At 64.6% G+C, this 53044-nt stretch carries 57 protein-coding genes and 2 pseudogenes; 23 read left to right on the forward strand and 36 right to left on the reverse strand.

The genetic code is table 11. From position 1 onward, the window contains the following. Positions 1-258: 258 nt before the first annotated feature. A pseudogene (locus ACYVD0_RS03780) lies at positions 259-1356 on the reverse strand (CaiB/BaiF CoA transferase family protein). A 359-nt stretch (positions 1357-1715) separates the two neighbouring features. Here ACYVD0_RS03780 and ACYVD0_RS03785 point away from each other — a divergent pair. From ACYVD0_RS03785 to ACYVD0_RS03840, 12 genes are all read left to right on the forward strand, one after another. Beyond that, the gene (locus ACYVD0_RS03785; protein WP_460425562.1) at positions 1716-2888 is read left to right on the forward strand and encodes an NAD(P) transhydrogenase subunit alpha; all 1173 of its coding nucleotides are present in this window, start codon (positions 1716-1718) and stop codon (positions 2886-2888) included. Positions 2889-2898: 10 nt separating this feature from the next. Further along, the gene (locus ACYVD0_RS03790) at positions 2899-3207 is read left to right on the forward strand and encodes an NAD(P) transhydrogenase subunit alpha part 2 (protein WP_460425563.1); all 309 of its coding nucleotides are present in this window, start codon (positions 2899-2901) and stop codon (positions 3205-3207) included. Beyond that, the gene (locus ACYVD0_RS03795) at positions 3208-4641 is read left to right on the forward strand and encodes an NAD(P)(+) transhydrogenase (Re/Si-specific) subunit beta (RefSeq protein WP_460425564.1); all 1434 of its coding nucleotides are present in this window, start codon (positions 3208-3210) and stop codon (positions 4639-4641) included. A 237-nt stretch (positions 4642-4878) separates the two neighbouring features. After that, positions 4879-5187, forward strand: coding sequence for a DUF2388 domain-containing protein (locus ACYVD0_RS03800; RefSeq protein WP_460425565.1), 309 nt, complete (start codon positions 4879-4881; stop codon positions 5185-5187). A gap of 253 nt (positions 5188-5440) precedes the next feature. After that, the gene (locus ACYVD0_RS03805) at positions 5441-5755 is read left to right on the forward strand and encodes a DUF2388 domain-containing protein (RefSeq protein WP_460425566.1); all 315 of its coding nucleotides are present in this window, start codon (positions 5441-5443) and stop codon (positions 5753-5755) included. Next, complete coding sequence (locus ACYVD0_RS03810; protein ID WP_460425567.1) at positions 5752-7746, forward strand: DUF7844 domain-containing protein; 1995 nt, start codon at positions 5752-5754, stop codon at positions 7744-7746. The genes ACYVD0_RS03805 and ACYVD0_RS03810 overlap by 4 nt, the downstream gene beginning before the upstream one ends. A 30-nt stretch (positions 7747-7776) precedes the next feature. Then, positions 7777-8202 carry an OsmC family protein gene (locus ACYVD0_RS03815; protein ID WP_460425568.1) on the forward strand — a complete coding sequence of 142 codons (426 nt, stop codon included), beginning with the start codon at positions 7777-7779 and terminating at the stop codon, positions 8200-8202. A gap of 182 nt (positions 8203-8384) precedes the next feature. Next, positions 8385-9287 (forward strand): AEC family transporter, encoded by a 903-nt coding sequence (locus ACYVD0_RS03820; RefSeq protein ID WP_460425569.1) that lies wholly within the window; start codon positions 8385-8387, stop codon positions 9285-9287. Positions 9288-9466: 179 nt separating this feature from the next. Further along, entirely contained in the window at positions 9467-11185 is a 1719-nt protein-coding gene (locus tag ACYVD0_RS03825) for a Na/Pi cotransporter family protein (protein ID WP_460425570.1), read from the forward strand. Between the two features lie 109 nt (positions 11186-11294). After that, the gene (locus tag ACYVD0_RS03830; protein ID WP_460425618.1) at positions 11295-12308 is read left to right on the forward strand and encodes a DUF5924 family protein; all 1014 of its coding nucleotides are present in this window, start codon (positions 11295-11297) and stop codon (positions 12306-12308) included. A gap of 149 nt (positions 12309-12457) precedes the next feature. After that, complete coding sequence (locus ACYVD0_RS03835) at positions 12458-12943, forward strand: acyl-CoA thioesterase (protein WP_460425571.1); 486 nt, start codon at positions 12458-12460, stop codon at positions 12941-12943. 81 nt (positions 12944-13024) lie between these two features. Further along, the gene (locus ACYVD0_RS03840; protein WP_460425572.1) at positions 13025-13435 is read left to right on the forward strand and encodes a DUF3301 domain-containing protein; all 411 of its coding nucleotides are present in this window, start codon (positions 13025-13027) and stop codon (positions 13433-13435) included. A gap of 60 nt (positions 13436-13495) precedes the next feature. Here ACYVD0_RS03840 and ACYVD0_RS03845 read toward each other — a convergent pair. Further along, a pseudogene (locus ACYVD0_RS03845) lies at positions 13496-14307 on the reverse strand (alpha/beta hydrolase). A gap of 81 nt (positions 14308-14388) precedes the next feature. Continuing rightward, positions 14389-15348 (reverse strand): CobW family GTP-binding protein, encoded by a 960-nt coding sequence (locus tag ACYVD0_RS03850; RefSeq protein WP_460425573.1) that lies wholly within the window; start codon positions 15346-15348, stop codon positions 14389-14391. Positions 15349-15466: 118 nt separating this feature from the next. Between ACYVD0_RS03850 and ACYVD0_RS03855 the strand changes: the two genes are divergently transcribed. From ACYVD0_RS03855 to ACYVD0_RS03865, 3 genes are all read left to right on the forward strand, one after another. Next, positions 15467-15820 (forward strand): NADH:ubiquinone oxidoreductase, encoded by a 354-nt coding sequence (locus ACYVD0_RS03855; RefSeq protein ID WP_460425574.1) that lies wholly within the window; start codon positions 15467-15469, stop codon positions 15818-15820. Positions 15821-16512: 692 nt separating this feature from the next. Continuing rightward, a complete protein-coding gene (locus tag ACYVD0_RS03860) occupies positions 16513-16902 on the forward strand; it encodes a hypothetical protein (protein WP_460425575.1) in 390 nt (129 codons plus the stop codon). A gap of 565 nt (positions 16903-17467) precedes the next feature. Further along, positions 17468-17617: a hypothetical protein gene (locus ACYVD0_RS03865; protein WP_460425576.1), complete on the forward strand. Its 150-nt coding sequence runs from the start codon at positions 17468-17470 to the stop codon at positions 17615-17617. A gap of 532 nt (positions 17618-18149) precedes the next feature. Here ACYVD0_RS03865 and ACYVD0_RS03870 read toward each other — a convergent pair. The 12 genes from ACYVD0_RS03870 to ACYVD0_RS03925 all read right to left on the reverse strand — a co-directional run bounded on the left by ACYVD0_RS03870 (position 18150) and on the right by ACYVD0_RS03925 (position 28095). After that, positions 18150-18692, reverse strand: coding sequence for a flavodoxin (locus ACYVD0_RS03870; RefSeq protein WP_460425577.1), 543 nt, complete (start codon positions 18690-18692; stop codon positions 18150-18152). A 230-nt stretch (positions 18693-18922) separates the two neighbouring features. Beyond that, the gene (gene clpX / locus ACYVD0_RS03875; RefSeq protein WP_460425578.1) at positions 18923-20245 is read right to left on the reverse strand and encodes an ATP-dependent Clp protease ATP-binding subunit ClpX; all 1323 of its coding nucleotides are present in this window, start codon (positions 20243-20245) and stop codon (positions 18923-18925) included. Continuing rightward, positions 20238-21119, reverse strand: a complete 882-nt coding sequence (gene nifM / locus ACYVD0_RS03880) for a nitrogen fixation protein NifM (RefSeq protein WP_460425579.1) — start codon at positions 21117-21119, stop codon at positions 20238-20240. Before nifM ends, clpX begins: the two co-directional genes overlap by 8 nt. Next, positions 21109-21585: a nitrogen fixation protein NifZ gene (locus ACYVD0_RS03885; protein WP_460425580.1), complete on the reverse strand. Its 477-nt coding sequence runs from the start codon at positions 21583-21585 to the stop codon at positions 21109-21111. The genes nifM and ACYVD0_RS03885 overlap by 11 nt, the downstream gene beginning before the upstream one ends. A gap of 19 nt (positions 21586-21604) precedes the next feature. Next, complete coding sequence (gene nifW, locus ACYVD0_RS03890; RefSeq protein WP_460425581.1) at positions 21605-21952, reverse strand: nitrogenase-stabilizing/protective protein NifW; 348 nt, start codon at positions 21950-21952, stop codon at positions 21605-21607. Next, the gene (locus tag ACYVD0_RS03895) at positions 21949-22488 is read right to left on the reverse strand and encodes a hypothetical protein (protein WP_460425582.1); all 540 of its coding nucleotides are present in this window, start codon (positions 22486-22488) and stop codon (positions 21949-21951) included. Before ACYVD0_RS03895 ends, nifW begins: the two co-directional genes overlap by 4 nt. A 28-nt stretch (positions 22489-22516) precedes the next feature. Further along, a complete protein-coding gene (gene cysE / locus ACYVD0_RS03900; RefSeq protein ID WP_460425583.1) occupies positions 22517-23311 on the reverse strand; it encodes a serine O-acetyltransferase in 795 nt (264 codons plus the stop codon). Further along, positions 23308-24462, reverse strand: coding sequence for a homocitrate synthase (gene nifV / locus ACYVD0_RS03905; RefSeq protein WP_460425584.1), 1155 nt, complete (start codon positions 24460-24462; stop codon positions 23308-23310). Before nifV ends, cysE begins: the two co-directional genes overlap by 4 nt. A 77-nt stretch (positions 24463-24539) precedes the next feature. Continuing rightward, positions 24540-25748 carry a cysteine desulfurase gene (nifS, locus tag ACYVD0_RS03910; RefSeq protein ID WP_460425585.1) on the reverse strand — a complete coding sequence of 403 codons (1209 nt, stop codon included), beginning with the start codon at positions 25746-25748 and terminating at the stop codon, positions 24540-24542. Position 25749: 1 nt separating this feature from the next. Next, the gene (nifU, locus tag ACYVD0_RS03915; protein ID WP_460425586.1) at positions 25750-26694 is read right to left on the reverse strand and encodes a Fe-S cluster assembly protein NifU; all 945 of its coding nucleotides are present in this window, start codon (positions 26692-26694) and stop codon (positions 25750-25752) included. A gap of 63 nt (positions 26695-26757) precedes the next feature. After that, a complete protein-coding gene (locus ACYVD0_RS03920; protein WP_460425587.1) occupies positions 26758-27081 on the reverse strand; it encodes a HesB/IscA family protein in 324 nt (107 codons plus the stop codon). A 252-nt stretch (positions 27082-27333) separates the two neighbouring features. Beyond that, positions 27334-28095: a hypothetical protein gene (locus ACYVD0_RS03925; protein ID WP_460425588.1), complete on the reverse strand. Its 762-nt coding sequence runs from the start codon at positions 28093-28095 to the stop codon at positions 27334-27336. Positions 28096-28476: 381 nt separating this feature from the next. Between ACYVD0_RS03925 and modC the strand changes: the two genes are divergently transcribed. Together modC and ACYVD0_RS03935 are read left to right on the forward strand one after the other, a co-directional pair. After that, positions 28477-29553, forward strand: coding sequence for a molybdenum ABC transporter ATP-binding protein (gene modC / locus ACYVD0_RS03930; protein ID WP_460425589.1), 1077 nt, complete (start codon positions 28477-28479; stop codon positions 29551-29553). 177 nt (positions 29554-29730) lie between these two features. After that, on the forward strand, positions 29731-29949 hold the full coding sequence (locus ACYVD0_RS03935; RefSeq protein WP_460425590.1) for a Nif11-like leader peptide family natural product precursor: 219 nt from the start codon (positions 29731-29733) through the stop codon (positions 29947-29949). A gap of 48 nt (positions 29950-29997) precedes the next feature. On the opposite strand, the gene ACYVD0_RS03940 is transcribed toward ACYVD0_RS03935, so the two are convergent. From ACYVD0_RS03940 to nifH, 18 genes are all read right to left on the reverse strand, one after another. Next, on the reverse strand, positions 29998-30432 hold the full coding sequence (locus ACYVD0_RS03940) for a hypothetical protein (RefSeq protein WP_460425591.1): 435 nt from the start codon (positions 30430-30432) through the stop codon (positions 29998-30000). After that, entirely contained in the window at positions 30429-31187 is a 759-nt protein-coding gene (locus ACYVD0_RS03945) for a Rossmann-like domain-containing protein (RefSeq protein WP_460425592.1), read from the reverse strand. Before ACYVD0_RS03945 ends, ACYVD0_RS03940 begins: the two co-directional genes overlap by 4 nt. Then, entirely contained in the window at positions 31184-31558 is a 375-nt protein-coding gene (locus ACYVD0_RS03950) for a hypothetical protein (protein ID WP_460425593.1), read from the reverse strand. The genes ACYVD0_RS03945 and ACYVD0_RS03950 overlap by 4 nt, the downstream gene beginning before the upstream one ends. After that, complete coding sequence (locus ACYVD0_RS03955) at positions 31558-32058, reverse strand: hypothetical protein (protein ID WP_460425594.1); 501 nt, start codon at positions 32056-32058, stop codon at positions 31558-31560. Before ACYVD0_RS03955 ends, ACYVD0_RS03950 begins: the two co-directional genes overlap by 1 nt. Before the next feature lie 5 nt (positions 32059-32063). Continuing rightward, positions 32064-32387: a 2Fe-2S ferredoxin gene (locus ACYVD0_RS03960; protein WP_460425595.1), complete on the reverse strand. Its 324-nt coding sequence runs from the start codon at positions 32385-32387 to the stop codon at positions 32064-32066. Positions 32388-32399: 12 nt separating this feature from the next. Continuing rightward, a complete protein-coding gene (gene fdxB, locus ACYVD0_RS03965) occupies positions 32400-32687 on the reverse strand; it encodes a nif-specific ferredoxin III (RefSeq protein WP_460425596.1) in 288 nt (95 codons plus the stop codon). Between the two features lie 283 nt (positions 32688-32970). Next, positions 32971-33180, reverse strand: coding sequence for a CCE_0567 family metalloprotein (locus ACYVD0_RS03970; RefSeq protein WP_460425597.1), 210 nt, complete (start codon positions 33178-33180; stop codon positions 32971-32973). Between the two features lie 15 nt (positions 33181-33195). Beyond that, positions 33196-33678, reverse strand: coding sequence for a NifX-associated nitrogen fixation protein (locus tag ACYVD0_RS03975; protein ID WP_460425598.1), 483 nt, complete (start codon positions 33676-33678; stop codon positions 33196-33198). 31 nt (positions 33679-33709) lie between these two features. Continuing rightward, positions 33710-34186, reverse strand: a complete 477-nt coding sequence (locus ACYVD0_RS03980; RefSeq protein WP_460425599.1) for a NifB/NifX family molybdenum-iron cluster-binding protein — start codon at positions 34184-34186, stop codon at positions 33710-33712. A gap of 3 nt (positions 34187-34189) precedes the next feature. After that, positions 34190-35566: a nitrogenase component 1 family protein gene (gene nifN, locus ACYVD0_RS03985; RefSeq protein ID WP_460425600.1), complete on the reverse strand. Its 1377-nt coding sequence runs from the start codon at positions 35564-35566 to the stop codon at positions 34190-34192. A gap of 11 nt (positions 35567-35577) precedes the next feature. Continuing rightward, the gene (gene nifE / locus ACYVD0_RS03990; protein WP_460425601.1) at positions 35578-37005 is read right to left on the reverse strand and encodes a nitrogenase iron-molybdenum cofactor biosynthesis protein NifE; all 1428 of its coding nucleotides are present in this window, start codon (positions 37003-37005) and stop codon (positions 35578-35580) included. Between the two features lie 241 nt (positions 37006-37246). After that, positions 37247-37981: a 4Fe4S-binding leucine-rich repeat protein gene (locus ACYVD0_RS03995; protein ID WP_460425602.1), complete on the reverse strand. Its 735-nt coding sequence runs from the start codon at positions 37979-37981 to the stop codon at positions 37247-37249. A gap of 8 nt (positions 37982-37989) precedes the next feature. Beyond that, entirely contained in the window at positions 37990-38259 is a 270-nt protein-coding gene (locus ACYVD0_RS04000; protein WP_460425603.1) for a DUF6129 family protein, read from the reverse strand. 23 nt (positions 38260-38282) lie between these two features. Beyond that, positions 38283-39011, reverse strand: a complete 729-nt coding sequence (locus ACYVD0_RS04005; RefSeq protein WP_460425604.1) for a dinitrogenase iron-molybdenum cofactor biosynthesis protein — start codon at positions 39009-39011, stop codon at positions 38283-38285. Between the two features lie 4 nt (positions 39012-39015). Then, the gene (gene nifT / locus ACYVD0_RS04010; protein WP_460425605.1) at positions 39016-39234 is read right to left on the reverse strand and encodes a NifT/FixU family protein; all 219 of its coding nucleotides are present in this window, start codon (positions 39232-39234) and stop codon (positions 39016-39018) included. Positions 39235-39363: 129 nt separating this feature from the next. After that, positions 39364-40935, reverse strand: coding sequence for a nitrogenase molybdenum-iron protein subunit beta (gene nifK / locus ACYVD0_RS04015; RefSeq protein ID WP_460425606.1), 1572 nt, complete (start codon positions 40933-40935; stop codon positions 39364-39366). Between the two features lie 101 nt (positions 40936-41036). Continuing rightward, positions 41037-42515, reverse strand: coding sequence for a nitrogenase molybdenum-iron protein alpha chain (gene nifD, locus ACYVD0_RS04020; RefSeq protein WP_460425607.1), 1479 nt, complete (start codon positions 42513-42515; stop codon positions 41037-41039). Positions 42516-42638: 123 nt separating this feature from the next. Beyond that, positions 42639-43511, reverse strand: coding sequence for a nitrogenase iron protein (nifH, locus tag ACYVD0_RS04025; protein WP_460425608.1), 873 nt, complete (start codon positions 43509-43511; stop codon positions 42639-42641). A 454-nt stretch (positions 43512-43965) separates the two neighbouring features. Here nifH and ACYVD0_RS04030 point away from each other — a divergent pair, with 454 nt between their 5' ends. Together ACYVD0_RS04030 and ACYVD0_RS04035 are read left to right on the forward strand one after the other, a co-directional pair. Then, positions 43966-44829, forward strand: a complete 864-nt coding sequence (locus ACYVD0_RS04030) for an SIR2 family protein (RefSeq protein WP_460425609.1) — start codon at positions 43966-43968, stop codon at positions 44827-44829. 33 nt (positions 44830-44862) lie between these two features. Next, complete coding sequence (locus ACYVD0_RS04035) at positions 44863-45426, forward strand: hypothetical protein (RefSeq protein WP_460425610.1); 564 nt, start codon at positions 44863-44865, stop codon at positions 45424-45426. Between the two features lie 150 nt (positions 45427-45576). On the opposite strand, the gene ACYVD0_RS04040 is transcribed toward ACYVD0_RS04035, so the two are convergent. Next, entirely contained in the window at positions 45577-46314 is a 738-nt protein-coding gene (locus ACYVD0_RS04040; protein ID WP_460425611.1) for a helix-turn-helix domain-containing protein, read from the reverse strand. A 119-nt stretch (positions 46315-46433) separates the two neighbouring features. Here ACYVD0_RS04040 and aas point away from each other — a divergent pair, with 119 nt between their 5' ends. The 4 genes from aas (at position 46434) to ACYVD0_RS04060 (ending at position 51139) form a co-directional block, all read left to right on the forward strand. Next, entirely contained in the window at positions 46434-48566 is a 2133-nt protein-coding gene (gene aas, locus ACYVD0_RS04045) for a bifunctional acyl-ACP--phospholipid O-acyltransferase/long-chain-fatty-acid--ACP ligase (protein WP_460425612.1), read from the forward strand. Beyond that, entirely contained in the window at positions 48563-49936 is a 1374-nt protein-coding gene (locus ACYVD0_RS04050; RefSeq protein WP_460425613.1) for an acyl-[ACP]--phospholipid O-acyltransferase, read from the forward strand. The genes aas and ACYVD0_RS04050 overlap by 4 nt, the downstream gene beginning before the upstream one ends. After that, positions 49933-50301, forward strand: coding sequence for a cupin domain-containing protein (locus ACYVD0_RS04055; RefSeq protein WP_460425614.1), 369 nt, complete (start codon positions 49933-49935; stop codon positions 50299-50301). Before ACYVD0_RS04050 ends, ACYVD0_RS04055 begins: the two co-directional genes overlap by 4 nt. 88 nt (positions 50302-50389) lie before the next feature. Beyond that, the gene (locus tag ACYVD0_RS04060) at positions 50390-51139 is read left to right on the forward strand and encodes an IS5 family transposase (protein WP_460425615.1); all 750 of its coding nucleotides are present in this window, start codon (positions 50390-50392) and stop codon (positions 51137-51139) included. 4 nt (positions 51140-51143) lie between these two features. Here ACYVD0_RS04060 and ACYVD0_RS04065 read toward each other — a convergent pair whose 3' ends face one another. Both ACYVD0_RS04065 and ACYVD0_RS04070 read right to left on the reverse strand, forming a co-directional pair. After that, positions 51144-51545, reverse strand: a complete 402-nt coding sequence (locus ACYVD0_RS04065) for a vWA domain-containing protein (RefSeq protein WP_460425616.1) — start codon at positions 51543-51545, stop codon at positions 51144-51146. A gap of 277 nt (positions 51546-51822) precedes the next feature. After that, entirely contained in the window at positions 51823-52227 is a 405-nt protein-coding gene (locus ACYVD0_RS04070; RefSeq protein WP_460425617.1) for a bacteriohemerythrin, read from the reverse strand. Positions 52228-53044 lie beyond the last annotated feature (817 nt).

The following is a 53044-nucleotide window of genomic DNA, read 5'->3' on the forward strand; positions in this document are numbered from 1 at the left end:
CAGCGCCAGCAGGCAAACCCTTGATTTTCAAGGACTTCTGCAGACCCCTGCTCGGGAAGTGGGCGCATTATAGGGCGTCAGTTTTCGGCGTCAACATAAAATTGGAATATTCCTTTTAATTAAATTTTCCATAACGAATGAAGCAATTCAGCCGAGAATTATCCACCCCCTCGTATGGGTAATAGATTGGCGGTCCATCATTTCAATATAGTGCCCAGGATTCGATATAACAGACCAACACGGCACTTGAGAAAGGCACTAGCTAAGCTGAGGCAACATGCGCTCAATCACAACTATCAATTCACCCTCACTCTGCCGCAAATCGGCGATCCGCCCGCCATCAAGCCCTAGCACTTCGGCAAGTACCCATCCAGTGTGCTCTCCAAGCAGCGGAGGCGCCTGTCGATACGAAACCGGCGTGGCGGATAGTCGGATCGGACTGGCCACCTGCGGCACCCTGCCGGCCAACGGGTGCAGCAGTTATATTTGGAGCCCGCGGGCGACGATTTGCGGATCGGCGAATACCTGACCCAGATCGTTGATCTGGTCCACATGGAACGCCAACCACCCTCAACGCAGCCACCCAATCGGCGGTGCTGCGGAACACCGTGACCTGACGAATCAACGGGATCAACTCGCCACGATGGACAACGCGGGCCTGGTTGGTCGCAAAGCGCACATCAAGGGACCACTCGGGATGCTCAGCCACCTCGCAGAAGCTGCAGAACTGCTCATCGTTACCCACGGCGAGGATGAAGCCCCCATCCGCCGTTGGAAAATCCCGGTACGGCACTATGCTCGGATGGGCATTGCCAAATTGGCGCGGCGGCCGGCCCGTCGTCAGATAGTTCAGCGCCTGGTTGGCCAGACAGGCCACCTGCACGTCGAGCAGGGCCAGATCGAAACTGGCCAATGCCGCTCCGCTCGCGGTGACACAGCGCCGCCAGCTCGGCGACGGTGGCATAGAGTCCAGGATGTCGGTCAGGGCCATGCCAACCTTGAGCGACGCATAGTCGAGACCATAGGCAGCCAGTCCGCCAACCTTGAAATTCTCCAGCAACACATCGGAACGAGTGGCCAAATCGCGAATCAGCTGCTGGCCTTCGGGCCGGGTAAGGTCAAGGGTAATAGAGTGCTTGTTGCGGTTGGCCGCGAGGAAGTAGACGGTCTCGGATGTGTCATTACCCTGGGCATCCCTGAGAAAGGGCGGCCCCCAGCGGCGTGTGCGTCACCTACACCAGGGCGTTCGATCTTGATCAGCTCGGTGCCAAGGTCGGCCACAATATGCCCGGCCCAAGGCCCCGCGAGCACTCGGGAAAGGTCAAGCACGCGGATCGGAGAGCGCGCGCCGAGCATGGTAAAGTCCATTCATTCAAATAGCGCGAATACTCCAAAGCCTAGCGCAACGGATCGCCCATCCTAGGGCGTCACGATGCACGCATGCAACCTTTGCACTTTTTCCCAATCCAACAGCCCAGAAATTTTAGATTAAAATAAAAAAATTTAGTTTTTAATACACGGAAAGAGGCAGTCCTCTCCAAGCTCATCTGCCAGCCAAAGCGACAGCGACACGCGGTACTGCCGGAACCGGATGGCACCGACATTGTCGCCCGCCTTCGGACTGGGGCCGACCGGCGTTTTTCTGTGCCCGGCCGAGGCTCCGTCGAGCCTTGGCCCAGGGAAGAAAGTCACGAAATTAAACAAGGAGAACAAACGTGCATATTGGCGTTCCACTAGAAACCCACACCGGGGAAACACGGGTTGCCGCCACTCCAGAAACGGTGAAGAAGCTGGTCAGTCAAGGCCATACGATAACCGTGCAGAGCGGTGCCGGTGTCAAGGCCAGCCTTCCGGACAGCGCCTTCGAAGCGGTCGGTGCGAAGATTGGCGATGCAGGGGCTGCCCTCGGGGCCGACATCGTGCTCAAGGTCGTCACCCCTAGTCCGGCCGAACTGGCGCAGATGAAGACCGGCACAGTACTGATCGGCATGCTCAACCCTTTTGATGACGATAATATCGCGGGCATGGCCGAATGCGGCATTACCGCCTTCGCCCTGGAGGCGGCACCGCGTACCTCGCGGGCGCAGAGCCTCGACGTGCTGTCCTCGCAGGCCAACATCGCCGGCTACAAGGCGGTGATCCTCGCCGCCAACCACTACCCGCGCTTCATGCCGATGCTGATGACCGCCGCTGGCACGGTGAAAGCCGCCCGCGTGCTGATCCTCGGTGCCGGCGTCGCCGGTCTGCAGGCGATCGCCACGGCCAAGCGTCTGGGCGCAGTGATTGAAGCCTCGGATGTGCGCCCGGCGGTAAAAGAGCAGATCGAATCCCTCGGCGCCAAGTTCGTCGACGTCCCCTTCGTGACCGACGAAGAGCGCCAGTGCGCTGAGGGTGTCGGCGGCTATGCCCGGCCGATGCCGCCATCGTGGATGGAGCGTCAGGCCAAGGCGGTGCACGAGCGCGCCCGGCAGGCCGACATCGTCATCACCACCGCGCTGATTCCCGGCCGCAAGGCGCCGACCCTGCTGCACGAGGCCACGGTGCAAGAAATGAAGCCGGGCTCGGTGGTCGTCGATCTTGCCGCCGCACAGGGCGGCAACTGCCCGCTGACGGTTCCTGACGAGGTGGTGGTCCGCCATGGCGTAACCATCGTCGGCCACAGCAACCTGCCGGCCCTGGTGCCGGCCGACGCCTCCGCACTCTACGCGCGCAACCTGCTGGACTTCCTCAAGCTGGTGGTCGACAAGGACGGCCACTTTCACCTCGACCTGGAAGACGACATCGTCAAGGCCTGCCTGATGTGCGAAGGCGGCCGGGTCGTGCGGACCAACGGCGGCGCGCCCAGTCCCTCAGCCGCCGTACCGCAGGCAACGAAAGAAAACGCATAAGGACAAGAACATGGATCTGATTTCCGACGGGCTCTACAACCTGATCATCTTTGTGCTGGCAATCTATGTCGGCTACCACGTGGTGTGGAACGTCACACCCGCCCTGCATACCCCGCTAATGGCAGTGACCAACGCAATTTCCGCGATCGTCATCGTCGGCGCCATGCTCGCCGCAGCACTCACCGAGACAGGCCTGGGCAAACTGATGGGCACCCTCGCCGTGGCCCTGGCCGCGGTCAACGTGTTCGGCGGCTTCCTGGTCACCCGGCGCATGCTGGAAATGTTCAAGAAAAAAGCGGCGAAGGCGGAGATTAAATAAATGAGCATGAACCAGATTACCCTTCTCTACCTGATCGCCTCGGTGTGTTTCATTCAGGCGCTGAAGGGCCTATCGCACCCGACCAGCTCGCAGCGCGGCAACCTGTTCGGTATGGTTGGCATGGCCATCGCCGTCCTCACCACCCTGGCCCTGGTGTTCAAGCTGAACGCCGAAATCGCCGGCAGCGGCATCGCCTTCGTCATCCTCGGCCTGCTGCTCGGCGGTGGCGTCGGCACCCTGATGGCCAGGCGCGTCGAAATGACCAAAATGCCCGAACTGGTCGCTTTCATGCACAGCATGATCGGTCTGGCTGCGGTGTTCATCGCCATTGCCGCCGTGCTGGAGCCCCAGTCGCTGGGCATCGTGCAGGCCATGGACGCGCCGATTCCGGCCGGCAACCGCCTGGAACTGTTCCTTGGCGCGGCGATTGGCGCCATCACCTTCTCCGGTTCGGTGATCGCCTTCGGCAAACTCTCCGGCAAGTACAAATTCCGCCTGTTCCAAGGCACGCCGGTGCGCTTCCAGGGTCAGCACCTGATCAATCTGCTGGTCGGCCTGGCCATCCTCGGCCTTGGCCTGATCTTCACCTTCAACGGCAACGCCGGCGCCTTCGCCCTGCTGCTGCTGCTGGCCTTCGCCATCGGTGTGCTGCTGATCATCCCCATCGGCGGCGCCGACATGCCGGTGGTGGTGTCGATGCTCAACAGCTACTCGGGCTGGGCCGCGGCCGGTATTGGCTTCTCGCTGAACAACTCGATGCTGATCGTCGCCGGTTCGCTGGTCGGCTCGAGCGGCGCGATCCTCTCCTACATCATGTGCAAGGCGATGAACCGCTCGTTCGTCAACGTGCTGCTCGGCGGCTTCGGCGCCGACGCCACCGCCAGCACCGAGGCCTCTCAGGAACAGCGCAGCGTCAAGTCCGGCTCGGCGGACGATGCTACCTTCCTGCTGTCCAATGCCGACAGCGTGATCATCGTTCCCGGCTATGGCCTGGCGGTGGCCCGCGCCCAGCATGCACTGAAGGAGCTGGCGGAGAAGCTCACCGAGCACGGAGTCGACGTAAAGTTCGCCATCCACCCGGTCGCTGGCCGCATGCCAGGGCACATGAACGTGCTGCTGGCCGAAGCCGAGCTACCCTACGAGCAGGTCTATGAAATGGAGGACATCAACTCCGAATTCGGCCAGACCGACGTGGTGCTGGTGCTCGGCGCCAACGATGTGGTCAATCCGGCGGCAAAGAACGACCCCAAATCGCCGATCGCAGGCATGCCGATCCTGGAAGCCTTCAAGGCCAAGACCATCATCGTCAACAAGCGCTCCATGGCCAGCGGTTATGCGGGCCTCGACAACGAACTGTTCTATCTGGACAAGACCATGATGGTGTTCGGCGACGCCAAGAAGGTGCTCGAGGATATGGTCAAGGCCGTTGCCTGAAGCCTTTGCGCCTACCCTCCGAACCGGTCCGCGATAGCGGGCCGGCAAACGCCCCGACTTGTTCGGGGCGTTTGTCTTGTAGCGATGCATAACATCAATCGGCCCCGGGCGAGCGTCGATGTCGGACTGACCGGCCCCGGAGGGCTTGAACTAAACTGCGCCGACCAGCGATGGAGCTTTCACAGGCCGTGCTCTGCAATGCGCCCCTCCACTTGCCAAGCCGGAAGGAGTTTCCCCATGTCCCGTCTGCATCTGTTCGGCGCAGCTGCACTGCTGCTTGCGGTCACCAGCGCCTCTGCCACTAGCTTCATGGTCACCACCGACACCACCGTCGATGCCCTGGACGCCACCACGGATATCACATCCTCGCCGTTCAAGGACGACAAAATCGTCCGTGCCGCCCACCCCGATGCCGCCAGATTTGTCGCCAGCGACGGCGCCATCCGCGGCGCACGTCTGGAGGCTGCGCTCGTGCATATCCGTAGCAAGCTGCCACAGCTGGCCGCCAGCGACATGCAATTGGCCCAGGCTATCCTCGCCCTCTGAGCGTCCAGCCGCAGCCCCTCGCCGGGAGAGCACAGCGGCGGCAGCTAAGCCAGCCCGGCGAATCCATCTCCACATGGGAATGACATTCGCATTACCCGCCTATCCCGGGAGACTGGCCCGGCCGGGTGGATTCCGTTATTTTTCCGCCCCGCGACTACCGGCTGTCGCTCAGGCGCGCCCGCCGTCGCTCCACAGGCATTGCCCCGAACGCCCAGCCTATCGAACGCTTCCTGCCGTAACCGAGATATTCACCATGCGTCATTCCCTGCTCGCCATCACCCTGCTGCTGCTCAGCGCCGCCGCTCAGGCCCAGACCCTGAAGGCCACCAGCAACATCGTGGTGCGCGCCCTCGACCGCTCCATCGACTTCACCTCCGACACCACCACCTCGATTCGCGACATGAAGGTGGTGATCGATGCCCGCGACGACGCCGCCAGCTTCGTCGCCAGCGCTGGCGCAATCCATGGTGCGCAATTGGAAGCTGCCCTTGGCGCGATCCGCGAACTCCTGCCGGAAACCCGCGAGGTCAGCGACCAGGCCTTGGCAGAAGCCATCCTCGCCCGGTGACCAGATTCGGCGCTGGGCTATTCAATGCAGCCCTGCTGTTGACCAGCACCGGCCTGTATGCCGAACTGCGCCTCACCCTGCACGCCGAGGACCTGAGCGAGGCTCAGCGCCAGGCCAGCCAGACGCTGCTCGACGAAGCCCAAGCCGCCCTGCCACCGCCTCTGCGCGAACGACTGGACCGCACCGTGGCGGTGCGCTGGAGCGAGCACCTGTCGGAAAACGGCTACGGCCGCGCCAGCCGCCCCGACCGCCTCGAACTTAACGCCCGCCTCCTGCCGGGACTGGCCGACGGCTCGGCGGCCAGCGCCCGGACCGGCCGCCCCCACGGCACGGTACGCCGCGAACTGTTGGCCACGGTACTGCACGAACTGGCCCATCTCTACGACCGCAGCCGCGCCTGGACGGCGGAGCACCGGTTGCTGCTGCAGCGCTGTCACCAGCAGGCCGGCAGCCTCGGCCCGGTCGGTCTGGCAAAGCGCTGCCGCGGCCAGACCGCGCGCCGCTTCACCCTCTCAGACGACCCGCGCCTGCTGGATCTGGCCGGCTGGCAGCAGGCCGTTGGCCGCCGTGGCGAGCGCGAGCGGGAAAACGGCCAGGTAGCGCGCAGCCCGGACCTCTACGAACTGAGTAACCCCCGCGAATTCGTCGCGGTGAACCTCGAGTACTTCCTGCTCGACCCCGCCTATGCCTGCCGGCGCCCCTCGCTGTACCGCTACTTCAGGGATCACTTCGGCTGGGCGCCAGCGGCACGCGCAGAGTGCCCGCCGACCTATCCCTACCTCAACGCCGGCCGCGACTTCGCCCGCCGGCCCCTCGGCCAGCTCGACCCCGAACGGGTCTATGAGGTCGACTACCTGTTCGCCGAGGCCAACGACAACTGGGTCAGCCGCTGGGGCCACAGCATGCTGCGCCTGGTGATCTGCGCTCCCGGCCGGCCGCGCGGACCGGCCTGCCGGCTGGATCTGGACCAACATCTGGTGCTCTCCTACCGCGCCTTCGTCGGCGACGTGCAGCTCTCCAGTTGGGACGGCCTGACCGGCAGCTACCCTTCACGCCTGTTCGTCCTGCCACTCAATCAAGTGATCGACGAATATAGCAAGGTCGAGCTGCGCAGCCTGGCCTCGGTACCGCTAAAACTCACCGACGATGAACGCCGCACACTGGTCGAGCGCGCCGCCGAACAGCACTGGAGCTACGACGGGGACTACTGGTTCCTGTCCAACAACTGCGCGGTGGAAACCCTCAAGCTGTTGCGCGCCGGCACCGCCCGCGCCGAGCTGGAAAGCCTCGATAGCATCATGCCCAATGGGCTGCTCGACCTGCTGGTCGGCCGCGGCCTGGCCGACCGCAGCCGGCTGGACGATCCGCAGGAGGCGCTGCGCCTGGGCTACCGCTTCGATTCCTTCCGCGAGCGCTACCAGGCGATGTTCGCGATTCTGCGCCAGCGTCTGACAGTGCCCCAGGAAAGCGTCGAGGACTGGCTCACGCTGCCTGCCAGCGAGCGTCAGCCTTGGCTCATCCGCGCAGATCTGCGTGCCAGTGCCGCCCTGTTGCTGCTCGAGCAGGCGGCCATGCGTCGCCAACTGCTGCTCGCCCAAGAGGAGCTCAAGCAGCGCTACCTCAGCGGCCGCGGGGAGGATAGCCGCAATCCCAGCCTGGCCCGGGCCGGCGCCACCCTGGACAAGATCCTCGCCAACAGCGGCTTCCTGAGCCGCCCGGCGGAGCTACTCGACGGCAGCTACGGCCTGCCGCAGGCCGGTGAATGGGCGCGCCTTGAAGAGCAGAGCACCGCCCGCCACCAGGGACTGCGCCAGCTCAATGACGACCTTGACCGGGAGTTGCGCACCCTGCTGCTGCCCGGGCGTCTGGCCGAACTGCAGGCCGTCGAAGCCAACCTCCGCCAGCTCGGCGAGCACCTGCGCGCCCTGCACAGGGCTGCCGATGGCCTGCAACTGCCCGGCGCCGAACTTGTCCGTCCTGCACCCCTCTGATGAAAACACTCACTCAACGGAGGACACACCATGAAAAGGACTGGATCGGCCGTCTGGCAGGGCAACCTGAAGGAAGGCAAGGGCAGCGTCAGCACCCAGAGCGGCGTGCTCAAGGAGCAACCCTACGGCTTCAGCACCCGCTTCGAAGACCAGCCCGGCACCAACCCCGAGGAGCTGATCGGCGCGGCTCATGCCGGCTGCTTTTCCATGGCGCTGGCCAAGATGCTGGGCGATGCAGGCCTGACCCCCGAGCGACTGGAGACCCAGGCCGAGGTCAGCCTGGAGAAACAGGGCGATGGCTTCGCCATCACCGCCGTCGACTTGACTCTCAAGGCCCGGGTGCCGGGCGCCACGCCCGAGCAATTCGATGAAATTGCCAACAAGGCGAAGGAAGGCTGCCCGGTATCCAAGCTGCTGAATGCCCGAATCAACCTGAAGGCCTCCCTGGAAGGCTGAAACCGGGGCGGCCTTGGCTGCGAAACCCCTACCCCGGGGACTTCGCGGGCAAGCCCGCTCCCACACGGGCCTGTAGCCTGCCCCGGCACTCCAGGCAAGGCCGTGCTTGTGCACATCGAGCGCTTGCCTCACGTCCCTCCCCCTGTCCAAGATGGCCGGTCTCGGAACGTCTGGGGATTTCCATGCCCGCCCTGCTGCTGGCCCTCTGGCCGCTGTTCGCCCTGATCGTTGGCGGCTATCTGCTGCGTCGCCAGGACCTCCTCGGCGAAGGCTTCTGGCCCGGTGCCGAGCGGCTGAACTATTTCATCCTGTTCCCTGCCCTGCTGTTCCACAGCCTGGCCGGCGCGCCGCTGGACAACCCGGCCCTGCCGCGCCTGGCGGCGGCCGTGCTGCTCGGTCTCGCGCTGGCCTGGGCCGCCCTGCTGCTGGGACGGAGGCTGCGCGGCTGGCCCGCCGCGCGCTTCGGCGCCCTCGCCCAGGGCCTGCTGCGCTTCAATACCTATCTTGGCCTGGCTGCGATCGGCAGCCTGTTCGGCCCGCCGGGCCTGGCCCTGGCCGCGCTGATGCTGGCGCTGCTGGTGCCGACGGTGAACCTGCTGTCAGTCTGGGCGTTGATCGCCGAGCGCGGGGTCAATGCCCGCATGCTGCTGCCGATTCTGAAAAACCCGCTGATCCTCGCCTGCCTGGCCGGAGCGCTGGTCAACCTGACAGGATTGGCGCTGCCCGCCGGCAGCGACCGATTGCTGTCCCTGCTCGCCACGGCCAGCCTGCCGCTCGGCCTGCTCTGTGTTGGTGCCGCCCTGCAGCCGCGGGAACTCGCCGGAGAGCTACCGACACTGGCCTGGAACTGCGCTCTACGCCTGCTCGCCATGCCGCTGCAGGCCTGGGCCGTGGCCCGCCTGCTCGCCCTGCCGCCCCTGGAAAGCACCGTGCTGCTTCTGTTCTTCGCCCTGCCCACCGCTCCTACCGCCTACGTGCTGACCCGCCAACTGGGTGGCGACGGCCACCTGATGGCCGGCCTCATCACCCTGCAGACACTTCTGGCTGCGGCCAGCCTGCCACTGGTGCTGACACTGCTGTCCTGACCCAGACAGAGGCCACACCGTCTCCTCCCACGCCCAGCAGCTCCTCCTCTTTCGGCGAAGCGGAGCACTTTTATGACAGAAATATGATATGAATCAAAAAAAGGCGCCCCAAGTGTAATCATCGCTATAGGTGAACACGTTGGCGTCCCTCATTGTCCTATTGCCAGAGGGACCTCAGCATGCTAACGCTGCTTCACCTGCTGTCTGCCATCGCCCTGCTCGTGTGGGGCACACATATCGTCCGTACCGGCATCCTGCGCGTCTACGGCGTACAGCTGCGCTGGCTGCTCAGCCACAGCATGCGCCGGACGCCCCTGGCCTTCCTCGCCGGCATCGGCGTTACCGCGCTGGTGCAAAGCAGCAACGCCACGGCCCTGCTCGCCAGTGCCTTCGTCGCCGAGGGGCTGATGGCTCTGGCCCCCGCGCTGGCGGCCATGCTGGGCGCGGATGTTGGCACGGCCGTGATGGCGCGGGTGCTGACCCTCGACCTATCCTGGCTGTCGCCGCTGCTACTGCTGTGCGGCGTGAGCCTGTTCCTTTCGCAGAAGCAGACTCCCGCCGGCCAACTCGGCCGGGTGGCGATCGGCCTCGGCCTGATCATGCTCGCCCTCGAGCTGATCGTCGCGGCCAGCGAGCCCATCACCCATGCCCAGGGACTGGGACTGCTGTTCGCCTCGCTGACCGGCGATCTCCTGCTGGCAGCAGTGATCGGCGCCCTGTTCGCCATACTCACCTATTCCAGCCTGGCCGCGGTGCTGCTCACCGCAACCCTGGCCGGTGCCGGGCTGATCGGTCTGCCGCTGGCCATCGGCTTGGTGATCGGCGCCAACATCGGCAGTGGCGTGCTGGCCTACCTCAACAGCAGCCTGCTGGCCGCCGCCGGACGGCGGGTCGCCCTCGGCAACCTGCTCTACAAGCTGCTCGGGCTGCTGGTGCTGCCGCTGCTCGACCCGCTGGTGGCCTGGATGCAGAAGCTGCCGCTCAGCCTGCAGGATCAGGTGATCGGCTTCCACCTGGCCTACAACAGCCTGCGCTGCCTGCTGCTGCTGCCCAGCGTCACCCCGATGGCGCACCTGTGCACCCGGCTGCTGCCGGAGCGGGCGACGGAAAAAAGCAGCATTGCCCAGCCCCGCTACCTGGACCCAGACGCCCTGCCCACACCGACCCTGGCGCTGGCCAATGCGGTGCGCGAGACCTTGCGCATCGGCGATCTGGTCGAGCAGATGCTCGGCCATCTGCAGAGCGTGTTGCTGGCCCGCCAGGCCGAGGCGGGCCGCGAGATCCGCCGTATCGAGGAGGAGTTGGACACGCTCTACGGAGCAGTGAAGCTCTATCTGGCCAGGCTGCCGAGGGAGGCGCTGGACGAGGCGGAAGATCGCCGCTGGGCGGAGATCATCGAGCTGACGGTCAACCTGCGGCAGGCCGGCTACATCCTCGGCAAGATGCAGCGCAGAGCCGAGCGGCGGAGCATTGCCCGCATCGATCTGGAGGAGCTGGCAGAACTGCATGCCGAACTGCTGACCAACCTGCGTCTGGGGCTGAGCGTGTTTCTCTCCGGTGATCCGCGCAGCGCACGCCAGCTGTTGCGCCAGAAGCGCCGCTTCCGCATCCTCGAGCGGCGCCTGGCGCACGCCCATGTCGACCGCCTGCACCGCCAGGTGCTGCACAGCCCCGAAACCGGCTCGGCCCACCTGGAGCTGCTGGAGGACATGAAGCGCCTCAACTCGCTGTTCTGTTGCAGCGCCTATGTGGTGCTGGAGGCCGAGGCCCAGGCCGCCGACCGCCCGGACGAGAAGCCCGAACGCGACCGGCTGGATGGCGAGCTGCGCCGCCTGCTGCTCGACGACACGGCGAACAGACCGGCCAGAGGGGCAGCGGAAGGCCCGGCTGCGGGCTGAGGCCGAAGCTCGCTGGCCGACAGGCAGGCGACCGGGAGGCGGGGGTCACCGAACACATCGTGCGACTAGAATTCGTCCTCCACTCCCCGATGATGTCGTTATGCAGCTCATGCAGTCCTGGAAAACCCGCCTCCAGCAAGTGATCGCCCTGGCCAGCCGCTATCCCCGCCTGCTCGCCCTGTTCGGTTTTGCCTCCGGCCTTGCCAGTTTCCTCCTGGTCGAGCGCAAGGAAAGCCTGGCCGGCCTCATCGCCCTGGTGATGCTGATGGGCTGGGCCTGGCTGCTGCTGGAAAACCTGCTGACCCGCAGCCTCAGCCGCTGGTTCGGGCTGGATCTGCCGCCGCCGCTACTGCGCTACGCGACGCAGATGATCCACCAGGAAAGCCTGTTCTTCGTCCTGCCGTTCTTCTTCACCACCACCACCTGGAACAGCGGCCAGGCGGCCTTCACCAGCCTGCTCGGCCTGGCCGCGCTGGTGTCGATCGTCGACCCGCTGTACTACCACTGGCTGGCGCCACGGCGCTGGGCATTCATGGCCTTCCACTGCCTGACCCTGTTCGCCGTGCTGCTCACCACCCTGCCGCTGATCTACCAGCTGGCGACACCGCAAAGCTACCGGCTGGCCCTGGCCAGTGCCGTACTGCTGGCCTTCCCCAGCCTGCTCGGCGCGCTGCACGGACAGAACTGGCGGCGCCGGCTGGCCCTGCTCGGCCTGCTCGCCACCCTCGGCGGCACCGGCTGGTGGGCGCGCGCCTGGGTACCACCAGCCACCCTGTGGCTGAACGCAGAGGCGGTGACCCAGGAGCTGGATGGCCGCAACCGCGAACCGGGTGCCAGTCTCAAGCGCATCGGCCTGGCCCAGCTGCAGACTCGAGGCCTCTACGCCTATACCGCGATTCATGCTCCACGCGGGTTGAACGAGCGCATCTACCACGTCTGGCGACACGCCGGCCGGGAAGTGGACCGCATCCCCCTGGAAATCCACGGCGGCCGCCAGGAGGGCTACCGCGCCTGGAGTCGCAAGCAGCGCTTCCCCGAAAACGCCCTCGGCCGCTGGGAAGTCCGCGTGCAGACCGAGGGCGGTCAACTGATCGGCGTGCTGCGCTTCCGGGTCATCGAATAGCCCCACGGTGGTCTGAAACGGGCGTCCCAGACAGCCAGACGGATTTTTTCGTCAATAGCATGGCAATTAGCTGCAGGCAAATCCTGCTCAATTCGGTTATCGTTGCGGCATTCCGTCCCACCCCACCCTTAGGCTACTAGGAGATCCCTATGGAATATGCTAATGCGCAGTTGACGATGACCGTATTGATGACACCGGACATGGCCAACTTCTCCGGCAATGTGCACGGCGGCACGCTGCTCAAGCTGCTCGACGAAGTCGCCTATGCCTGTGCCAGCCGCTACGCCGGCCGCTATGCGGTGACTCTCTCGGTGGATCAGGTGACTTTCCGCCAGCCAGTCCACGTCGGCGAGTTGGTAACCTTCCTCGCCTCGGTCAACTATACTGGCAGCTCATCGATGGAAATCGGCATCCGGGTCGTCACCGAGAGCATCCGCGAGCGCACCGTACGCCACACCAACAGCTGCTTCTTCACCATGGTGGCCCTCGACGAAAACCGCAAGCCCACCCAGGTGCCGCCACTGCAGCCCACCACGGAACAGGAAAAGCGCCGCTACGAACAGGCCAAGCGCCGCCGCGAGCTGCGTCAGGAGCTGGAAACACGCTACCGGCAGATCAAGAACAAGGCCTCTTAATATCCAGACGACGGATGCACAGGCGTCGACCGGCGGATCGACTAAGCTGGGCTCGACGTCACAGGTAAAACAACAACAATCATGCTGACTCTCGCCAACCTGTTCATTCTGTTGCTGCTGGCAGGCATCGGTGCCTGGCTGTGGCATACCCATGGTCTGCGTGAGCGGGCCTTGGCCGCAGTCAGGCAGCACTGCGCGAAGACGGGCGTCGAACTGCTCGACGACAACGTCGCCCTGCGCAGTTTCGGCCTGCACCCCGACGCCCGCGGCCGCCAGCGCATGGCACGGATCTACGACTTCGAGTTCACCGTCACCGGCGAACAGCGCTACAATGGCAGCATCGTCATGTTCGGTCGCCGCATCGCCCGCATCGAACTGGGTGCCCATCCCTTCCCCGCACCACTGCGGCCCCCCCCTCAATCCGCCGAGGTGATCCAGCTCGACCAATGGCGCCGCAAGCATCCGCTGCACAAGCACCACCACCACCACTGAAGCCCCCTCCCCGCAAAACGCCGGCACTCAAGTCGAAGCCTCCCGCCCCGCCCTCCCCCCTCATTCCTGCCGTAGAAGAAAGCCAGCCACCCGCTCAGCGCTCTCCTCGGGCCAGGCCTGCATGAAGCAGGGCGGTGACGTGAGGATTCATGGCGCACCAGCGCGCTGTCGAGCGAGCGATGAAGGGGAAGCTGCGCTGGCCGTTAAGCAGCAGGGGCGGTGCCCCCCGGCCAGCGCCAAGCACAGGCGGCGGAGGAAGGAGTTAAAGATCTCGACTTCCCGAGTCGGCCGGCATTTCAGTTCGACCCCGCCGCCCGCCGCCTCCGGCACGCAGCGCCGCATCGCTCCAGCCCTTGAAGACGCCGCGGCCATGCAGGCAAGCGTAAGCCGTGACCGCGATCCGACCAGTGCCAGGGTGTTGAAACGCTACAGCCCGAAGAGCTCGGAAAAACCCAGCGCGCCAATCATCGCCCGACCGAACAGCGCCGGGTCGAGCAGCACTGCGCGGCGGAACAGCAGCGGCTCGCGGGCCAGAATCAGGCAGCTCAGCACCCTGCCGAAGCAGTGCCCGCAGGCGTAGCGCGACACCTCGCCGAAACGCCCACGACCGGCCTGGAAGGCCTCCAGCGCCAGCTCGGCGGTACGGTTCCAGCCCTGGACGCGGCCACCGTGGTCGCTGTCGTCATGCCCCTGGACATCGCACAGCCAAAGGTCGAAGGCCGCGACCAGCACGCGCAACAGCGGCTCGCAGGTCCTGCCGCAGAGACCGTTGCCGTGCAGGGAGTGCAGTAGCGGCCTGCCGCTTGGCGCATTGTGCCAGCCGCGCAGGGTAAAGCCGGCCGAGGTGCATGGGACCTGGGATGCAGGATCATGCGCATCCTCCATGGGTGGAGGAGGACGGTCAGTGTAGCCGTCCGTCACGGTGCACTTTCACGCGCAAGCGGCCGCGGGTCTCAGTCGGGCAGGCGACAGGCCTCCATCCCAGCCTTGATCGCCGCCTCGTCGCGCACCGCGGCGAAAATCAGCTCCAGCCGCGAATCCCTGCGCCACTCGCTGGGCTGCCAACGGATCGGCTCACCGTTCAGCGCGTTGCCGGACAGCCAGCCGGCCTCGGTGCGCAGGACCAGCTTGGCACGCCGCCAAGCCAGTCCGGCCAGCCAGCGCTGGACACGCCGCAACTCGAAACGCTGGCTGGCATGCCAGCGCCAACCGATGCTCCAGCCCTCGGCCCGATCCTGGGTGGCGCAGACCGGCCGCCTCCAGTCGAGCCAGACCGTCTCCAGCGCCGGTGACCCGGCCGGCAGCTCGGCGCCCGGCTCGGCGCGGGCGGCCAGCCCTGGCAGCAGCGCCAGCGGCAGCGCACCCTGGCAGGTCCAGTAGAGCGGACGCGGCGGCAGTCGCTCGGCCAGCCACGCACGGGCGGGCTCGTCCAGCGCTTCCGCCTTGTTCAGGACCAGCAGCCCGGCCGTCGCCAACGCCTCCGCCTGGCTCGGCGGCAATGCCTCGCCGGCGGCCAGAGCAACGGCATCCAGCACCAGCACAGCGGGCTGCAGCGTCAGCACCCCGGTCCAGGGCGGCTCGCCTAGCTGGCGCCATAGCTCGGCCGGATGACCGAGTCCGGAGGGCTCGATCAGCAGGCGGTCGGGCCGAGCCTTGCGTAGCAGGCGCGCCAGGCCGACCTGAAAGGGGGCGCCGCTGACGCAACACAAGCAGCCGCCAGCGACTTCGGCGAAGGCAATGCCCTCCGCGCTGGTGTCCAGCAGCGCGACGTCCAGGCCGATCTGGCCGAATTCATTGATCAGCACCGCCCAGCGCTCGGCAGCCGGCCTCTGCGCCAGCAGCTGGTGGATCAGGCTGGTCTTGCCGGCGCCGAGAGGACCGGCGATCAGGTGGGTGGGAATGTTCTTCAGCATCCGGGCATGGTGAGGCTTTTTGCACAGAGCGGGAAGCCCGTCGCGGCAGAGCCGCCCGTTGGCGCGGCGGGCAGCCGCGGCGTGCTAGAGTCGCGCGCCCGTCACGGAGGAACCCCTCATGCGTCTGCTCCTGCTGCCCCTGTCGCTCGCCCTGTCCGGCCAGGTCCTGGCCGATGCCTGCACGGTGCACAGTCGAGGCGAGCGGGTCGAGGTGCGGATCTGCCAGGAAAACCGCAGCATTCCGGCCAAGCTGTTCCGTGAAGGCTTCTGCCAGCCGCAGCTGGCCGGCCAGAAGGTCAAGGTGAGCTTCGCCGAACACTGCCCGCAGGGCAACTTCGGCATCTGCCGCGAGGCACGGGTTGAGGGCACTCCTTATCGTCAGGACATCCACTACTACGGCGTCGGCAGCGATGCCCGCTATCTCAAACCGTTCTGTGAAGGCCGCAGCGGGGGCCGCTGGGTCGCCCCCTAGTCAGCCTCCGGCAGCAGCGATCGCGCCTATCAGGTGCGCAGCAACAGCGGCGAAGTGAAGACCGTGCGCTCCCTCAACCGCCGCTTCGCCGTCGGCGAACAGGTCGAAATCCGCGGTAACCGCCCGCATCCCAAGGCGACCGACAGGTCCGCCGCCCTGGCCGACGCCAACGATGGCGGGCGCCCCCTGCGCCGAATGCTTCTCCGGCCCGGGCCTCCGACCGGGCCGTTTCCACGACATCCTGCCGGCCACAGCCGGCCCCGGATGCCAGAGGGCCCGCAGCACAAGCTCCTCGGCAAACGCCCCCAGCCGCTCCCGCCGCGCCAAGCGGCTCCGCCCCGTACCGCCTGACGCGGCAAGACCACTGCCGCCCCCCGCTCGAGCCCCCAAACCCCATACACCTCGCCACGGCAGCAGGCCCTGCGATCGATCAGTCCTGTCCGGCCGCCGCCGAACCCGAACGGGAGCAGGCTGCAGATGCACGAATTCGGTGGGATTTTCTAATCGGGATCAAGGAAAGCGCCCTCTTCTGGAGGAATCCCGACAAACGCCCGGGCGCCATTGCAACATTTTGTCGCCTATCCAGGCTGACATATTCGCCAAGTGCTTGATTTTTCAGAATCAACAAGACCTGGCACACTTCATGGATATTCATGAGCAGAGACTTCAAGACATTCCACGGAGGAACCACCATGAAAAAATTTGCCACCCTGACCCTGACTCTCACCCTGCTGACCGCCGGTAGCCTGCATGCCGCTGAAGTCATCGAGGAAACCAAGGACCAGACCTCTGGCAAGTCGGTGGGTGGCATGAGCGGCATGATGATCGGTGCCATCGGCGGGCCTATCGGCATGCTGGTCGGCGCCGGCATCGGCGTGCTGTTCGGCGGCGAGGCCCAGGACGCCACCGGCCTCAGCGAGCGGGCCTATCGGGTTCGTACCGCCACTGGCGAGGAGAAGGTGCTGCGCTCTCCGGACCACGAATTGGCTGCCGGCGAAAAGGTCGAGACCAGCGGCAACCGCGCGTATCGCGACACCACCACCCTGGCCGATGCCAACGACACCATCCGCATCATCCGCTAGACACCCCGGTCGGCTTCTGTCCCGACCGGCCGCCGTCACGCAGGGCCCTGCCAGCCACTTCCGGGCGCCTCCACAGGCCCGAGGGAGACACACAGGCAGAGGCCCGAAGCCGAACGCCAAGCTGCGCGCCGGCATTGCCCTCCACTCCTCTTGATGACAACCAGCCACGACAGATGGCCGACTGATGTGGCCCGCCTGGAAAACCCTGCCGCACCCTGGCTCGAATTCAACGCCCAACCAGCCGCACAACCTCAAAACACAATGGGCGAGCCGACTGCCCATGCCGCACCACCAACAGCACTCCCCCCAAGGGGACGTAGCCTCACTCAACAACCACCAGAACCAGCCTCAAGCACAGAATCACACGGCTTTTCTTGATCCCGATCAAGGAAAGTGCAGTTTTTTGTGCGAAATCAGACAATGCTTTGTCGGTATCGCCACACTTTGTCGCTCAAGAATCTCCCAGAAAAATTTAAGTTATTGATTTTTATTGATTAATTCTATGGCACGCTTCGTGGATATCAAAAGATCAAAGACTGCTGCAGCCTTTCTCGGAGGAACCGCCATGAAAAAGCTCGGCACCCTGGCTTTGACCCTTACCCTGCTGACCTCCGGCAGCGTGCATGCCGCCGAGGTTCTTGAGGAAACCAAGGACCAGACCTCCAGCAAATCGGTGGGCGGCCCGACCGGCATGCTGGTCGGCGGTGTGGCCTAGGACGCTGCCGGCCTCAGCGAGCGGGTCTACCGGGTCCGGACCGCCGATGGCGAGGAGAAGGCGCTACGCGCCCCGGGCAACGAACTGACTGTCGACGAAAAGGTCGACACCCGCGGCAACCACGTGTATCGCGAAGCCAGCGTTCTGGCCGATGCTGGCGATTATCGCTAAGTTCGTATCCATAACCGTTTAAGTCGTCAGGTCTGTCCGTCCTCCCATCCGGGCAGACTTGGCGCATTTCTACCCCAAGACCCCGCCCCCTCCTGATGGAGGGAATAGACTGACTGGCAGCCAACCTGCTTGACGGATAGGATCGATGCCCTTCCAGGCTGTCTCATACCCAGAGCAGCGCTGACGTCAGATGAAAAAGAGGCGGGAAAACCGAGCTACAAGGCGAGGTATCCAAGCATTCGACAGCGGGTGGCCTGGTGACCTGCGCTAAGACATCGTGCGCCGAGCGGCGCCGACAAGGAAGAAAAACAATTCGCCGAGCATCCGGTCATGCAGCGAGGCTGCATGACCGGATCGACTCTTACAGGGACAGCCCAAACTCGGGAGCGATGAGCGCCAACCAGGCAGCCACACGCTCGTCGGTCTTGCCACTCTGGTTGTCCAGATCCAGCGCCAGGCCGACGAACTTGCCGTCGACCACGGCGGTGGAGCTCTCGAACTCGTAGCCGTCGGTCGGCCAGGCACCCACGACCTTGGCGCCGCGCGATGCGAAGAACTCGCTCAGCTCGCCCATGGCGTCGAGGAAATTCTCGGGATAGCCGACCTGGTCGCCCAGACCGAAGAGGGCCACGGTCTTGCCGCTGAAGTCGAGGCCTTCGATCTTCGGCAGGAATTCTTCCCAGCTCTCGTTCTCACAGTCGGAGGACAGACCGGGGAGCTCGCCTTCACCGAGGGTCGGGCTACCCAGAATCAGAAACTGGTACTGGGCAAAGTCTTCCGCGGAAACACGGTTGACGTTCAGTGCATCCGCCATGGTTTCGTCGTCGAAACGCTTCTTGATCGACTTGGCGACCTTGCGGGTTTTACCGGTGTTGCTACCGAAGAAGAGTCCAATCTTGGCCATAACTTAACCTCTGGCTGCGTGCATGAGATTCGTGGTCGGGGCGCCAGTCTCCGGGCTTGCACACCTGGCTGGCCGGTGAGTGACAGCAAGAAGCAGACCACCCCCCAAGCCCTGACCACATTTACCAACTTATTGATTTACAAGAATTTTTTATAAAAGCAAAAAAACCTGTCGCAAATGCGACACTAAGGGTGCGGCAGGCAGGCAGGCCTTGTCGTTTTTGCAACACATCAAAGATCGGCCGACAGCACGGATTTCTCCTCCACCCCGACGTTCGGAACGACCTGAGTCCGCTCGCTGCCGTCGTCGGCCAGCCGGGTCAGGACCTGCAGCGAACTGCTGCCGTCCTCACGCTCGACCAGGTCCAGCGTGCAGACCCGCAGCAGCGACTGCGAGGGCATGTTGAACATGGTCTGTTGCAGGGCCGCCTCCAGTACCGCGCGCAGACCGCGGGCGCCGGTCTTGCGGGTCAACGCCTGGTCGGCGATGTAGCTGAGGGCCGCATCGGTGATCAACAGCTCGACGCCCTGATAGGCGAACAGCTGCTTGTACTGCTTGACCAGTGCGTTGCGCGGTTCGGTGAGAATGCGCAGCAGGGTGGCGTGGTCGAGCTCCTGAAGGAAGGTGATGATCGGGAAGCGACCGATGAACTCGGGAATCAGGCCGAACTCATGCAGGTCGTCCGGCAGCAGCGAGGCCATCAGCTCGTTGATCGACGGAGCTTCCCGGCGCGGCTGGGCATGGAAACCGATACCGGTGTTCTTCGGCTGGATGCGACCGGATACCATCGCTTCCAGACCGGGAAAAGCTCCGCCGGCAATGAACAGGATATTACGCGTATCCACCACCTGCTCTTCGTTGTGTTCGCTGCGCCGTCCGGACTTGCTGATGCGCACCTCGGTGCCTTCGACCATCTTCAGCAGGGCCTGCTGCACGCCCTCGCCGGAGATGTCGCGCACCGCCGTGCCGCCACCGCTGCGCTTGGCCAGCTTGTCCACCTCGTCGATGTAGACGATACCCCATTGTGCCTGTTGCACATCACCGCCGGCCGCATCGAGCAGACGGGAGATGATGCTGTCGACATCATCGCCGACATAGCCGGCCTGGGTCAGGGTGGTGGCATCGGCCATGGCGAAGGGGACCCCAAGGATTCGCGCCAGGGTGCGCACCAGCAGGGTCTTGCCGGTTCCCGAGGGACCGGCCATGAGGATATTGGACTTCTCCAGCTCGACCTGTTCGCCGAGCTGGCAGACCGGTTCGCGGTCGCAGTTGAGCAGCCGCAGGTAATGGTTGTAGACCGCGACCGACAGGGTTTCCTTGGCCGCTTCCTGGCCGATCACCGACTCGTCCAGGTGCTTCTTGTATTCCGCAGGGGGGCGCAGCTGCGGGGCTAGCTGCTGGTTCTTGCGCCGCTGCCCCCAGCTGCTGACCACCTGATGGGCCAACTTGACGCAGGCCTCGCAGATCCGTCCGTCGTTACCGGCGATCAAGGGGACGGTCGGGCTCTTTTCCGCACCGCAGAACGAGCAGCAGGGTTTGTCCGTTTTATCCATGGGCGAGGTTCTCCAAAGTAGCGTTTTGTTGGAGCAGGCTTTCCAGCCATTTGCGCTGATACGCCTTGCGCTGCCGGAGCTGCAGCCTGTCGCGCAGACGCGGCAGGATTTCCTCGAGGGTGAGCTGCCGGGCGGGGCTCACGCTTTCGCAGAGCAGCACGTGGAACCCGATCGGCGACTCCAGCACAGGACTCAGTTCCCCCTGTGCCATCTGGAACAGGCAGGTGTCCAGTTCAGGATAGAGAGTACCTGGAACCACCTCGCCAAGCAGCCCACCCTGCATCGCGGTAGGGCATTCGGAATGCTTCATCGCCTGTTCGGCGAAGCGGTCCGGCTTGCCGCGCAGCCGCTTGAGGATGGCCTCGATGCGTGTCCGGGCGGCCTCGCGGGAGTTTTCCGGGAAGTCCTCGTTGATAGTGACCAGGATATGCCGAGCCTTGTGCCGGGCAGGAACCTTGAACTGCTCGACGTGGTTGAAGTAGTAGAGGCTCACGTCGGTATCGCTGATGTCCGGCAGGCCGGCGCAGATGCAGTCGAGGACGGCCTGGACCTTGAGCTCCCGGGCCAGCATGGCACGCATGCCGACGGCATCCAGCCCTTGGTCGTCGAGAGCCAGCTGCAGCGTCTCGGCGGTCTCGTAGCGGTTGGCGATCTGCGTCCAGGCCTCTTCGACCTGGGAGGCCGGAATCACTACGCCGGCCGCATCCGCGCTACGCAGCACGGCATCCTCGATATGACGCTGCCGGCCAATGATGCGGTCGGCCTGCTGGCGCTGCTCCTCGCTGAGCTCGCCGGGCGCGCAGCCGAACTGCTCATGGGCAATTTTCAACAGGTAGTAACGGCTATCGCCGTCGCCGAGACGCTCAGAACTCATCCAGCACCTCCAGCGCCGCCTCTGCCTCGGCCATCACCAGGCTCTGCTCGGGAACCTGCAGCACCAGCCCGTCGCCGAAATGTACATGGTACTGGATGCCGTCCTCGGGCTGATCGCGCAGCACCTTCATGATGCTACCGAGCTGGCCCCGCTTCACTAGCACCTCGCCCCGCACAGCGAGACTGCGGGTGGCGATCACGTTGTCACGGAATTCGAACAGATTGGGAATCCAGGGTGCAGAGGCAAGGATCAGCTCCTCTTCGCGACAACCGACAGTGCGTCCTTCGTTGAGGAAATGCACGCGATAGATCAGCTGGTCCTGCAGGTAGGTGCCGACGTCGTACACGCAGCCCACCGCACCCCGGCGCATGAGCAGAGTGCCGGTATCCATGCCCGGATAGGTGCCGTCGTTACGCACGTTGCGGATCAGGCGTACTTCATCACCATATTCAAACTGCGGCAGCATGACGCTTCCCCCTCTGTTCTCAGCTCAACAGCTGGTCGATGGAAACGAAGGTCTTCTGCGGCTCGTGCATGCGGAAGACCTTGAACACCTTCTCGGTCAGGGCGTCGGACTCGACGAAATCCAGGTAGGCGCGCGCCAGCAGCTGGCGGTAGACCGCATAGCGGGCCTGATCGTCGTGCTCGTCCAGCTCGCCGGCCTTGGTCAGGTAGTCGTGATAGCGCTGCATGATGTGCAGCCGGTTGACGTGCACGACCGGCTGATCGAAGGGCACGCCGAAAAACTCGAGGAAGTCTTCGGCCGATACCAGTTCGTCCATGGACTCGTCCAGGGTCAGGTCGGAATCCGGGGAAAAGGGTTGCACGGTCATGGTCGTATCTCCGCGTTGGCCGCAGTGGGGAAAGTCAGAATTTCAGCGCTGTGCTCGGCCAGCACGTCCAACAGCAACCTGGCACCCAGGCGGTTGTTCGTGTCCAGCTCGACGACCTTGGTGAGCATGGCCTTGCCCTGCTCGAACCGGCCCAAGCGCAGGCTCAGATAACCGGCGCCCTTGAGCGCCAACAGGTAAAAACGCAAGAGCGCGATGCCCCGCTCGGCCGCCACGATGAGGTGGCCGGCGTCGATCTCGCTCCAGTTCGCGGGCAGCAGCAGCCGGGGGCCGACCACATCCAGCGCCCGCCGGGCAATCTGCAGGGCATCCTGATAGCGATGCTGGTAATAGTAGAAGCGGTACAGGCCGACCAGCACTGTCAGGTCGTCCGGCGCGAGCGCCTGTGCCTCGAGCAGTGGCTGCTCGGCGGTGCCCTGGCTGTACTGCTCGGCGGCCGCGGCCAGACGGGCAGCCACCTCCGGAGCGAGCGGCTCGTCGTAATACAGGCTGTCGCTGTTGAAGTCCTGCAGGTCCATAGTCAATCGTTCCCCGTAGTCCTGCCGATCACTCGGCCACCGGAGTGGACGCGGCACGCCGGCGACCGGCCGGCTGGGCCAGAGCGGTGGCACCGCCGGCGCAATCGCTCTCGCAGATGCTGTTGTCGGGGTTGCAGCCCTGGTAGAACTGCTGCTGGCTACCAACCGCGACCAGACCGCCCGTCTCGACCTTCTTCTCCAGGGAATCGATGCGCTCCAGCAGACAGGCGATGGCCTTGCCCACCGGGTCGGGAATCAGGTGGTGATCCAGATCGATGCCATAAGGGTTGAGCTGGCCGGCTTCGCGCAGCTTGACCACCTTGCCGGGAATGCCGACCACGGTGCAGCCCTCGGGTACGTCCTGGACCACCACCGAGTTGGCACCGACCCGGGCGTTGGCGCCGATGATGATCGGGCCGAGGATCTTCGCTCCGGCGCCGACCAGCACGCCGTCGCTCAGGGTGGGATGGCGCTTGCCCTTGCGCCAGCTGGTGCCGCCCAGAGTGACGCCGTGGTAGAGGGTTACGTCCTGACCGATCTCGGCAGTTTCGCCGATCACCACGCAGGCGCCATGGTCGATGAAGAAACGCGACCCGATGACGGCCCCGGGATGGATGTCGACATTGCTCACCAGACGGGCGACGAAGGACAGCAGCCGAGCCGGGTAGCGCCATTCGGCCCGCCACAGGCGATGGGCGAGACGATAGATCATGATCGCGTGCACACCCGGATAGGTGGTGAGCACCTCGAAGGTAGTGCGTGCCGCCGGGTCGCGCTCGAATACGCAGCGGATGTCTTCACGCCATTGCGAAAGCAAGCTCATGCCATTCCTCCTACGGCCAGTTCGGGAGTACCCTGCTCGCACAGCTGGCGATAGAAGTCCTGCAACTCGGCAGCCTGCGGGCTGCGCTTGGTACGGGTGGAGAAGGCACGGATGCGGCCGAGCAGTGCCTGGCTCTGCCAGTCTGCCAGCTCGATGCCCAGCTCGCGATAGCTGTTGCGCACCATGTGCGCCCCGGAGTGCTTGCCCAGCACCAGGCTGTGGCTGCGGCCGAGCTCGTCGGGATTCAACCCTTCGTAGTTACGCCGATGCTTGAGCAGCCCATCGACGTGGATACCGGCCTCGTGGGTGAACACCCCGGCGCCGACTACACTCTTCTGCCAGGCTACCTGGCGTCCCGAGGCCCGCTCGACCAGCGCGGAGATGGCCGGGATGCCGCGGGTGTCGATGCCGGTGTCGATGCCGTGGAGGTTCTTGAGCGCCAGCACGCACTCTTCCAGCGCGGCGTTGCCGGCACGCTCGCCGAGTCCGTTGACCGTGGTGTTGATATGAGTCGCACCACCCATCACCGCCGCCAGGGTGTTGGCGGTGGCCAGACCGAAGTCGTCGTGGGCGTGCACCTCCAGCTCTATGTCCAGGCGCTGGCGGAGAAAGCGGAAGCGGTCGAGCATGCCGAACGGCTCCATCACCCCGACGGTATCGGCGAAGCGCAGGCGGCGGGCACCGGCGGCCTGCGCCATGGCCCCCACCCGCACGATGAATTCCTGATCCGCCCGCGAGGCGTCCTCGCAGCCCAGGCACACCTCGAGCCCGGCCATGCGCGCCTCGCTGACCAGCCGGGCCACCTCGCTCAATGCCCAGTCGCGATCACGATTGAGCTTGTGGCGCAGCATCAGGTCGGACACCGGCAGCGACAGATCGACCATGGTCACCCCGGTGGAGCGCGCCGCCTTGAGGTCGACGTCGCACAGCCGGCACCAGGCCAGCAGGCGCGACGGCAGACCGAGGCCGGCAATGGCCCGCATCACTTCACGCTCTTCCTCGCCCATGCTGGGAATGCCGATCTCCAGCTCCGGCACGCCCAGCTCGGCGAGAGCACGCGCGATGGCGATCTTCTCGTCGGCATTGAAGGCGACCCCGGCACTCTGTTCGCCGTCACGCAGGGTGGTGTCGTCGATGATCACGCTAGCCATGGCTTTCTCCAGCAACTCGGGCGGGGCTCCCCGTGGGGGCGGTTTCCTGCGGGATGCGCTCCTGCAGGGCGACGACTTCAGCCGTAGACCGGAGCGAACGCCTTGCCCGGATCCTCCACCGGACCGTTGCCGCTCCAGTAGGGCGACAGCTTGCGCAGCTGGGCCACGATCGGCGGCACCTCGCGGATCACTCGGTCGATCTCCTCCTCGGTGGTGTAGCGCGACAGAGAGAAACGCACAGTGCCGTGGGCGGCGGTGTAGGGAATGTCCATGGCGCGCATCACGTGGGAGGGCTCCAGGGAGCCGGAGGTGCAGGCCGAGCCGCTGGAGGCGGCGATGCCGACCTTGTTCAGCAGCAGCAGGATGGCCTCGCCCTCGATGTACTCGAACGCGATGTTGGCGGTGTTGGGCAGGCGGTTGCCCGGGTCGCCGGTGACGAAAGCGTGGGGCACGACGGCAAGGATGCCAGCCTCCAGCTTGTCGCGCAGGCGCTTGACCTCGGTGTTCTCGTGCTCCATGAACTCGAGCGCACGCTCGGCAGCCACGCCCATGGCGATGATCGAGGCGGCATTCTCGGTGCCGGCCCGGCGGCCGCGCTCCTGGTGGCCGCCGCGCAGCAGCGGACGGAAACGGGTGCCACGGCGCAGGTAGAGCACGCCGACGCCCTTGGGCGCATGCAGCTTGTGGCCGGACAGCGAGAGCATGTGGATCGCCGAGCTCTTCAGGTCGATCGGCACCTTGCCGACGGCCTGCACGGCATCGGTGTGGAACATGATGCCGGCCTCGTCGGCCATGCGCGCCATTTCCTCGACCGGGAACAGAGTACCGGTCTCGTTGTTGGCCCACATCACCGAAACCACTGCGACGTCGTTGCTCAACAGGCTGGCGTAGTGGTCCAGATCCAGGCGGCCCTTCTTGTCCACCGGCAGCTTGTGCACGGTGTAGCCATCGCTGGCAAGGTAGTCGCAAAGGCTCAGCACTGCCGGGTGCTCGACCACTGTAGTGATGACGGTCTTGCGCTCGGGCTGGGCCTTGAGCGCCGAGAGGATCGCGGTGGAGTCCGACTCGGTGCCGCAGGAGGTGAAGATGATTTCCGAGTCGTGCTCGGCGCCGAGCAGGGTCTGCACGCTTTGCCGAGCCTTCTTCAGCGCCAGGCCGACCTGGTTGCCGAAGCTGTGCAGCGACGAGGGGTTGCCGAACTGCTCGGTGAAGAACGGCAGCATGGCCTGAACGACTTCATCGTCCACCCGGGTAGTGGCGTTATTGTCGAGATAGACGTCTGCCATGTTACACCTCCATCTGAGCGTGGGCCGAGGCGCTGACCGGAATCACCTTGACGAACTCGCCGAGTTCCTCGATCAGGCGCTGCTGGATACCACCGAGAGTCATGGATGCCATCTGGCAGCCGGTGCAGGCGCCGGTGAGCTTGACGTAGATGTTTTTGCCATCGACATCGATCAGCTCGACGTCACCCTTGTCGCGCTGCAGGGTCGGACGGATCGCCGCCAGCACGGTCTCGATGCGACGGATGCGCTGCAGGTTGCTCAGCTTCGGTGCAGCCACCGGGGCCTCGGTCACCGGAGCGGGCGCTGGCTCGGCTGCGACCACGGGAGCGGTTTTCTTTTTCTTCGCCTTGATCGGTGCAGCGATGAAGACTTCACCGCGGGCGGCCAGCTCTTCGGTCAGCACACGCTCGATGCCCTCATGGCAGGCAGAGCAGCCGCCGCCGGCCTTGGTGTAGTTGGTCACGTCCTCGACGGTGGACAGCTTGTTGGCGCGAATGGTGTCACGCACCATTACCTCGTCGATGGCGAAGCACTTGCAGATCAGCGCACCTTCCTCGTGGTCGTCCTCGAGCTCCTCGCCACGGTAGTTCGCCACTGCGGCCTGCAGAGCTTCGCGACCCATTACCGAGCAGTGCATCTTCTCCGGCGGCAGGCCGTCGAGGTAGTCGGCGATGTCTTGGTTGCTGATCTTCAGCGCATCGTCCAGGGTCAGGCCCTTGACCATCTCGGTCAGTGCCGAGGAGGAGGCGATAGCGGAGCCACAGCCGAAGGTCTGGAAGCCGGCATCCAGGATCACGTCGTTTTCCGGATCCACCTTCAGGGTCAGACGCAGCGCGTCACCACAGCTCAGCGAACCCACGTCGCCGATGGCGTTGGCGCCGTCCACGGCTCCGGCATTCTTGGGGTTGTAAAAATGCTCTTTGACTTTTTCCGAATAATCCCACATGTCGGCTTCATCTCCCGGTGAGTCTTTGGGGGCCGGCCCGGCCGGCGACCTCAAGGTTGCCTATCAGCAAGCAAAAGACTTGCCACAACCACAGCTGTTGCTGGCATTCGGATTGACGAAGGTGAAACCGCTACCTTCCATGCTCTCCACAAAGTCCATGGTCACACCGTTGAGCAGGGGGGCGCTGGCATCGTCGACCAGCAGGGTGATGCCGTCGCATTCGATCAGCTGATCGCCTTCCGCACCTGTCTCTTCCAGTTTCAGGCTGTATTTCAGACCGGAGCAGCCGCCACCCTCGACCCGGATGCGCAAACCGGCAACCGGCTTGCCAGTGCTGCTGATGAAGCGGGTAACCGCGCTCTTGGCGCTCTCTGTCAGGGTAATCATCGGCTTGTCTCCTCAAAACTTGGCGGTTGCATGCTCAACCTGTCGCAGTTCATCGCTGCAACCGGCATGCCACGCCGCAAAAAATGTAACTGTTATTAAAAATCAATTAGTTAAGTTTTAACAAGGTAGCCTTTGGCTGTAGCGAACAATACCTTTGGCAATGAATGTCTGATTTCCGACAAGGCTTGTCGGTCGCTGCCCCGTCCTGTCCCGCAGCGGCAGGCCGACAGTCGTCGGCGCAGCTCGCAGCGCTCAGTTGCCGGCCAGGGCCGCCTCGCTGAAATAGGAGTTGCGGTGCAGCTGTGCTGCCCCATAACGGACCACCAGGCAGCTGTTGCGCTCCACCCGCTCAGCCGCAGCGAGCAGCCCCTGCTGCTGGATCAGCACATCGCCCTTGCGCAGCGCCAGCAGACGCACGGCCTGACCGGCCGGCTGCTCCTGCGCACGCGCCCGCAGCAGGCGCGCCTCGAGCTGGCGCCACCGCTCCAGACTCGCACCCCCCTCATGCATCCACTGCAGCTGAGCGGCCAGCGCCGGATCGGCGGCGAGCATCCGCCGCAGGGAGCGACGGCTGTCCAGATGACTGCCCGGCTGGACCTTGAGCCCGGCCTCGAGGGGGATCGGCCGCAGGGCGATCAGCACGCCCAGATGGGGCGCACTGTCCACGCAGGCATTGCAGGCGAGCAGCATCTGCGCGCTCTCCAGGGCATCGATGCCGAGCAGATAGCTTCTTTCACCGGCCAGCATGTTCAGCGGTGCGAGCAGCCGCTCGTGCAGCACCAGACCAAGGATGCCGGACGCCTGCAGATGAAAGGTGCCGCGCCGGCGCAGCACCTGCGGGTGGACCTGGCGCTGCCCGCGGGACGGTTCACAGCGCAGGCGGTAGGCCGCCACGGCTGCGGCGTACCGATCGACAAGGGTGTCGGGGAGGCAGCCGCGCAGCAGGACGAAGCCCTCGCGGGCGAAGGCGAAGCTGTCGATCAACAGCGCGGTTGCGGAGATTGCTTCCAGCATGACCTTGGACCCCTACGGCAATGGCATGACGAACCGGCGCAGGACAAGCCGAGCGCACGGACTCATTATTTATATAAATTAATATATTTAAAATAGCTGCCAATCTTGGATGCAAGGGCTCTGCCAATACGGTAAATTAAGAAATCACATGGGCTTTCGCTGCATCCTGGCTTGTTTGTTTATATACAAATCTACTCATATAAATCAGTCTTGTGTCTTAGCCGACAAGCCCTCCGGGAATGCCAGCGCGGGCAGGACCGCGAGGCAAGCGGGTAGCCGCATCGTCCGGCTCATCCGGCGGGACCGAGCCGTCCGCGTCCGCCAGTATCCTGCCTGCTTCCCTTACCTTTATCTGCCCCCCCTGGGCACGGGAGACTTCAGATGCCAGAACAGGGCATAGACGCACAGCTGTGCCTGCAACAGGGTGCCTTCCGGCTTGATGCCCGCCTGCAACTGCCGGCGACCGGCATCAGCGTGCTGCTCGGCCGCTCCGGCAGCGGCAAAACCACCCTACTGCGGGCCATCGCTGGACTGGAACGGGCCGAAGGATTCCTGCGCGTTGGCGGACAGCCGTGGCAGGAGAGCGCCTATTTTCGCCCCAGCCATCTGCGCCCGCTGGGCTACGTCAGCCAAACCAGCGAGCTGTTCCTGCACTTGGATGTGCAAGCCAATCTCAAGTTTGGCTATAGACGCATTCCCCGCGCCCGACGGCGCCTCGGTTTCGACGAAGCGATCAGCCTGTTCGGCCTGGAAGGGCTGCTCGGCCAGCGCACCGAGCAGCTCTCCACCGACCAGCGCCAGCGCGTCGCCATCGTCCGCGCGCTGCTGACCAGCCCGGACCTGCTGCTGCTGGACGCGCCGCTGGCCAGCCTGGATCGCCACAGCCGGGCGGAAATCCTCCCGGCCCTCGAACAGTTGCGCGATCGGCTGCAGATCCCTCTGCTCTACGTCACCCACAACCAGGACGAAGTCACCCGCCTGGCCGACCATCTGGTCCTGCTGGACAAGGGCCAGACGCTCGCCAGCGGTCCACCAAGCCGCCTACTGAGCGATCCACGCCTGCCGCTCAGCCACCCCGACGAAGCCGCGGTGGTGATCATCGGCCAGGTGGAGCGCCACGACCCCCATTATCAACTGAGCACCATCCGGGTGCCCGGCGGCACCCTCCACGTCGCCCTCAGCCACCTGCCGCCGGGCGCAGAGACGCGGGTGCGCATCTTCGCTCGGGACGTGAGCATCTCCCTGGACCCGCCGCACAGCAGCAGCATTCTCAACATTCTCAACGCGCGCATCATCGACCTGTTCCACGAGCGCGACCCGGCACGAGTCATGGTCCGCCTGGACCTGGGCAGTGCCTGCATCCTCGCACGGATCACCCGCCTGTCGGCCGACCGGCTGGGACTGGTGCCGGACCGGCGGGTATACGCGCAGATCAAGTCGGTGGCGCTGATGGACTGAGAGGAGTCTGTCGCGATTGCGCCAAGGCGCGTTGACGACTGTCGTCAATACGACAACCAATAAAGAATAACCTTTTGATTTTAAATAAATATTCCGAATGGCACCGTATTTGCATAAGGCCACCGAACCCAGGTTTGATGACCTGGGGCTTCTGCAACCACTAAAAGAGAGAAGTGCATGTCCATCAAGGAAATCAAGGCCTTTGCCGAGAAGGCCAAAGCGGATCCGGCCCTGGCCGAGAAGCTGAAAGCCTGCGAAAAAGTCCGCGACATCCTCGCCCTGGTCAAGGAGTCCGGCTTCAGCGTCATCGAGGATGCGCTGTATCCGCCGAACGAACCGCAGTTCAGCAAGGACCAGTTGTCGCCGAAGATGGCCAAGGCCCTGCTGCCTGCCTGAGTCCGCCTGCCGGGGCATCGCGCCCCGGCACCCGCTCCACCCGGGCGATCAGCCGAAGCCGATCAGCACCTCGTAGACCCGCCGCAGCAATTCGCGGTCGAGCCAGGGCATGCCGATGCTCTGCGGCAGATCGATCCAGCGGGTGCCGGGCGGCGGCGAGCAGAGCTCATGGCCCGACAAGGCCGCCAGGTAGACGGGCAGGACCTGCCCCGGCACCTCCATGTTCAGTTGGAACTCGCCGACCAGTTCCAGTTGCCAGTCGATATCCAGCGCCTCCTGCAGGCTGCGCAGCGCACTGGCCGGATGGCACTGCACCGGCGCCTCCTGTTCCTGCTCGGCAATCACCGCCAGCTTGGGCAGGGCCTGCGGCAGCACCACGCCGCCTTCGGTCGGGATCAGAAAGCGCAGACGCGCGCTCACCGGATGCTTGTGGCAAAGCAGTATCCGCCACGACAAATCTTGAGTGGTTTGTTGTTCGTTCATGAGTCCAGAGCCAACAGGGCATATTCCACCGGTCCGGCAAACAGCCGGGTACCGCCTCCTTCGGCGACCACCTGGCGCACGGCCTGGGCATCCTGTACCCGCACCCCCGCCAAGTAGTTCACCCCGAACCGTCGCCAGTCATAGATCCACGGCAGGCTCGGCCCCATCAGCACCACCTGGGCGTGCGATGACAGCTCCAGCAGGCGCGGCAGGGTCTTGTTAGCCAGGCTGCTGGCAGTGATGAACACCCAGTCAGCCTCCGGCAGCAAGTATTCGACGGCTGCATCGGGCAGGTCGCCATCCTGCGGCTGGCGCTCGAAGCACTGGTAGGGAAGGTCCTGCCAGAGCTGCGCGAGCCCTGGATAATGGCCGATCACCGCGACCTTCCGCCCCTCCAGGCGCGGACGGAAATGTTCGAAGACGCTCAGGTTTCCGGGCGCGTCGCCGCGCAGCGGCTGGGCTTGGCTCAAACAGGGCGAGGCGCGGTTGATCGCGGCATTGACCACCGCCAGCCCAACCGCCGCCTCGGCACTGTCCCAAGACAGCAACCAGGGGTACAGGCGGTCGCTCGCCTGGCCGCCCAGGGTACCGGCCCAACTCAGGGTGCGCGGCACCTGGCGCGGGCCGAAGGCGAAGCCGAGGCCGTCGCCGACTTCCGCCAAGGTCCAGCTAAGGCCGAGACAGACCCGCCCGACCGGCTCGTCGCTGGCGGCGCTGACGGCATGTCCCAGCAACCAGTCGTACAGGCCGTTCATGAATCAAGCGCCGGCAGCAGACGAAGTTCGCTCTTCAGCGCACCGCGGTAGCCCCAGGCGGTGGCGGCCTCGATCACCCACTGCGGTTTGCGCGGGTGCGGCAGCAGCACGTCGAACTCGGCGAAGGCCTGGCCGTCGCCGTGCACCAGCACACTGCCCAGATAGCCGCCTCCCGGCGTGCGCCATTCGGCATACAGGGACTGGCTGTGATCGTAGGAGTCCTCGCGCAACTCGCCGTGGGTATGGGGCGTGCCGGACACCGCCAGGCCCTGGTCGAGTCCAGCGGCGCGCAGGCTGTTGGCCAGCGCCTGCCAGATTTCCGCGAACAGCGGCCGGGCGTCCTTCAGACGCCCTTGGAGAGTCGCATTCATCAAGCGGTATCCTCGTCGAAGGAACGGGCGATATGCAGGAAGGCGGCGCCACCGATCTCGTCGCCGGGGTCGAGCTCCAGCAGCTTTTCCAGCACCTGTCGGGCCATCGCCACCTTGGCACGGCGCAGGCGGATCACCCCCAGCGCCTTGAGGCTGAACAGGTACAACCGCTCGGCGCCCTGGCGCCGGCTCCAGTCGGCACTACCCAGGTGCAGCCGGCGGTAGTTGCGGTCGAAGCCGGTCACTCCGGCGGCAGCGCGCAGCGCCGCCCAGACGGCCGCCTCGGCCTCTTCGTAGCGTCTGCTGACGAAGTAGAATTTGTACAGGCCGATGTGCGCGTCCGGCTCCTCTGGCCAGCGCCGGCGCGCCTCCAGCAACAGCGCCTCGACGGCATCGGGAGTCCCGGCGCAGAGGGCGCTGTTGAGCAGGTAGCGCAGCGGCTGGGGCGTACTGTCGGAAAAGAACGCACGCTCGGCAGCGAACAGCAGCACATCGGCCATGTCGGTTACCAGATCTCGGCAGGGGTGAGCTTGTCCGCGTAGGGCTCGCCGCCCAGCAGATGCTGCTCGACGATGATCGCGGCGTCGGCAGGCTCCACCCAGCTGTACATGACCGCACCGGGATAGATCAGCACGTTGGCGCCGGCCTGGCAGGGGCCGAGGCAGCCGGTGTTGGTCAGGGCGATGCGATTGGTCAGGTTCTTCTGGATCAACACCTGGGCGAAGGCGTTGAATACCGACTCGGCACCCTTGGCACCGCAGCTGCCGCGCGGATGCCCCTCGGGACGATGCTGACCGCAGATGAAAATGTGGAACTCAGGCTTGGCCATGATTCTGCCTCCTCAAGCCGCCGCGGCTTCGTGGGTGTGACACTGCTTGGGGCAGACCTTGGCGCACGAGGTGCAGCCGATGCAGTCCTGGCTATCCTTGATGGCCATGACCATCATCTCGTCGTCGTCATGGTCGTCGTCAGCTTCCATGAGATCGGCACGGTCGGCCAGCTCGAACACATCGCGCGGACAGACCTTGTAGCAGCGACCGCAGCCGATGCAGGTCTGCGGATTCAGTACGGTAATAAACTGCGGAACCCACGCGGAGCCGCCACGGGTAAGCCCGGTAATCATAGCCATCTATTTTTTTCTCCTGCCCGCCCCTTCACGGTGGCGGAGGCCAAACGGTTGTCGATATCGATAAAGGCGGTTCGAAGGCCCGCTCTGAATGGTTTTGTTCGTCGGTGCCCGGCCTTGGGACGGGCACCGCCCGGCTTCGTGGGCACGGGCGGCAGCTGCCCGCCGCCAGGGCGGGCGCAAGGATTCGGGCCGCGAGGCCCCGATGTAGAGGACGCAGGCCTCGTGAGCCTGGGTCCGGGCACGCCGCTCGGGCGCGCCGTGCTGCAGCGAAGCCGCCGCCCGGCTAGGCGGCGCAGGTCGCGTCGAGACGCGCCTTGGCTTCGGCCCAGTCCAGACAGGCCTGGTGGGCCTGCCTGGCCAGTTCCGGTAGCGAGTCGTAGTCGTTGAACAGGCGATCCTCGACCAGGTCGTGAATCTGCGAGGCCCACTCGGTCGCGATACGCTTCTTCTGGCTGACTTCTTTCTTCAGGGCCTTGATGTCTTCTTCGCTCATCGATGTCCCCTTGAATCAGAGTTCGGCGACCGTACGGTGCTCGTTGACCAGCGCGGTCGCCTTGCCCAACTGCTTCTGCGCCTCGACGATCAGCGCCTCGAGGGAGTCGAATCCGAAACGGTGAACGTCGCGCAGAACCTTGTCCAGGGCGACCAGTTTGCCGACCAGAATCAGGGCGCGACCGAAGCCCTCGTGGGTGATGTTGATCACCGGCACGGCGAGCAGACCGGTCTCGCGCTCAATCAACTGGGCAAGGGCGTTGTAGTAGGCCTTGACCCGGGAAATGGTGGTCTCGTCCGGATCGCCGACCACCGGAATGGCCTTGCGGCGTTCCTTGGTCAGCACCAACGGATCGAGCACGCGGGCATCGCTCCAGGTGTCGTAGGTGCCATAGCTGTCCATGGACCGCAGCTGGATCACCATCTGGCGGACGAGGGGGTCTTGCAGGGACTTGTCGTCTTCCTGCACCACGGGCTCTTGTTGCTCTTCGTAGTACATGTACGCTTCCTCGCTGAAAAAATAATCTGCCTTACTCGTCCCAGCCTTCGGCGGCCATGGCGTCGAAGCGCTTCATGTCGGGGCCGCGGGTGCGCTGGATGGCCTTGGCCAGCCAGGCCGAAGGGCCTTCGCGCAACTCGGCCTGTAGGGTTTCGATGAGTTCGTCGATGCGTGCGCCTTCGGCTACCTTGACCGGCTGCACACCAATGGCCAGCAGCTGGCGCACCGCCGAGGCGCCACAAGCGCGACAGTACACGGCGACGCAGCCGTCGAGCAGCTCGATCTTGCTGACCAGCTTGTCCTCGTTGCCGTCCTGCTCCAGCTCGCCGAACTCGACGACCGAGAGAAGCTGGGAGCGTTCGGGATTGACCCCGTAGATGACGAAGGAGCGCGACGAGCCGAAGTGCTGGTCGACCAGCTCGCGATCGGACGAGGCGAAGGCGACCTTCAGCAAGGTACCGTCGTCCTCACCATCCAGTATCTGCAATTGTCGGGTCGGGCTGGACATCGCTCAGTGCCTCCATTGCGGCTGTTCGGTTGCAGGTTTCTGCGCATAGATCGAGCAATGGGGCTCGATACCCTGATGGTGTTCGACCAGCAGGTTGGCGAGGTCGAACAGCGCCTGGCTGCTGCCGCGATAGCCGGACCAGCAACGCTGGAAGCCGCCCAGCAGGTCGTACTGCGGGAAACCGGCGCGCAACACCGGCACGCCGAGGCGGCGGGCGCTGGCCAGTGCGTGGCTGTTGCCGATCAGCAGCTGGGCCTGGTTGGTGCGTGCGGCGTGTTCGAGATCCTCCAGGTCGCCGACCTGGACGGCGGGCAGCGGCGAGGCGACCAGCGAAGCGGCCCGGGCCGGCACCACGGCGGCCACGGTGTGCGCGCCCATGCTGCGCAGCAGGCCGTCGAAGCCGAGCAGCAGGTCGGGGTCGCCGGCGATGGCCACGCGGGCGGCGCTGAGCATGAAGTGGGTGTCGAGCATGGCATCCTGCAGTTGGGCGCGCTGGCGCTTGTAGCGCTCGGGCACCGGATTGCCGCTGATCCCGGCCAGGGCCATCAGCCAGGCGTCTACCGCATCCAGGCCGTAGAGCATGCCGAAGCGCCGGTCGGGTACCCCGGTACGTGCCGCCAGGACGTCGGCGGCGCCCGCCAGGCTCTGCCCGACCACCAGGGTGGCGATGCTCTGCCCGGCGGTGGCCAGCTCGGTCACGGTCAGCCCGCCGGTGGTCAGTGCATTGAAGCGATTCTCGTCCAGGTGGCCGTCGAGCGAGCCGGACAGGTCGGGGATCAGCAGGGGCCGCAGGCCGAAGCTCTCGATGCTCTCGGCGATGTACTCCAGATCACCCGGGGTGAGGTTGGCCGAGCACAGCACGTTGACCTGGCGTGGGCGCCGCCCAACCTGATCGCGCCGCTCGGGCACCAGAGTCTCGATGATCGCCTTGACCGCGGCGGCAAAGCCGCTCTCGAAGCAGCCGCTGAAGTCCGGGGTGCTCACCGGGACGATGGGCACGTGCTTGAACTCGTCGTACTGGGTGCGGAACTCGTGCAGCGCGCTGTGCAAGTCGCAGCCCTGGGTTTCCGACAGGCCGGTGGTGAGCAGGCCGATGACCGCCGGGCTCTGCTTCTCGCAGATGGTCTTGAGCGCCTCGACGATGTTTTCGTCGGCGCCCATCACCGAGCTGACCTGGTCCATCGCGGTGGTTTGCAGCGGCACCGGCTCGCGGAAGTGGCGGACGAAGAAAACCTTGGCGAACGCGGTGCAGCCCTGCGAGCCGTGAAACAGCGGCATGCTGCGCGCCAGGCCGAGAATGGCCAGCGCGGCGCCCATGGTCTGGCTGGCCTTCAGCGGGCTGACGGCCAGGGCCTTGTTGCGATTGATGATCTCGGCCATCGCGGATCTCCTCAGGCGTTCGCCGAACGGGCCGGCGCGCTCGGCGCGGCGTCCTGGCTGGCGGGGATGTCCCAGGGCGCAGGGCGGCGCACCGCCTCCCACACCGGGCTTTCCAGGGTGATGCAGAGCTGGCGCACCAGTTCCAGCATGCCGTCGTAGCCGGCATAGCCGAATTCGCGTTCCTGGTTGATGTCGAGGAAGGGCACGCGGCCCTTGAGCGCGGTGTACATGTTGCGCCCGCCGGCGATGAGGATGTCGGCCTGGTACTCGTCGACGGTCTTCAGCAATACCCGCGCATTGCCCTCGTCGAGCATCTTGACGTCGTCGCCCATCAGTTCGCGGATGCGCGCTTTGTCTTCCTCGGTGGACTTCTTGGTGCCGGTGGCGACCACCCTCATGCCCAGGTCCTGCAGCGCGGAGACCACCGACCAGGATTTCACGCCGCCGGTGTAGAGCAGCACGCGCTTGCCGCTGAGGCGCTCGCGCCAGGGCTCAAGGGCGGCGCGGATGCGCTGTTCCTCGCGCTCGATCAGCGCCTCGGTGCGGGTCATCAGGTCCTCGTCGCCGATCAGCCGGGCGAAGTCGCGCAGCGCCTGGGAGGTGTCGGTGATGCCGTAGAAGCTGCCCTCGAACCAGGGCGTGCCGTAGGTTTCCTGCAGCTTGCGGGCAACGTTGAGCATGGCCTTGGAGCAGACCATCATGTTCACTTCAGCGCGGTGCATGGTCTGCACCTCGCGATAGCGCGCGTCGCCGGCCAGGGTGCAGAGCACCCGCAGGCCCAGTTCGTCGAGCAGCGGCAGGACATTCCAGAACTCGCCGGCGATGTTGTATTCGCCGACCAGGTTGACGTCATGCACGTGGATTCCTTCACGCTCGCTACCGGCGGGCAGCGGATCGGGCTCGCGGGAGCCGATCACGTACTTGAGCATGGCCTCGCCGGCGATGCGGTTGCCGAGGTTCTTGGTGCCGTAGAAGCCGGCCGAGTCCACTGGGATCACCGGGGTGCCGAAGCGCTCGGCAGCGGCCTTGCAGACCGCTTCGATATCGTCGCCGATCAGTGCCGGCACGCAGGTGTTGTAGACGAACACCGCCGGCGGCGCGTAGCTCTCCACCGCCTGGCGGATAGCGTGGAACAGGCGCTTCTCGGCACGCCCCATGATCACGTCGCTCTCGGTGAGATCGGTGGTCATGCCGATGCGATACAGGTCCGGCCCGCTGGAGCGGGTGCCGCGGTTGTCCCAGGAGCTGCCGGCACAGGCAATCGGCCCGTGGACGATGTGCGCCACGTCGGCAACCGGCAGCAGGGCGATCTGCGCGCCGTCGAAGGAACAGCCACCGTCGGTAGCGCCCGGCTTGGGCTTGGCGCAGCCGGACTTTTCCTTCTTGTTGTGACTGCAGGCGGGCTCGTCGAGCAGTTCGGCAATATCCTTGGCTTTCATCGCGTACCCCTCTGGTCGTTGACGCAGCGTTTGCAATGGATCATTGCAATGCCTGTACCAGAAGGCAAGCTATTGATTTAAAGGCAATTGCACCAAGGAAGCTTTGTCATAAAAGCGCCTTCCTGTCGGGTTTGCAACAAGCAGACAGCGCACGACGGGCATTCCCGCAGGCGCCGGGCGAAAGACAACAAGAGTACGGGAGGCCGGCCCCGGCCGGACGGCGCGGGGCAGTTGCAGGGGATTAGGACGTGGCGAGCCGTTCGGCGATCGCCAGGCGGACTTCCGGTTCGGACTCGTCGAGCTTGCGCAGGGCGGCCAGCGGAGCGTTCTCCACCGCGGCCAGGCGCACCGTCCAGTCCGGGTCGTGAAGCAGCTCGAGCAGGTCGTCGCCGCGCAGGCGCGAGGCGACGATGCGCCGGACCTCCGGCTCTGGGTCCTGGGTCATGAGCCCCAGGCTTTCCTCGGGCAGACGCCTGGCCACCAGCTTGCGCACCTGGCGGTCGTCGTCGCGCATGAAACGGAACAGTCGGCCCAGAGGAATGCGCTGGACCACGTAGGCGCGCACCAGGTAGTCCTTGTCGGCGGCCATCTGTTCAAGCTGTTCCAGCGGCAGGCGGTCGGCCACGGTGATGCGCACCTCGCGGTCGTCGTCGTGCATCAGCGCGCCCAACTGCTCGCGGGGCAGGCGGTAGGCGACGGCCCGACGGACCACCTCGTCGCTGTCGCGGATCAGCGGGATCAACGCCTCCACCGGCGAGTAGCGCACGGCGATGGCGCGGCGCTCCCAGAATGGGTCGGCCAGGTACTTCACGGCCAAGTGCGGATTATTGCGAAAGAAGCGGTCGATCTGCCGCCCGCTCTCCACCGTCACGCAGGCATCGCCTGGCGTGCAGCGGCCGGTCAGCAGCAGATTCATGCGAAAGCTGCAGGCCCGGCAGTCGCCGATGGGGGTGATGTCGCCTTGATCGTCGGCCATGCCTCACCTCAATCCTCGATGATTTCCGCCAGGACGACGCCGGAAGCGGAGTCCAGGTCGTTGCTCAGCACCGAGCAATGATCGCTGGAGTTGACCAGATAGACGTTGAAACCCGGACGCTCGGCGACCGGCTTGGCGTTGACCACGATATCGTCGTCCATGCAGCAGGTGAAGTGCACGCCGGGATAGGCGCTGCGCAGGCTGGCGATCAGGCTTTCGCCCAGCCCCCCCTGTTCGGCCTGACGAATGACGTCATCGAGAAGTGTTTGGCTGATCATGGCTGTGTCCTCATCCGGAGCAGTTACTGGGTGAAACGTACACGCTGGTCGGGCTCGGCGCCCATGGCCTTGGCCAGCCAGGGGGGCGGCGCGATGGCCAGCACCCGCTGCAGCTCCTCGACGATCTCGCGGGCCGGCTGGGCACGGGCCAGGCGGACCGGATGGATCCCGGTACGAACCACCTTGGCCGCCGCCGGACCGCCGATGCTCAGGGTGTAGAGCAGTTGGCAGTCGCCGAGCAATTCTGCCCGGCGCGCATGACGGTCTTCATCTTCGCGGCAGGAGCCGGGCTCACGCAGGTCGATCAGACGACTCTCGCGGGGCGAGATCTGGTAGATGAGAAAGCGTGCACAATTGCTGAAGATGCCATCCAGGCGCTCGCCGCTGTTGGAGGCGCAGGCGATACGCACCGAATCCTGGAATTCGCCCTCGCGATAGGGCTCGGGGACCGGCAGGGGATCTTCCGGCATGCGCACGCCACGACCCTTGAGCAGGCCGAGCGCACTGTGCAGCTGGCGGTCGGTCAGAGTCGGCCGGGCTCCGTCTCCGCACGCCTCGATCAGACGGGCACGCAGGCGGGAAGCACGCAGTTTGCGCAGACGCGCTTCCGTGATGGGTTCTCCAACGGCGGCAATCAGGGCGCACAGCAGGTGGGCGGTGTCCACCCCCTTGAGCGAGCGTGCCGCCAGGGCGATGCGCAGGGCCAGATGGGCCGGCAGGGGGGCCTGGCCGTACGGCGGTTGCGCACTCATGGAATCAGGCCTCGCCGGCTCGCTTGGCGCGCACGGTGATCGGCAGCTTGGGTTGCGGCATCGGCTCGATGTAGTAGCTCGAACCGTCGCCAAGCGTGACTTCACCGCCCCATTGCTCGGGGCTGTCATGCTCCAGGGACATCACGATTTCTTCCTGGTCTTTCTTGGCGATGTAGAAGGTCAGCTGACCTGCGTCGTTGCGGCGGATCATGACACTGGGCATGGGCTTGCTCCTTAGACAGGTTTGGCGGTTGCCGCAGGCCGTGGGCGCCGAAGGCCCGAACCTGCAGCCGCCGCCAAGGAAGAGCCGGAGCGGCTCGCGCCGCCCCGGCCAGGACCACTGAACTACGACTTAGCGAACCAGGTCGTGGTTGTAGTCGGTAGCCTGCATACCGCGGGTTTCCTCGTCCAGACGATCCAGGATCGAGTTCACCAGGGTGGTCAGGATCTGCATGGCGCCTTCGTAGCCCATGGTGGTCTGACGGTGCAGGTGGTGACGGTCGAAGATCGGGAAGCCGATACGGATCAGCGGAACTTCGAACTCTTTGCCCTTGTGCAGGGTGTCGCGCTGGATGAACTTGCCGTAGCTGTTGCCGATCATGAAGTCAGGCTTGTCGGTGAAGACCAGCGAGCGCAGGTGCCACAGATCCTTGCCAACGTAGACGGTGGCGTTCTTGCCGTAGGGCGAAGCTTCGAGGATGGCGTCGACCGCCTTCTTCCAGCGCTTGTTGCCGTTGTTGCACAGGATGTGCACCGGCTCGCAGCCCAGTTCCAGCAGGAACTTGACCATGCCCATCACGAAGTCCGGGTCACCCCACAGGGCGAAACGCTTGCCGTGCAGCCAGGTGTGGGAGTCGGTCATCATGTCGACCAGACGGCCACGCTCCTTGGTCAGGCTTGCCGGAATCGGCTGGCCGCTGATTTCGCTGACTTTCATCAGGAATTCGTCGGTCCAGTCCAGACCCATCGGGATGTTCAGCTTCGGAACTTCGTGCTTCCAGGTGCCTTGGACGAACTTCTTGGTCTTCTCCAGGTGCCACGGCTGCAGCAGCACGGTGTTGAGAGCGTTCGGCGCGTCCTTCATCTCTTCCTGGGTGGTGCCGCCCGCGTACATGCGGAACTGACCGTCAGCCGGGGTATCCAGCACCTCTTCCGGATCGGAGAGCAGGCTGTAGCCCACGCCCATTTCCGAGAGCATGCGCTTGATCACGCGGAAGTTGCCCAGGTAGGTTTCGAAGCCGGGGACGATGTTGATCTTGCCGTTGCTGCCGATCACCTTGTCGTCCATGGACTTCAGGGTGAAGTAGCGAGCAATGCCTTCGAACATGTTGTCCCAGCCGGTCACGTGGCTGCCCACGAAGCTCGGGGTGTGAGCGAACGGCACCGGGAACTCGTCGGGAATGAAGCCTTCCTTCTTCGTGTTGTTGATGAAGGCGTTGAGGTCGTCACCGATGACCTCGGCCATGCAGGTGGTGGACACTGCGATCATGTCGGGCTTGTAGGTAGCCTTACAGTTCTGCAGACCGTCCTTCATGTTCTGCTGGCCGCCGAACACCGCCGCGTCTTCGGTCATGGAGTCGGAAACGCAGGAAACCGGCTCGCGGAAGTGGCGGTTGAAGTAGGAGCGGAAGTAGGCCACGCAACCCTGGGAACCGTGAACGTAGGGCATGGTCTTCTCGAAGCCCATGGCACACAGGACGGCGCCCAGCGGCTGGCAAGCCTTGGCCGGGTTGACGGTCAGCGCTTCACGCTGGAAGTTCAGCTCCTGATATTCCTGGGTGGTGGTCCACTGGAATACTTCGTCGATCTTCTCTTGCGGATGCTTCTCTTCAAACTGGTCGCGCTTGCGCGCGAGCATGTCCGTGTATTCTTCGTCGCGGAACAGCGGGTAGCTGGCTTTGATGTTATCGACTTGCTGGCTCATGACTCTCTCCTACGCCCCACTCATCTGTGGACGGCGATAACGGATGTCGGCTGCGGGCGGGCGGCCCGCCCACAGCGGACGTTGCGTACGATTGCGGACTATCAAGCGCTGGCGGCGACTTTCTCGGCAGCTTTGTCAGCTTCCCAGGGAGCCTGCAGCTTCTTCCAGCACGGATTGTTCAGGGTCATGTCCATGTCACGGGCGAAGATGGCGAAGCCGTCAAAGCCGTGGTAGGGGCCGGAATAATCCCAGGAGTGCATCTGACGGAAGGGAATGCCCATCTTCTGGAAGATGAACTTTTCCTTGATGCCGGAGCCGATCAGGTCGGGCTTGACCTTCTTGACGAATTCTTCGAATTCGTAGCCGGTGACGTCATCGTACAGCAGGGTGGAGTCACCCATTTCCTTGATGGTACGGTCATAGTCGTCGTTGTGAGCGAACTCGTAACCGGTACCCACGACTTCCATGCCCAGATCTTCGTAGGCGCCGATCACGTGACGCGGACGCAGACCACCGATGTAGAGCATGACGCGCTTGCCTTCCAGGCGCGGACGGTACTTGGCGACCACCGCTTCCCACTCAGGCTTGTACTTGGCGATGACTTCTTCGCACTTCTTCTGGATGGTCTCGTCGAACTTGGCGGCGATGGCACGCAGCGACTCGATGGTCTTGGTCGGACCGAAGAAGTTGTACTCCATCCATGGGATACCGTACTTCTCTTCCATGTGACGGGAGATGTAGTTCATCGAGCGGTAGCAGTGAACCAGGTTCAGCTTGACCTTCGGGGTCAGCTCGATTTCGGCGATGGAGCCGTCGCCGGACCATTGAGCCACGCAACGCAGGCCCATTTCTTCCAGCAGGATGCGCGAGGACCAGGCGTCACCACCGATGTTGTAGTCACCGATGATAGCTACGTCGTACGGAGTGGTCTCGAAGCTGTTGTCGTCGTCACGGTTGCCCAGGACCCAGTCACGGACTGCGTCGTTGGCGATGTGGTGACCCAAGGACTGGGAAACGCCGCGGAAGCCTTCGCAACGCACCGGAACCACGGTGGTGTTGTGCTCGGCGCCCTTCACCTTGGACACGGATTCGATGTCGTCGCCGATCAGGCCGATCGGGCACTCGGACTGGATGGAGATGCCCTTGTTCAGCGGGAACAGGGTTTCCACTTCGTCGATCAGCTTGGCGAGCTTCTTGTCGCCGCCGAAGACGATGTCCTTCTCCTGGAAGTCCGAGGTGAAGTTCATGGTGACGAAGGCGTTCACACCGGTGGTGCCGATGTAGTAGTTACGACGGCCGGCACGCGAATACTGGCCGCAGCCTACCGGGCCGTGGGAGATGTGGATCATGTCCTTGATCGGACCCCAGACCACACCCTTGGAACCGGCGTAGGCACAGCCGCGGATGGTCATCAGACCAGGCTGGGACTTCTTGTTGGAAGTGATGCACTTCTTCGACTGGGTCACCGACTGGTCGTTGACAGCCAGGTGCTTGGCGCGGTCTTTGCGGGCTTTCTCGGGGTAAACTTCCAGGACTTCCTGGATGAGGGATTCGACCTCTTCGCGCGACATACCGGTCATGGGTATGACTCCTCATTGCTTTGCGTTCATTTGCGGGTAACGGATGGGCCGCACTGCGCAGTGCGCAGTGCGACGCTCCGGCAGGGCCCATCTGCCCTGCCCCGTCCTACTGAAGCGGAGCTATCACTCTTCGGCAGCGGCCTTGCCGACGATGGACTCGTCTTCTTCTTCCATGACGCCGAACTCCATCAGCAGCTCTTCGAGCTCGTCCATGGTGATCGGGTTCGGGATGACCAGCAGCTTGTTGTCGACGACCTTGCGAGCCAGGGTACGGTACTCGTCGGCCTGCTTGGCGGCCGGATCGTATTCGATCACGGTCATACGGCGGATTTCGGCGCGCTGTACAACGTTGTCGCGCGGTACGAAGTGGATCATCTGGGTGCCCAGCTTGGCAGCCAGGGCGATGATCAGCTCGTCTTCGCGGTCGGTATTACGGCTGTTGCAGATCAGGCCGCCCAGACGCACGCTACCGGAGTTGGCGTACTTCACGATGCCCTTGGAGATGTTGTTGGCGGCGTACATGGCCATCATCTCGCCAGAGCAAACGATGTAGATTTCCTGAGCCTTGTTTTCGCGGATCGGCATGGCGAAGCCACCGCACACGACGTCACCCAGTACGTCGTAGAATACGAAGTCCAGATCGTCTTCGTAGGCGCCTTCCTCTTCCAGGAAGTTGATCGCGGTGATCACACCACGGCCAGCGCAACCAACGCCCGGCTCCGGACCACCGGACTCAACGCACTTGACGCCGCCGTAGCCGACCTTCAGCACGTCTTCCAGCTCCAGATCTTCCACGGTGCCGGCTTCAGCAGCCATTTCCATGATGGTGTTCTGGGCCTTGGAGTGCAGGATCAGGCGAGTGGAGTCAGCTTTCGGGTCACAACCAACGATCATGACCTTCTTGCCCATCTCGGCCAGGGCCGCCACGAGGTTCTGAGTGGTGGTGGATTTACCGATACCGCCCTTGCCGTAGATGGCGCATTGACGCATAGCCATAGTTAAGTTCCTCAGGTTGCATTTCCACTTGAAAGTTCGGCTCGTAAGCCTGAACAAGTCCGCGCCCTGATCACAATGCAGCGTCTGTGCCAGCACCCACCACCAAAACATAAGTAATTGATTTATAATGATTAAATTACAGAATACAGGCCTGCCGGGCGGTTTGATACATAACAATCCCCCTACAATCCCCCTACTCCGACTGTTGTAATTGCTACAACCGAACAATGTCCCGACATCCTCCCCCGACCCGACTGCCACCCCACCCCCACGCCTGTGACAAAACCGACAATTGTCGCGAAGCCGCGCCCCATCCTGGCCCACGGTCACGACAAGCCACCCCGCAACATGCAATAAATTCCTTTATTTTCAGTTAGTTATCCGAGCAATGCCATCCGGCTCGGATATTGCAAAGGGTTGTCGATTCTTGCCCTTCTTTCAGCAGGAGAGTCCAGTGACCAACAGTTTGTTAAAGGAAATCCTCGCCCAGCTCGGCTCGGGCGACATAGTTCCCTACCTGGGCCCGGGCGTTCTGCGCGGAGTCGTCGATCGCGACACGGGCAAGCCGATTCCCGCCGACAGCGACAGCCTGATCCTCGCCATGACCGGCGGCCAGCCGATGTCGCCGCGTCTCATGTATGAATTCTCCCGGGCCGCCATGCACCTGGAGAACAAGAAAGGCCGCAGCTTCATCGAGCGCTTCCTGACCCAGGTCTACGGCGGCGACAACTGGACCCCGTCACCTGTCCACCAGTGGCTGGCCAGCCTCGACCTGCCCTACATCATCGACTGCAACCGCGACACCCAGCTGCAGCGTTGCTATATCGATGCCGAGCGCAAGCACACCCTGGTGGTCGGCGCCGCGCGCATCGCCGCGACGCCCTACCGCTTCGACCTGTACCAGTTCGAGGACGGCAAGTACCGCAAGATCGCCCTGGAGCAGGTCGATGCCGACCTGCCGGTGCTGTTCAAGCCGCTCGGCACGCCGCTGCCCAAGCCCGGCTACGTGGCCTCGGATGCCGACTTCGTCGACTACATCACCGAGCTGATGGGCGGCTTCGCCATTCCCGACTGGGTCAAGCTGCGCCGCAAGAACAAGCGCTACCTGTTCCTCGGCCAGCACTACAACCGCGACACCGAGCGCATGGTGATGAGCGATCTGATCTACGATGCCGCCGAACCGGCCGGCTGGGTCCTGATCGATCAGCCAAGCGACAAAGAACGCAAGGTCTGCGAGCGCAAGAACCTGCAACTGATCGAGGCCGACTGGAGCAGTCTCCTCGCCCTCGCCAACCCCAGTGCCACGGAAGTGGCCTGACCTCTCTTCCTTCATCTAGACGAGAAGCCAACCATGCTGTTGAAAAGCTACGAAGACCAATCCCTGCTGTGCAACCTCAGCGTCAAGGGCGCAACCACCGAAGCCGGCGTCGAAGCCTTCCGTGGCGACCTGGTCGTGATCGAAGGCGAAATCGCCGACGACGCCGGCCGCCGCCTGCCGCCGAAAGCCGTGCTGAAGCAAGCCGGCCTGCTGTTCAAGAACGACAAGCTGAGCATGGTTTCCGGTGGCCTGGAGCAACTGGCCTACCTGCCGCCCTTCTTCGAGCGCTACAAGGGCGACCTGGCCAGCGACGTACAGGTGATCTTCTACGTGAGCAACCTGAGCAAGCCGGTTTACACCGAACTTGACGGCGTCAAGATGATCCTTCAGCCCCACGAAGAAGGCGCCATCTGGAACACCATGATGGACGACCTGCGTCTGGACAAGGAGGACTTCAAAGGCCAGAGCGCCGAAGACAAGGTCATCACCATGGCCGAAGGCCTGGCCGACTACAAGCCGAAGTACGAAACCGTTGCCTTCGCCGACGCCCTCGGCTTCATCTCCACCGTCCAGCGCGAGCACCGCGGTCCGGTTTAATCGATCGCTCGATTTTCCCATTTCTTCAGCAAGGATGCTCCATTAGGCCTGTTCGCCACTCCCCCTCTCTGCAGGGGGAGTTTTCTTTTCGGGCTCCACTTTTGCACGCAGCCTGCCTGGCGATGAGGACGACCGTTCGCCGCCCGCTCCTCAAGCATTCCGCCGCAGCCGGGTGAAGGCGCCCAGCTCCCACTCGCGCAGCGCCAACAGCATGCCCGTTCCGTGCCGCTTCGCCAGGGGCGCAGCCAGGCTTTCCTCATGCAGTTCGGCGAACCGCCGGCGCAGCGTGCGGATCTCCGCCTGCAGCTTGGCCAGCGCCGACTCGGTAAGCATGCCGTGGGAGAAGGCCATGACCTCGTCCGCAGCGGCGAAATCGCTCTTCAGGAAATCCGCCAGCCCCTGATTGTGGAAGAAGCGACGGATCGGCCCCCCCGGCAGCCAGTCGAAATCCCGCGCGACATTGAGGCGGACGCGGTTTCCCGGCAGCAGATCGAGCAGGCGCAGGCGGTCCAGCCGGGCCAGGCGCTGGATGCATTCCGCCTCGCTGAGCCGGTAGACGCCGAGTATCTCGCCGATCGCCCAATGATTCAGCACGCAGACCGCTACCAGCAGCAGCTTCTCGTCGGAGACCAACTCGCGCTCCTGGGTCTCGCTCAGGGTATGCAGGCGGGTCCCACTGAGCGCCGCCTCCTGGGCCAGTTCGGCAAGACTGAAGCCGAGCAGGTGGCTGATCTCGAGCAGCCGGTCGAGACTGAAACGACGGGTCGCGAACATGCGCTTGACGCTCGCCTCAGACAGGCCGAGGCGCACGGCCAGCTCGCGATAGGTGATGCCCTGGAGCTTCAGGCGCTGCTTGAGGGTACCTACCAGGCGGTCGAGTTCGCTCATCGGAGAAAGGTATCGTTTTCCGCTACTTGTCCGGCAATTCTGCACGACTTTTTTCGACAAGGTTTCACTTTTAACCGAGAGCCGCCATGCTGGAGGTTCTTCCATGCCAGAGACAGATCATGCTCAAGACCATTCTGCGCCTCCTCCTCAAGGCCTTGTTCCGGGTCGAGGTCCAGGGCGATCGGGAGGTATTCGACAATCCGCGCACGCTGATCGTCGCCAACCACGAATCCTTCCTCGACGGCCTGCTGCTCGGCGTGTTCCTGCCGGTGGACGCGGTGTTCGCGGTGCACACCCAGGTCGCCGGCCACCCACTGTTCCGCTTCCTGCTACGCTTCGTGCTACACCTCACGATCGACTCGAGCAGCCCGCTGGCGGTCAAGCAGATCGTCAGACTGGTGGAAAGCGGACAACCGGTGGCGGTCTTCCCGGAAGGCCGGATCACCCGCACCGGCTCGCTGATGAAGGTCTACGATGGAGCCGCCTTCGTCGCCGCCAAGACCGGCGCCACCGTCGTGCCGGTGCGCATCGACGGCGCAGCACAGAGTTACTTCGGCCGCCTGGCCGGGGTCTTCCCGCGCAAGGCGTTTCCCAAGGTGCGCATCTCGATCCGCCCGCCCCGGCAGATCCCCATGCCCGACCTGCCGTCGGCCAGGCTGCGCCGCCACCGCGCAGGCGAGCTGCTGCGCCACATCCTGCTCGACATGCTGGTCGCCACCTGTCCGCAGCGCACCCTGTACGAGGCCTTCCTCAATGCCAGGGAGACCTTCGGCACGAACCACCGGGTGGTGGAGGACATCCGCCTGCAGGAGGAGTCCTACGGCTCCCTGCTCAAGATGACGCTGGCCGTCGCCCGCCTGACCTCGCGCCTGAGCGCGCCGGGCGAGGTGGTCGGCGTGCTCGCCCCCAACGCCGCACCGACTCTCGGCCTGCTGCTCGGCCTGTCGCTGGGCAGGCGCATCCCAGCCCTGCTCAACTACACGGCAGGCCCCGAAGGGCTGCGTGCCGCCTGCATTACCGCCGACATCAGGACCATCATCGCCTCCCGCACCTTCGTCGAGAAGGCGCGCCTTGGCCAGTTGCTCGGGGCCGTGCCGGACATCCGCGTGCACTATCTGGAGGATCTCAGGGCTGGCTTCGGCCTCATCGATCGCCTGTGGGTGCTCGGCCACCTGCTCTTCCCGCGCCGCGCCGCTCTCCCCCAGCAGCCCGAGGATGCCGCCGTGGTGCTGTTCACCTCGGGCTCGGAAGGCAAGCCCAAGGGCGTCGTCCACAGCCATGCCTCGCTGCTGGCCAACGTCGCGCAGATCCGCGCGGTGGCCGACTTCACCCCGCAGGACAAGTTCATGGTGGCCCTGCCGCTGTTCCATGCCTTCGGCCTGACCTGCGGCGCGCTGCTGCCGCTGGTGGCCGGCTGCCAAGTGTTCCTCTACCCCACCCCACTGCACTACCGGGTCATTCCCGAACTGGTCTACGACCGCAACTGTACCGTGCTGTTCGGCACCTCGACCTTCCTCGGCAACTACGCCCGGTTCGCCCATCCCTATGATTTCGGCCGCTTGCGCTACGTGGTCGCCGGTGCCGAGCGGCTGACCGAAAGCGTGCGCCAGCAATGGATCGACAAGTTCGGCATCCGCATCCTGGAGGGCTATGGCGTCACCGAATGCGCCCCGGTGGTGGCGGTCAACGTGCCCATGGCCTGCCGCAACGGCAGCGTCGGCCAGCTGCTGCCTGGCATCGAGCATGAGCTGGAGCCGGTGCCCGGCATTGCCGAGGGCGGCGCTCTACACCTGAAGGGGCCGAACCTGATGAAGGGCTATCTGCTGTTCGACCGTCCCGGCGTCATCCAGCCGCCGCCGGCGATCCGCCCCGGGTGGTACTCCACCGGCGACATCGCAAGCTTCGACGCCGACGGCTTCTTGCACATCCACGGCCGCCTCAAGCGCTTCGCCAAGATCGCGGGAGAGATGATCTCGCTGGAAGCTGTGGAAGGTATCGCCGCGAGCGCCGCCCCTGACTTCGCCCATGCCGCCTCGACACGCAGCGACGCCGCCCGGGGCGAAGCGCTGGTGCTCTTCACCACCGCTCCGGAGCTCGTCCGCGAGCACCTGCTCGCCGCGGCCAAGGCCATCGGCGCGCCGGAGCTGGCCGTGCCACGGGTGATCCGCCGGATCGACGCGCTGCCCCTGCTCGGCAGCGGCAAGACCGACTACCTCGCCCTCAAGCGCATGGCCGAGGAGGTTCCGACATGAGTTCACAATTCGAACTGCTCAGGGCCCGTCGCTTCGGCCCGCTGTTCGTCACGCAGTTTCTCGGCGCCTTCAACGACAACCTGTACAAGAACGCCCTGGTGGTCCTGCTGACCTTCCAGACCGCGCAGTGGACCACGCTGTCCCCCAGCGTGCTGGCCAACCTGGCGGCGGGCCTGTTCATCCTGCCGTTCTTCCTCCTCTCGGCGACCGCCGGACAGCTCGCCGACAAGTACGACAAGGCCCTCCTGGCGCGCCAGGTCAAGCTGCTGGAGATCGTCATCGTGCTGCTCGCCGGCGCCGGCTTCTGGCTGCACAGCCTGGCGATGCTGCTGGCCAGCCTGTTCCTCCTCGGTCTGCAGTCGACCCTGTTCGGCCCGGTGAAGTATGCCATCCTGCCGCAGCACCTGGGCGAGGACGAACTGGTCGGCGGCAACGCGCTGATCGAGGCCGGCACCTTCGTTGCCATCCTCGCCGGCACCCTGTCCGGCGCCCTGCTCGCCGGCTCCGCAGGCGGCACCCTGTGGATCACCGCTGGCTGCCTGCTCGTCGCCGTGGTCGGCTATCTCGGCAGCCGGCGCATCCCCACGGCGGCCCCGCCGGAGCCCAGCCTGCGCCTCAACCCCAACCCGTTCGGGGCGACCTGGCGCAGCATCGGCTTCGCCCGCGAGGACCGCCTGGTATTCCTGGCGATCCTCGGCATCTCCTGGTTCTGGCTGTACGGCGCGTTGCTGCTCGCCCAGTTCCCGGCCTACGCGAAGGACGTGCTCGGCGCCGCGGAAGGCGGCGTGGCCCTGCTGCTCACTGTCTTCACCCTGGGGATCGGCAGCGGCTCGCTGCTCTGCGAGCGCCTCTCGGCGCACCGGGTGGAGATCGGCCTGGTGCCGCTGGGCTCGATCGGCCTCAGTCTGTTCGGCCTCAACCTGGCCCTCGTCAGCCCCGCCACTCCGCCGGTCGCGCCGCTGTCCGTCATGGCGCTGCTGGCGGCGCCGGGCACTCTGTATGTGCTGTTCGCGCTGTTCGCCCTCGGCCTGTTCGGCGGCCTCTTCATCGTCCCGCTCTATGCCTTGGTGCAGCTGCGCTCGGCCCCCGCCCACCGCGCGCGCATCGTCGCCGCCAACAACATCCTCAACGCCCTGTTCATGGTGGTGGGCGCGCTCGCCGCCGGCGTCCTGCTGGCCGCGGGACTCTCCATCCCGGAGTTGTTCGGTGTCGCCGCGCTGGTCAACGCCTTGGTGGCACTCTGCATCTTCCGCCTGCTGCCGGACTTCCTGCGGCGCTTCGCCGCCTGGCTGCCGACCCTCGGCGCCCTCCTGCGGCGCGGCGCGCAACGCTCGCCGGCAGCACCGGAAAAATCGGAGAAGCGGCCATGAAGTCGTCGATCGTACGGGCCGATCCCGCTACGGCCTTCCTGACTGCGGAACGCTGCCGAATCCTTGAGCTGTGGAACGTTGCCGGCGATCCGGCGGTGTCCATCGCCCTGGCGACGGTGGCGCCGGGCGAAACCACCCAGTTGCACCGGCTGCACGGAGTGGACGAGCGCTACCTCATCCTGCACGGCAGCGGCCTCGTCGCAGTCGGCCAGCAGCCCCCGGAGCCGGTGGGCCCCGGCGACCTGGTCATCATCACGGCGGGCACACTGCAGAAGATCGCCAACACCGGCGACAGCGAACTGGCCTTCTACTGCATCTGCACGCCACGCTTCACCCCCGACTGCTACGAGGCGCTGGAGGATTAGGGGTTGACGTTTCGAGCCAGAGGCGTTGATGAAGAAGAGCAAACCCGCAGAATTCAGGCTCCCACACCGATACCCCTGCGAGTTTGCAATGCCCCGATCGATGCTCAGTGACGAACTCTGGTCGAAGCTGGAAAAGGTTCTGCTTCAGCAAGCCATTCACCACAAGCCGGGTCTGCGCATGACGGTCGAGGGCATGCTCTACCGGATGCGCGCAGGCTGCCCGTGGAGAGACCTGCCCAGCGCCTTCGGAGGCTGGAGCTCGGTCTACAAGCGTTTCAACGCGTGGTCGGCGGCGGGCAAGTGGCTCAAGGTTTTCCAGGCATTGATCGAGGAGCCCGATCTCGAATGGGCTTTCATCGATGGCACCTATGTGAAGGCCCACCAGCACAGTGCCGGTGCGGCCAGCGACCAGCCCGAAGCCATCGGTAAAAGCCGGGCAGGAAACACGAGCAAGCTCCACCTGGCCGTCGATGCGCATGGACTGCCCCTGGCCTTCGAGATCACCGGGGGCGAGGTCAACGACTGTAGCTCGGCCCCCGAGCTGATTGCGCAACTGCCGTCTGCCGCGGTGATCGTGGCCGACAAGGGCCATGACAGTGAGCGCATCCGCGAACGGATCGAAGCGCAGGGCGCCCGGGCGGTCATTCCCCGAAAGCGCAGCTCGATCAAGGGCAATGCCGATCTGGACCGGGGGCTGTATCGCTACCGGCATCTGGTCGAGAACGCCTTTGCGCGGCTGAAGCATTACCGCGCCGTGGCGTTCCGCCACGACAGGCTGAAGCGAAATCACGAGAGCAGGGTAGCCATGGCCTGTGGGTTTCCATGGCTACCCATGTGAGCCGTCAACAGCGCAGGGCCTCCAGGGCATTTTCCGGCTCGTCGCCGCCGCCGTCGGCGCGCAGGGCCGCCACCGCCGTCTTGAAGTCGCTGGCCGAGGAGGTGAAGTCCACCTTGTGGCGCAGCTCGTCGCCGAAGGAGATCAGCGCGAAGCGGTAGTCGAAGCCGGAGGACTGGACGATGTTGGCGAACTCCAGGGTGCGCTGGATCAGCCCGTCGATCTCCTCGGCCATGCTGCAGGTGTCGTCGAACACGAAGACGAAGTCCATGCCGCGCTCGTCGGCCGCGTCCGGGCGCAGGCTCTCGAGCCCGAGGATCGCGGCCTCGCGCAGATCCTCGGTGACGCTGAAGTGCTCCTTGGTCAGGCCCCGGATCGGCGCGCCGGTCCTGGCGTCGCGGACGTTCACGTCGACGCTGAGGGTCGGGAAGCGGCTGGCGACCGGCTGGATGAGGACGTCCGCCGTGCCGCCGGCCTGGGCGGTGCCGGCGGCGAGCAGGGCCAGGCTGAAGACGGATCAGTGGATGGCGCGAAGCATGGACATGACGGCTCCTTGTCGGGGCGGGAAGGCGAAGGGTCGATGCTGGAAGCGTGCCGCGCCCGGGAGCGGGCGGCGGCAGGCCGGAATTATCCGGCCTCGGCGCGGGAGAGGTTGCCGGGCAGCCGGCGGATTTGTGCGCGGCGTCTCAGCCGTGCTGGTGGAGATGGACCACCAGGGCGCTGTCCATGGTCTTGGCGTGCAGGTCGAACCAGGCCGGCAGGCTGTCGTTCAACCAGGCGCGGGCCATCTGCGCGCGGCCGGCGGCGGCGCGCTGGCAGAAGCGATCCATGTCGCCGAGGATGCGCTGGTGGTTGGCGCGGTGCTCGCCGAAGGCGGGATAGCCGGTGGCCTGCATCTTGGCCTCCTCGTCGGCGAAGTGGCGGCTGGTGTGCTCGAACAGGGCCTTGAATTTCTCGGCGAACCCCGGCCCCTTGGCATTCGCGGCGGCCAGGCAGAGTTCGAGGAATTCGAGGTGGGTGCTGTCGATCGCGTCGTCGCCCAAGGCGTAATTGTCCTGGAAGCGTTCCAGCATTTCGTGGAGGGTCGGCATATCTGATGGTCCTTCTGTGGCGGGGCGCACGCAGGATACGGCAAGCCCGCAGCCATGGAAGGGGGCTTGCGCTCGTGACGACAAGTTTCACCCGCTCCCTCCACCCAGAAAACAGCCCCCATGAGCAGACTGCTGGCATGTCTGCCAAGCACCCTCGCCCTGCCCCTTTCGATCCAGGCCAGCGGACGCGATGTCGCCACCGCGACCAACTTCCTCGGCCCCCCCTGAAACTGGCCGCCATCAACACCCTGCTGCGGGTGCGCCCAGGACAGGCCCAGCATGCGTTGGTGAAGGGGGGTGACACTGGGTTAAAGTCCTTCACCACAAAGCATGGCATATAGCCATCAATCAGGCGTCAACTTTTGTAGCGTTGTATGAAAAATGACATATCGGGACGTGGATATGGCCATAGACGACACTTATACAGCCTTATCAATTACAATATAACTTATTGATATCAATAAGTTTAATACATAAAAATAGAGAATAGGCACACATTTTGCTAAAAGCAGTCAGACAACAATGAATAGATGAATATAAGAAAGAAGGCTCCCGGCTTGGCAACTCCCTCTTGGAAGGTTTCTTTGGATTGCTGCGCCGCACCGCCTCAGCCGGCCCGATCAGGCAAGCTCGTCGCATGCCGCTCGATAGGCATATAGCTTGCCGCCTCGGGCTATGCGACGCCGAGTGCCCGCGATCCAGATCAAGAAAAGGAGTAAGTATCCCCCGGCAAAGCCGGGGGCTTTATTCTGTTAGCCCCTCAAAGGGGCAAGTAGTGGGGCCGCCTGAAGGCGGCTGTCGTTACAGGCCAAACTTG

The sequence above is a fragment of the Azotobacter armeniacus genome (assembly GCF_054779355.1).

Bases quoted from the DNA above. Each gene is read 5' to 3' on its own strand.
- ACYVD0_RS03790 (WP_460425563.1), top strand. From the start codon at position 2,899: ATGGATCTGATTTCCGACGGGCTCTACAACCTGATCATCTTTGTGCTG.
- ACYVD0_RS03795 (WP_460425564.1), top strand. From the start codon at position 3,208: ATGAGCATGAACCAGATTACCCTTCTCTACCTGATCGCCTCGGTGTGT.
- ACYVD0_RS03800 (WP_460425565.1), top strand. From the start codon at position 4,879: ATGTCCCGTCTGCATCTGTTCGGCGCAGCTGCACTGCTGCTTGCGGTC.
- ACYVD0_RS03805 (WP_460425566.1), top strand. From the start codon at position 5,441: ATGCGTCATTCCCTGCTCGCCATCACCCTGCTGCTGCTCAGCGCCGCC.
- ACYVD0_RS03815 (WP_460425568.1), top strand. From the start codon at position 7,777: ATGAAAAGGACTGGATCGGCCGTCTGGCAGGGCAACCTGAAGGAAGGC.
- ACYVD0_RS03820 (WP_460425569.1), top strand. From the start codon at position 8,385: ATGCCCGCCCTGCTGCTGGCCCTCTGGCCGCTGTTCGCCCTGATCGTT.
- ACYVD0_RS03825 (WP_460425570.1), top strand. From the start codon at position 9,467: ATGCTAACGCTGCTTCACCTGCTGTCTGCCATCGCCCTGCTCGTGTGG.
- ACYVD0_RS03830 (WP_460425618.1), top strand. From the start codon at position 11,295: ATGCAGTCCTGGAAAACCCGCCTCCAGCAAGTGATCGCCCTGGCCAGC.
- ACYVD0_RS03835 (WP_460425571.1), top strand. From the start codon at position 12,458: ATGGAATATGCTAATGCGCAGTTGACGATGACCGTATTGATGACACCG.
- ACYVD0_RS03840 (WP_460425572.1), top strand. From the start codon at position 13,025: ATGCTGACTCTCGCCAACCTGTTCATTCTGTTGCTGCTGGCAGGCATC.
- ACYVD0_RS03850 (WP_460425573.1), bottom strand. From the start codon at position 15,348: ATGCTGAAGAACATTCCCACCCACCTGATCGCCGGTCCTCTCGGCGCC.
- ACYVD0_RS03855 (WP_460425574.1), top strand. From the start codon at position 15,467: ATGCGTCTGCTCCTGCTGCCCCTGTCGCTCGCCCTGTCCGGCCAGGTC.
- ACYVD0_RS03860 (WP_460425575.1), top strand. From the start codon at position 16,513: ATGAAAAAATTTGCCACCCTGACCCTGACTCTCACCCTGCTGACCGCC.
- ACYVD0_RS03865 (WP_460425576.1), top strand. From the start codon at position 17,468: ATGAAAAAGCTCGGCACCCTGGCTTTGACCCTTACCCTGCTGACCTCC.
- ACYVD0_RS03870 (WP_460425577.1), bottom strand. From the start codon at position 18,692: ATGGCCAAGATTGGACTCTTCTTCGGTAGCAACACCGGTAAAACCCGC.
- clpX (WP_460425578.1), bottom strand. From the start codon at position 20,245: ATGGATAAAACGGACAAACCCTGCTGCTCGTTCTGCGGTGCGGAAAAG.
- nifM (WP_460425579.1), bottom strand. From the start codon at position 21,119: ATGAGTTCTGAGCGTCTCGGCGACGGCGATAGCCGTTACTACCTGTTG.
- ACYVD0_RS03885 (WP_460425580.1), bottom strand. From the start codon at position 21,585: ATGCTGCCGCAGTTTGAATATGGTGATGAAGTACGCCTGATCCGCAAC.
- nifW (WP_460425581.1), bottom strand. From the start codon at position 21,952: ATGACCGTGCAACCCTTTTCCCCGGATTCCGACCTGACCCTGGACGAG.
- ACYVD0_RS03895 (WP_460425582.1), bottom strand. From the start codon at position 22,488: ATGGACCTGCAGGACTTCAACAGCGACAGCCTGTATTACGACGAGCCG.
- cysE (WP_460425583.1), bottom strand. From the start codon at position 23,311: ATGAGCTTGCTTTCGCAATGGCGTGAAGACATCCGCTGCGTATTCGAG.
- nifV (WP_460425584.1), bottom strand. From the start codon at position 24,462: ATGGCTAGCGTGATCATCGACGACACCACCCTGCGTGACGGCGAACAG.
- nifS (WP_460425585.1), bottom strand. From the start codon at position 25,748: ATGGCAGACGTCTATCTCGACAATAACGCCACTACCCGGGTGGACGAT.
- nifU (WP_460425586.1), bottom strand. From the start codon at position 26,694: ATGTGGGATTATTCGGAAAAAGTCAAAGAGCATTTTTACAACCCCAAG.
- ACYVD0_RS03920 (WP_460425587.1), bottom strand. From the start codon at position 27,081: ATGATTACCCTGACAGAGAGCGCCAAGAGCGCGGTTACCCGCTTCATC.
- ACYVD0_RS03925 (WP_460425588.1), bottom strand. From the start codon at position 28,095: ATGCTGGAAGCAATCTCCGCAACCGCGCTGTTGATCGACAGCTTCGCC.
- modC (WP_460425589.1), top strand. From the start codon at position 28,477: ATGCCAGAACAGGGCATAGACGCACAGCTGTGCCTGCAACAGGGTGCC.
- ACYVD0_RS03935 (WP_460425590.1), top strand. From the start codon at position 29,731: ATGTCCATCAAGGAAATCAAGGCCTTTGCCGAGAAGGCCAAAGCGGAT.
- ACYVD0_RS03940 (WP_460425591.1), bottom strand. From the start codon at position 30,432: ATGAACGAACAACAAACCACTCAAGATTTGTCGTGGCGGATACTGCTT.
- ACYVD0_RS03945 (WP_460425592.1), bottom strand. From the start codon at position 31,187: ATGAACGGCCTGTACGACTGGTTGCTGGGACATGCCGTCAGCGCCGCC.
- ACYVD0_RS03950 (WP_460425593.1), bottom strand. From the start codon at position 31,558: ATGAATGCGACTCTCCAAGGGCGTCTGAAGGACGCCCGGCCGCTGTTC.
- ACYVD0_RS03955 (WP_460425594.1), bottom strand. From the start codon at position 32,058: ATGGCCGATGTGCTGCTGTTCGCTGCCGAGCGTGCGTTCTTTTCCGAC.
- ACYVD0_RS03960 (WP_460425595.1), bottom strand. From the start codon at position 32,387: ATGGCCAAGCCTGAGTTCCACATTTTCATCTGCGGTCAGCATCGTCCC.
- fdxB (WP_460425596.1), bottom strand. From the start codon at position 32,687: ATGGCTATGATTACCGGGCTTACCCGTGGCGGCTCCGCGTGGGTTCCG.
- ACYVD0_RS03970 (WP_460425597.1), bottom strand. From the start codon at position 33,180: ATGAGCGAAGAAGACATCAAGGCCCTGAAGAAAGAAGTCAGCCAGAAG.
- ACYVD0_RS03975 (WP_460425598.1), bottom strand. From the start codon at position 33,678: ATGTACTACGAAGAGCAACAAGAGCCCGTGGTGCAGGAAGACGACAAG.
- ACYVD0_RS03980 (WP_460425599.1), bottom strand. From the start codon at position 34,186: ATGTCCAGCCCGACCCGACAATTGCAGATACTGGATGGTGAGGACGAC.
- nifN (WP_460425600.1), bottom strand. From the start codon at position 35,566: ATGGCCGAGATCATCAATCGCAACAAGGCCCTGGCCGTCAGCCCGCTG.
- nifE (WP_460425601.1), bottom strand. From the start codon at position 37,005: ATGAAAGCCAAGGATATTGCCGAACTGCTCGACGAGCCCGCCTGCAGT.
- ACYVD0_RS03995 (WP_460425602.1), bottom strand. From the start codon at position 37,981: ATGGCCGACGATCAAGGCGACATCACCCCCATCGGCGACTGCCGGGCC.
- ACYVD0_RS04000 (WP_460425603.1), bottom strand. From the start codon at position 38,259: ATGATCAGCCAAACACTTCTCGATGACGTCATTCGTCAGGCCGAACAG.
- ACYVD0_RS04005 (WP_460425604.1), bottom strand. From the start codon at position 39,011: ATGAGTGCGCAACCGCCGTACGGCCAGGCCCCCCTGCCGGCCCATCTG.
- nifT (WP_460425605.1), bottom strand. From the start codon at position 39,234: ATGCCCAGTGTCATGATCCGCCGCAACGACGCAGGTCAGCTGACCTTC.
- nifK (WP_460425606.1), bottom strand. From the start codon at position 40,935: ATGAGCCAGCAAGTCGATAACATCAAAGCCAGCTACCCGCTGTTCCGC.
- nifD (WP_460425607.1), bottom strand. From the start codon at position 42,515: ATGACCGGTATGTCGCGCGAAGAGGTCGAATCCCTCATCCAGGAAGTC.
- nifH (WP_460425608.1), bottom strand. From the start codon at position 43,511: ATGGCTATGCGTCAATGCGCCATCTACGGCAAGGGCGGTATCGGTAAA.
- ACYVD0_RS04035 (WP_460425610.1), top strand. From the start codon at position 44,863: ATGCTGTTGAAAAGCTACGAAGACCAATCCCTGCTGTGCAACCTCAGC.
- ACYVD0_RS04040 (WP_460425611.1), bottom strand. From the start codon at position 46,314: ATGAGCGAACTCGACCGCCTGGTAGGTACCCTCAAGCAGCGCCTGAAG.
- aas (WP_460425612.1), top strand. From the start codon at position 46,434: ATGCTCAAGACCATTCTGCGCCTCCTCCTCAAGGCCTTGTTCCGGGTC.
- ACYVD0_RS04050 (WP_460425613.1), top strand. From the start codon at position 48,563: ATGAGTTCACAATTCGAACTGCTCAGGGCCCGTCGCTTCGGCCCGCTG.
- ACYVD0_RS04055 (WP_460425614.1), top strand. From the start codon at position 49,933: ATGAAGTCGTCGATCGTACGGGCCGATCCCGCTACGGCCTTCCTGACT.
- ACYVD0_RS04060 (WP_460425615.1), top strand. From the start codon at position 50,390: ATGCCCCGATCGATGCTCAGTGACGAACTCTGGTCGAAGCTGGAAAAG.
- ACYVD0_RS04070 (WP_460425617.1), bottom strand. From the start codon at position 52,227: ATGCCGACCCTCCACGAAATGCTGGAACGCTTCCAGGACAATTACGCC.